Origin of the sequence: Brachybacterium endophyticum (assembly GCF_003130585.1) — a bacterium.
GTDB lineage: Bacteria > Actinomycetota > Actinomycetes > Actinomycetales > Dermabacteraceae > Brachybacterium > Brachybacterium endophyticum.
Map to the genome: position 1 here is coordinate 167776 of NZ_QFKX01000006.1, position 42108 is coordinate 209883.

Consider the following 42108-nt stretch of genomic DNA (forward strand, 5'->3'; position numbering starts at 1 on the left):
AGGAGGCCGCCCGATGATCGAGACCCGAGCCCCCGGCAAGCTCTACATCGCCGGCGAGTACGCCGTGGTCGAGCCCGGCCATCCCGCGATCCTGGTCGCGGTGGACCGCTACCTCACGGTGCGTCTGACCGAGGCGATCGGCAGGGGACGCGTCCACTCCAGCCGCTACGGCCACGGACCGGTCACCTGGGTGCGCGACGCCGACGGCGACACCATCGTGGTGGACCACAGTCCCTTCGACTACGTGACCGCCGCGATCACGCTGCTGGAGCGTCTGCGCTCCGAGCGCGGACTGTCCCCGCGCTACTTCGACCTCCACATCGACTCCGAGCTCGACGACTCCAGCGGCCGGAAGTTCGGCCTCGGCTCCTCGGCGGCCGTCACCGTCGCGGTGATCGACGCCCTGAACCGCTTCTACGAGCTGGGACTCAGCCCGATGGAGCGGTTCCGGCTCGCGCTCCTGGCCACCATCCACGTCGCCCCCCGTGCTTCGGGTGGCGACCTCGCCGCCTCCACCTTCGGCGGCTGGATCGCCTACACCGCCCCCGACCGCGCCCGGCTGCTCGCCCTCAGCGACGCGCTGAGCGTCCAGGAGGTCCTCGAGGCCCCCGAGTGGGACGTGTGCACCGTGCGCCCGCTGCGGGACCTCGGCTCCCTGCGACTGCTGGTGGGTTGGACCGGATCGCCCGCCTCCACCGAACGGCTCGTGGACCGCGTGAGGATGAGCGAGGACGAGCTCGACGCCCACTACGCGCGCTTCCTGGCCGACTCCCGCAGCGCCGTCGAGGAGCTCGTGAGCGTGTGGGACGAGGACCCCGCGGCCATGCTCGGGATCGTCCGGCGCTGCCGTCGCCTGCTGCAGAAGCTCGGTCGCCTGCGCGGGACCACGATCGAGACCGATCAGCTGCGCTTCCTCTGCGATCTCGCCGAGGCCCAGGGCGCCGCCGGCAAGCCCTCGGGTGCGGGCGGCGGGGACTGCGGCATCATGCTGCTGCCGCCGCGCGTGGTCGACGACGAGGTGCTCACCAGCTGGCGGGAGAACGACATCCTGCGCCTGGAGCTGCGTCCGCACCTCTGTGACGAGGCGATGGCGCGATGAACGACAGCGTCGGGGACGATCGCGTCCCGCACGTCGACGAGGACGCCGCCGGGCGTCGCGAGCGCAAGGAGGACCACGTCCGCCTGGCGACCGCCCAGTGGACCGGTGGCGCGCGCACCACCGAGTTCGACGACCTCGAGTTCCTCCACCACGCCCTGGGCGGGGTGACCCTCGAGGAGGTCGACCTCTCCGTCCGGCTGTTCGACCGCGAGGTCGCCGCCCCCTTCTACATCAACGGGATGACCGGCGGCACGGAGTCCACCGGGCGCATCAACCAGCAGCTCGCGATCGCCGCCCGCGAGACCCGCACGGCGATGGGCTGCGGCTCCGTCTCGATCGCCCTCGAGGACGAGTCCGCGGCCGACGCCTTCCGCGTGATCCGCCGCGAGAACCCCGACGGTCTGGTGATGGCGAACATCGGCGTGGGGCGCAGCGCCGAGGACGCCCGCCGCGCCGTCGACCTGCTGCAGGCCGACGCACTCCAGATCCACGTCAACGCCGTCCAGGAGACCGTGATGCCCGAGGGCAGCCCGGACTTCTCGACCTGGCTGAGCGGCATCGAGCAGATCGTCCGCGCCCTCGACGTGCCCGTGCTGGTCAAGGAGGTCGGCTTCGGGCTGAGCGCGCGCACGCTCGCCCAGCTCGCCTCCATCGGGGTCTCCTGGGCCGACGTCTCCGGCCGCGGCGGCACCGACTTCCTCGCCATCGAGAACGACAGGCGCCCCGCCCGCGACTACTCCTACCTCACCGGCTTCGGTCAGTCCGCGCCCGCCGCGCTGCTGGACGCCGCCGCCCACCGCGAGCACGCCGAGCACCTGCGGCTGCTGGCCTCGGGCGGCGTGCGCGATCCGCTGGACGTGGTCAAGGCGCTCGCGCTCGGCGCGCAGGCCGTGGGCGTCGCCGGATCCTTCCTCAAGGCCGTGGTCGAGGGCGGGGCCGACGGACTGATCGAGCTGATCGGCTCCTGGCAGCAGCACACCCGGGAGCTCGCCGCCCTGCTCGGCGCCCGCACGGTCGCCGACCTGCGGTCGAGCGACCTGCTGGTGCGGGGGCGGCTCCGCGAGTTCTGCGAACTGCGCGGCATCGACCCGGGCACGTACTCCCGCAGGTCCCACGCGTCGCTCGACGATCGCCTGGGTCCGCACGACGTCCCCACGCCCATGTCCCATCCCATCGACATCCCTCCCACCGAGAACCAGGAGCCGCGATGAGCACCGAGCCCGAGCCGACCACGCAGATCCCCACCCGCTGGGTGGGGCCGCTGCGGATGAGCGGCAACGCGGTCGAGGGCGAGATCGAGGTGCCGCTGGCGACCTACGAGACCCCGCTGTGGCCGTCCGTCGGCCGCGGGGCGCGGATCTCGAGGATGGTCGAGGGCGGCATCCGCGCCACCGTGCTGGGGGAGCGGATGACCCGCTCGACCCTGTTCGTCGCCCCCGACGGCGCCACCGCCTTCGAGGCCTCCATGGTGATCCAGGAGCGCATCGGCGAGCTGCGCGAGGTCGTCTCCTCCACCTCCCGCTTCGCGCGTCTGGAGGAGGTCCACCCCGAGATCGTCGGGAACCTGCTGTACACGCGCTTCGCGCTGACCACCGGGGACGCCTCGGGCCACAACATGGTCACCCAGGCCTCCGAGAAGCTGATGGAGCGGATCCTGTCCTGGGACCTGGGCCTGGAGTACGGCTCGATCTCGGGCAACTTCTGCTCCGACAAGAAGGCCACCGCGGTCAACGGGGTCCTGGGCCGCGGGCGCAGCGTCGTCGCCGAGATCCTGATCCCCCACGAGATCGTCGAGAAGCAGCTGCGCTCGAGCGCCGAGCGGATCACCGACCTGGTGGTGCGCAAGGACTGGATCGGCTCCACGATCGCCGGGGCGCTGCGCTCGGCCAACGCCCACTACGCCAACATGCTCCTGGCCTTCTACCTCGCCACCGGTCAGGACGCCGCGAACATCGTCGAGGGCTCACAGGGCTTCACCCACGCCGAGGTGCGGAAGGAAGGCCTGTACTTCTCGTGCACCCTCCCGCACCTGATCGTGGGCACCGTGGGCAACGGCAAGCATCTCGCGCACGTCGACTACGCGATGGAGCGCCTGGGCTGCCGCGAGGAGCGCGAGCCGGGCGCGAATTCGCGGCGCCTGGCCGCGCTGATCGCCGCCAGCGTGCTCTGCGGCGAGCTGTCGCTGCTGGCGGCCCAGACCAATCCGGGTGAGCTGATGACGGCCCACCGACGCCTCGAGCGGAGGGGAGCATCACACTCATGACCAGCACCGACACCACGACAGACACCACCGGGGCCACCCGTGGCGGCGGCATCGGGATCGAGGACCTCGAACTCGCCGCCTCCCACCACGTGCTCGACCTCGCCCAGCTCGCCGAGGTCCGCGGCGTCGACCCAGCGAAGTACACGCGCGGCATCGGCCTGGACGAGATGGGCGTGGTCGCGGCCGACGAGGACGTCGTCACCCTCGGTGCCTCCGCCGCCGAGCGGCTGCTCGCACGCAGCGGCAGCGAGGGCGTGCGCACCCTGCTGTTCGCGACCGAGTCCGGCGTGGACCACTCGAAGTCCGCGGCCGTGATCGTCCACGGGCTGCTGGGACTCCCGAGCTCCGTGCGATCGGTCGAGCTGAAGCAGGCCTGCTACGCGGGCGCCGCCGCCGTTCAGGCCGCGATCGGCATCGTCGCCCGGCGTCCCGAGGAGAAGGTCCTCGTGATCACTGCGGACGTCGCCCGCTACGGGCTGGGCTCCTCCGGGGAGCCCACCCAGGGTGCGGGAGCCGTCGCGATGCTGATCGGCGCCGACCCGTCCCTCGTCGAGATCGAGCCCGTCTCCGGCCTCTACTCGGCCGACGTCGACGACTTCTGGCGCCCCAACGACTCCACGACCGCGATGGTCAACGCGCGCCTGTCGATCAGCGCCTACAAGAACGCCCTGCTGGGTGCGTGGGACGACCTGCAGGAGCAGGGCGGCCCGTCCGCGGAGGACATCGAGGCGTTCGTCTACCACCAGCCGTTCACGAAGATGGCGGTCAAGGCCCAGCAGTTCCTCGCCCAGCGCAGCGGCGCGGAGCTCGACCCCGAGGCGCTCGTCCAGGGGGCGGTCTACGACCGCCGGCTCGGCAACACCTACACGGCCTCCCTGTGGGCCGGTCTCGCCTCGTTGCTGGACCACCGACCCGGGCTCGACGGCGCGCGCATCGGCCTGTTCAGCTACGGCTCGGGCAGCGCGGGGGAGATGCTCACCGGCATCGTCCGCCCTGGGTACATGAGCAGCGCTCGAGCGGGATCGGCCGTGGCGGCGCTGGACGGGCGCGTGCCCGTGACCGTCGCCGAGTACGAGCAGCTCCACGAGAACCAGTTCGGCAGCTCCGAGGACGTCGAGACGCCGCGGGTGACCACGGCGCCCTTCCGCTTCGCCGGTGTGCAGGGCGGCGCGCGGGTCTACGAGCGCAACAGCGAGGACTGAGCGACGGGCCGGGCAGGTGCGATGCCGCGTGAGGCGGTGATCGTCGCACCCGCCCGGCCCCGGGGCCGGGATCGGGAGGGGCGTCAGCCCTTCTGGTGCTTGACCAGCGCGTGATCCACACCCGTGCGCTTCGAGCGCGGGACCAGGACGTCCTGCTGGTAGTGGCCGACGCCGATGAACGAGATGAAGACCTCGTGATCGGGGATGTCGATGAGCTTGCGGATCGCGGTCTCCTTCTCGGTGCCCATGGCCGTGTTCAGGGGCACGGACCCCAGGCCCACCTGGGTGAGCCCGAGCAGGAGCGACATCATGAACAGGCCGCCGTCGACGAAGGGCTGGTTGCGCTCGGGAGCGAACAGGAACGCATCGAGATCGGCGGTGACCAGCAGCAGACGCGGGGGCATCTCGTAGCCGGCGAAGCCGCCCTGGATGTCCAGCACCTCCTTGATCACCGTCGGATCCTCGAACTGGTGCACACGCGCGCCCTGCCGGTTGCACACCGACGGGGCCTGCATGGCGATCTGCACGGCACGGGCGATCTCCGAGTCCTGCACGGGCTGGTCGGTGTACTCGCGGACGCTGCGCCGTCCGTACATGACCTCCAGGAAGGGACGGCCCGGGTCCGTCTCCTCGGTGATCTCGCGCTCCTGCTGGGCGGGCAGCACCCCGCCCTCGCCGACGACCGCGGCGTCGATGATCTCCTGCGATGCCGGTGAGAACAGCTGGCGGAAGTGGGAGACGTCCGTGCCCAGGCTGTCGTGCCGGTCGAAGTAGACGTTCATGACCGTGGCCGAGCTCTGCAGGAAGTCGTCATCGGTCGGATGATCCGCGGCGAGCCAGGCGTTCATCTCCTTGGCGAGCCCCGGGACGGCCCGCTGGCCGAACCCGGGACGGAAGTTGCTGCGGCTGAGCCCCTTCTCGATCGCGTGGGCGTGGAAGATCATGCGGGCCCGCGCGCCGGAGACGCCCTCGGGGGAGCGGGCGTGCTGGAAGGAACGCACCTGGCGCTCGTGGTCCTTGAGCGCGAGCGTCCTGGCCTGGGCGGCGAAGCCCTTGGAGGGGGCGCCTCCCTTGGGCTTGGCGGGGGCGGCCGGCAGGGCGCCGGTGGGGATCCGCTCGATCGTGACGCTGCGGATGTCCGCGCCCGCCTTGCGGCCGGCGAAGTGGATCCCGCCCAGCATGAACTGCGTGGCACCGTCCTCGTCGATCGGGAACGTGATCGTGTCGGTGCGGGGCTGCGCCTTGCCCTCGGGGACGGACACGCGACCGACCACGCGGAAGCGCCCGGTCTCGGGGTTGCGCACGTGGAGGTTGACGGTCTTGGCGTCGGTGGTGGGCGTCCAATCGAGGGTCAGCTGGTAGGCCGATCCCTTGTGCAGCGGCTCGGGCAGGTCGGTCCACACCAGGTTGCCCAGCACGTTGCCCCCGCGCGAGACCCGCAGGCGGGTCTGTTTCGCGCGCTTCTGGATCTTCCAGCCGTCGCCGGCGGTGGTGAACTCGGGGGCCGTCAGCGTGAAGCGCTGATGCGGGTACAGCGCCGCGGACCCCTCCGTCTTGGGGTCGAGGGCGTCCCGGAGCCACTCCGTCGAGGAGGCCCTCCCGCTCTCGATGTAGGAGCGGGCGGTGCTGAAGTCGATCTCGCGCGTGACGTTCGGGTCGGCCTCGATGTCGGCCGCCGTATCGGTCTCGCGCACGCGACGGCTCTCGCCGAACCCGAGGGAGCTCATCAGGTTCTTGAAGCGGTCCGCCCCGCGCTTCGCGTTGAAGATGGAGGAGAAGGGCTTCTCGAAGATCGTCGCGAACGCGGACCCGTGGAAGCTGTCGGTGACGACGTAGCCCGCGTCGCGGTAGGTGCGCAGGAAGTTCTCCGGGCGGTCCTCGTCGAGGATGTGGGCGCGCGGCTCGTCGGCCCAGATGGTCCGGCAGTGCTCGATCCCGTCGTCGGGGTTCGGGATCACGCGGATGGACTCGACGCCCAGCTTGTCCGCGATCGCCTGGGCGACGTTCCTCTTCTCCTCCGTGGGGTCGAGGAAGAACACGGCCAGGTAGTCGCCCTCGGGGCTGATCGTCGCCTTGTCCGCCAGCTCGCTGTAGTGCTCCTGGGGCAGCAGGAACACCGGGTCCACGACCAGGTCCGCCTTCGCGCCGAAGATGTCGCGGGCGGTGTCGATCGCATAGCCCTCCCGCACGGAGATGGCCTTGAAGCGCTGCAGGTGCGCAGCGTGCTGCGCGATGAACTCGGGGGTGAACTTCTTCGTGCCGCGGTTGCCGAACGAGGTCGCGTAGGCGACCCGGTCGTTCTTCTCGTCGACGAAGTCCAGGAAGAGGTCGCTGTTGACGCGACCGATCAGGGGGTTCCACAGCTGGTCGCTGCCGACGACGAAGGCCCGCGCCTTCTGGTTCAGCGCCGGCAGCTCACGGAAGTGGGCCTGCTCCGTGTACTCGTACCCGACGCGACGCGCGAACTCCATCGAGACGATGTCGTCGGGCCATTCGACGCGCCAGCCGTTGTAGCCGAGGGGCTCGTGCACCATGAGGACCGAATGACCGAGGCTCTCGATCGCGCGATTGAGGCCGTAGTAGGTCAGAATCGATCCGTAATTCTTTCCGTACCACCAGCCGACAACGGCGACATCGAACGTCTTCTTCGGATCGGTCATCTGTTGAATCCTTACCTCTGATTGCAGGGGTCGTGAGGTGACGCCAGGAGGGTGATGGTCCCCGCGAGAGGCGGGCGCATCACGGGTCGGAATTGCTTGCGGCGAGTCTAGACCAGCGCGGGCGCGGGAACGGGTCGCACTCCGCGCGCCCGGTCCCCGTTCCGGAGGTGGTCGGCGCAGTTCCCTCCGCCGCCGCGGCGGCAGTGTGCAGGTCCGGCCCGACCAGCTCGGCCGGCCGCGCACGACCGCCCGGTGACGCTGCGAGGAGGTTCTCGTGCCCCGCCCCGGATGTGCGGCGACGAGCGAGGAAGCCGTGCGCACACCGCCTAGAACGCGCATGACCTGCGAAGACGTGTATCCAGGTGCTCGGTGGCGAGCCTGCGCCCGTCGGTCGAGTGGGGGCGGGGGCAGCCTGTGCCGGATCCCCGGGGCCGTTCGGGACGGCTCGTGCCGCCGAGGGCTCACGCAGTGTCCCGACCCGGGAGACCGGCCCCTCGGAACCGTCCGGACAGCGCAGGAGCGCGTCCCGGGCGAGCCGTCCCGTGTCGCCGGGGCAGGAATGGAATTTCGGTCCCGTGGTCGAACTCACCGCAGGGAAAAACACCTGTCGTGCAGTCGGTGTACACCCGGTGAACGAAACGGGACGAGCAGATTTCCCGGCCTCTCGCCTTTTCTCAGGAGAATGCGCGTCCATTCATCGGCGGATTCTCCTCGGATCCGCACAGGAACGACGTGGGCGCCCCGTGCACGGGGCTCAGATGGCGACCAGCTGCGGCTCGCCCTCGATCGTCAGGTCCGGCCCGCCCACCCGCACGATCATCTGCGGGATGCTCCGATCGCGCGGGAGCGCGATGTTCAATCTGTAGGTGTGCAGCTTGCCGTCACCGGGGACCGTGAACGTCCTCGTCGAGCACCAGTTGTCGGGGTTCCCGAGCTGTTCCACCGAGAGCATGAGCGAGGTGGTGCTCTGAGCCCTCGCAAGCACCACGAGTTCGTGCGCCGCGCCCATCGCCCAGCCGAAACGGGTGTACAGCAACAACCGCTGCGACATGGCACCGGCACGAGGGGTCGACACCGCCCGGAAATCGCGGCCCGAGCCGCTGCGCGCCCAGGCGGACCCCTGCCACAGGTCACGGACCAGCAGGTTCTCGCGCCGCGCGTGGGAGGCGTCGGCGAAACCGCCACCCGCGGCGGTCATGACCATGATCCGTCCGGCGTCCCGCTCGGCCTCGAGCCAGGCGCAGGTCGCCGTGAAGTCGGCACTCGTCTGATGGACGATGTGCCCGTTGGCGGCGGCCCACGCGCGCAGCGCCGCGTCGTCGGTGAAGGTGAGCGCGCCGCCACCGGGGATCGACGGCGTCAGGGTGCGAGAGCCGTCCGCCCCGTAGCTCACCGCCCACAGGTGGTTCCCCACGCGCACGGTGTCCAGCAGCCCCGGGTGAAGGTAGATCGTGACGCCCCGCCCGGCTCTCTGCGCGAACTGCACGGTGGCGATGGTCTGTGCGCTCCTCTGGCGGTCGATGGAGAAGTGGGACTGCCCGATCTGCGGTGAGCCGGAGAGGGCCGGGTAGAACCCGCCCACCTTGCCCTCCACGATGGCGTGCTCGGCCATGACCAGGCGCCCCGCGTAGGACTGCGTGAAGGCGTCCAGTGTCCGGCCGAGATCCAACCCCTCGTCGCCCTCGATGTCGGAGGCGATGAGGTAGGCGGAGCCGTGCTCCTGCCAGGTCTCCACTGCGACGCGAGGCATGGCGGCCTCCAGGTTCCGCCGGCCGTCCATGATCTCGTGCCGGATGGCCTCGCGCGTGGAGGCATTGGTGTGCGTGGAGCCGTGATTGGCGATCTCGATGCCGTCGTACTGGTTCCACGCCTGCACGTCGTCCCAGGTGATCGAGCCGCCGCCGTTCTGCTCCGTGCCCAGGTTGTCGAAGTTGACGTTGAGGGTGCCGACGAGACCGTGGGCACGGAGCACGGGAAGGCACTTGTCGCGGAAGGCGGCCAGCCAGTGGTCGAACCGGAGCATGACGACGGGCTGCCCGCCGGTGCCGATCCCGCCGCCGCGACGCGCTCGTGCGAACTCCACGCGGGTCGCGTGATCGGAGGCCTGTGCGTCGTCCAGGGCGGTGCGCTCGGGCGGTGTGCCGGCCGGTGGGGCGCCCACGACGGTCCAGGGGACGCCCGTCCAGCCGTGCGCCAGCAGGGTCGTGCGCATGTACAGCTGCGGCGCCGAACCGGGGCCGTGGGCGAGGGTCGTGTACGTCTGCACCGCGACTCCGGCGCTCGCGAACAGCACGACCTCGAGGGTTCCCGGTGTGGCCGTCGGTGCGTTCTCGATGTGATCGGCTCCGACGATGCTCCAGACCCCCGGTTCGTCGAGGTCGTCGAGGTTCGAGGGAGTCAGGGGAGTGCCGCTGACGACGCCCGACGCCACGTCGGCGTGCGCCGTCGGGCGCGGCCGCTCGCGGCGAGCGGTGGTCTCTGCTGGCACCCGCGACGCGGGGATGTCGACGGACACCATGTCGAAACCTTCTATGGATGCATATTACCGGCAGTAACAGCCCATAGACGCATAAGTCGGGCATTCGTTGATGGGGTCGTCCCGACTGGTCGGGACGGGAGAGCGGACGGTGTCGACCGAGGCTCGATGGCAGGGGCTGGATGGCGCCCTGCGGCGCAGAAAAGGACCCCGGTGTCACCGGGGTCCTTCTGTCTCGTCGGATCTCACGACATCCTTGAAGGATGTCCGGACCGCGAGCGGGGTGATCGACGGGATTTGAACCCGCGACCGCCTGGACCACAACCAGGAGCTCTACCTACTGAGCTACGACCACCATGTGCGGCGCGCGGGCCGCAACGAGATGCAAGCATACCGGGCGTCGACCCTGCTCCGCACCCTGCGGCGGGCCCTGGCACTGTGAGACGCCTTGCACTTCCGGATGTTCGCTACCGTGAGATCGGAACGTATCGGGCCCGGATGCCGGGCGGACCACGGGAGGGGTTCAGGAATGGGTGGCTTCGACGTACTCGGACTCGGTGGATGGGAGCCCGTCATCCTGGCGGCCGTCGCGGTCTTCTGGATCCTCGTCGCCCTCGTGGCGTACTGGCTGATCCGCTCCGCCGTCCGTGCGGGAACGATCTCCGCGCACCGCTACCTGGCCCGCCAGGCGCGTCCCACCGGTCCGCCCGCGACCCGCTCGGCCAGGACCGAGCCGACGGCCGCGGAGGAGCGCGAGCCCTCCCACGTCGAGCGGTAGCAGGATTAGGGCGACTCGAGCGGTCGCAGGACGCGCCGGCTCAGCCGCCGACGCAGGGCCGCCGCCCAGGCTTGCCAGCGTAGGGATCCGGGACGAGAGTGGGCGCCATGATCATCGCCTTCTCCGTCCAGCCCACCGGTGAGCCCTCCGACCCCGAGGTCGTGCGCGATCTCGCCGAGGGGTCCGACGCCGCCAGCGTCCACGACGCGGTCGCCGCCGCCGTGCAGGTGGTGCGCGACTCCGGCCTCCCCAACCGCACCAGTTCGATGTTCACAAGTATCGTCGACCTAGGACATGGGTCTTTCATCCGGCCCGCAGGAATCTGAGGAGGGAACCGCCATGTTGCTTGCATTCTCCGTTGCCCCGTCCGGAACTGGCCGCGAAGATGGATCAGTCCACGATGCTGTCGCTGCCGCAGTGAAGGTCGTCCGCGACTCCGGTTTGCCCAATAGGACGTCGAGCATGTTCACCGAGGTTGAAGGTACCTGGGATGAGGTCTTCGGCGTGGTGAAGCGTGCTACAGAGGCCGTTGAGCCATTCGGCTCGCGGGTCTCTCTCGTCATCAAGGCTGACATTCGTCCGGGCTACGAGGGCGAGCTGGACGCCAAGGTCGAACGGCTCGAACAGGCGATCTCGGAGTCGGATGAGTAGTAACTGCTCCCGCAGCCGTCCGAGACGGTGATCCTCAACTGGACGTGCTCTCGATGCGATGGGCCTCCTCGTCCCTCATGACGAGGAGGCCCCCGCGTTTTCCTCGGATACCACGCCGAGCACAGCCCCCACGGAGACGCCAGTGGTTGCTCCGATCTCGCGGATGGACTGGCCCCGTTCCCGACGAGCGAGGATGACAGTGCGCTTGTCATCGTCGATCACCCGCGGCCGCCCACCGACCTTGCCGCGCTTCCGCGCTGCCTCCAGCCCGTTCTTCGTCTTGCGGACGATGTCGCGACGGCGATCCTCGGCCAATGCGAGCGCGAGGTCGAGGATCAGCGACCGCTCGGTGTGCTCGCCGGCCGCAATGCCCTCTAGTACCTTCACGGCGATGCCGCGCTCGAACAGATCGGTCAGGACGATGAGCCCTTCCAGGGGATTGCGACCGAGCCGGTCGACCTCCTGGACCGTGAGCATGTCGCCGTCCCTCATGTACTCGATCGCCTCGCGGAGCCCCGGACGGGCATCGACATCGAGCTTGCCGCTGACCTTCTCCTCGAAGACCTTCACGCAGATGGAGTCGAGGGCGTCGTGCTGCCGAGACGTCTCCCGAGGCGTTCCAGCGCGCGGTCAATGGGGCTCACGAGGGCGACGACCTCCCGGTGCAGATCACCGTGCGCCAGGCCCAGAAGATCGCCGCGATCATGGGAGCAGTCGCCCGCGGCCATTCCGGCTACACCGACGCGCTGCGCGACGTCTCATGGTTCCTCGACGCCGTGGTGGCCGAAGGCCGGCCGCACACGGTCGTGTCGCGCTCGGCGTCCGAGCTGTGGGCCGTCGTCGACGCCTGGCCCTGGCCCCGACCTGGCAAGCCGAAGGACAACGCCGAGTAGACCACCCGGCAGCGCCCGATGTTCCCGCGACGATGAACCCGTGGGAACGAACAAGCGCTACCCCCACCTCCCTGCGCAGAGGGGTGAAGAGCGAGAGCTACGCGAGGCGCGGAAGCGTGGACCGCCGCGCACCCTCGACTCGCTCCAGCTGCGACTACACGCGCAGCCCCTCACGATCGTTCCCGAGCAGGTGACGATATGGGGTCACGCCTGGCTCCAGTTCGGAGATACGAACGTGCGGTGCGTCGTCCAGGTGAAGCGATGGACGGCCGACGCCGTGGGCGTCCAGATGACGATCGACGGCGACAAGCTGCGGTGCAGGATATGGCAGGTCGCATACCAGCGGATCTCGGACCCGACCGACGTCTGGTAGCCCTGCCGCAAACGATCGTCTACGGCGGAGCCGCCTCGTGATCGCTGAAAAAGTCGGCGCGTCGTTCCGCTACCCACGACGCACTATCCATGGGACGATCGGCCGTATGAGTACCCCGATCATCGCCATCGTCTGCGCCCTCGGAGTCATTGTTCCACTGGCGCTCGATGCCTACAAGAACTTCGACGCCAGGTCCAAGGGTTGGACCAAGGTCCTCATCAAGCCCGGCAACTCGAACGGAAAGAAGGAAAACTGAGATGGCAGCAGATCTTCAGGGCAAGAGGGTCGCGATCCTCGCCGCCGACGGAGTCGAACGCGTTGAGCTCGAGCAACCCCGCGAAGCACTGGAACGGGCCGGCGCTCAGACCGAGGTCCTCTCGATCCACGACGGCGAGATCAAGGCCCGTAAGAACGACCTGGACGAAGCGGGCACGTTCACCGTCGACGGGTTGGTCGCCGACGCCTCGGCGGGCGACTACGACGCCCTGCTGCTTCCCGGCGGCACGGTGAACCCCGACCAGCTCCGGGTCGACAAGGACGCCGTTTCCTTCGTCCGCGACTTCGTCGAGAGTGGCAAGCCCGTGGCGGCGATCTGTCACGGGCCCTGGACATTGATCGAGGCTGGCGTGGTCGGAGGTCGCACCTTGACGTCCTTCCCGAGCATCCGCACGGACCTGCGCAACGCCGGTGCGGACGTCGTCGACCAGGACGTCGTGGTCGACGGGAACCTGATCACCAGCCGCTCACCCGACGACCTGCCTGCGTTCTGCGATACGATCGTGGCGAAATTTGCGAGCAATTCGACCCAGGCAGAGGTGACGTCATGAGCGTGACGAAGGGACTGCTTGTCAGGCTGGAGGCCCTGCCCGGCAAGGAAGACAAGGTCCAGGAATTTCTCGGCATCGGGCGAGGGCTCGTCGAGGAGGAACCGGCCACCATCGCGTGGTTCGCGATCCGTCTCGGCCCGTCCTCATTCGGGATCTTCGACGTGTTCCCCGATGGCGCCGGCCGCGACGCGCACCTGTCCGGCGCAGTCGCTGCCGCTCTCGGCGAGCAGACCGGCAAACTGTTCAGCGAACCGACGATCGAGAAGCTCGACGTCCTGGGCTCCAAACTCCCCGCCTGACACCACAGAACGGGAGTACTGGCCCAGAAAGGAGGGGTCGCTGCGCGCGGTGACTTCGGGCTTACACAGCCCGCTGACGTCGTGGTAGCGGCCCCTTCTCTTGCGGTCTATCGCTAATCACCAACAGATCGGGGAACCGCGATGACACGAACTGACGACGGCGTTGCCACGACGCGTTCACCCGAGGTAGCAGTGATCGGGGGCGGGATCGTCGGTCTGTCGACGGCGTACGCGCTGCGGGAGCAGGGCGTGCCGGTGCGCTTGTACGAGGCTGGTCTGCCCGGGACGGGTCAGTCCGCAGGCGAGGCGCGGATCTTCCGGCATGCCCACGACGACCCGCGACTCGTCGCTTTCGCGCGCGAAAGCCGCGGCGTATGGGATGAGTGGGCCGAACACTTCGACGTCGAGCTGGTCTCATCAGACGGTGTCCTGGCGATCGGAGACAGCGCCCTGGCGCGGCTGCGGGTGCTCGACCAGGTCGGCGGCGTGGAAGCGCACGAGATCGACGCGGCCGAGGTCGCCCAGCGGATGCCGCTGCTCGCTGGGTACTCGGGGCCAGCGGTGCTCGACGAGTCGGGCGGCGCGATCCGTACCCGAGCCGCGATCACGGCACTCACGGGTGCCCTCGCAGATGCGGTCACCACCGGTGAGGTCATCTCCATCGATCCCCGCGCCGACGGGACGGTCGAGGTGCGCAGCGTCACCGACCGGGCTGTCTACTCCAAGGTGGTCGTGTGCGCCGGCCGCGAAACCGCCCGCCTGGCACGCAGCGTCGGCCTGTCGCTGCCGGTTCGCCTTGCCGCACACGTCAGGCTGACCTTCGACGTGAAAGCCGCCGCCCCGGCACGAGTCGCGTGCCTGCAGGACAGCAGCGGCGTCTTCGGCGAAGTCGGCGTGTACGCGACGCCGCTACCGGGCAACAGCAACTATTCGGTCGGACTCAGCGACACAGTCGGCGTCCGCGACGACGGAACTTTCATCGACCCGGCGGCGATTCGATCGCTGGACGAACGCGCCCGCGAATACGTGACACGGGCGCTGCCCGGTCTCCACCCAGAGCCGCGCGACTTCCTTCACTGCTGGGTGACCGACCTCCCGTGGAGTGAGGACGGCGTGGCCGTGTGGGAGGCAGGCTCTGTCCTTTTTGTGGCCGGTCACAATTTGTTCAAGCAGGCACCTGCGCTGGGTCGCGCTCTTGCCCGGGCTGCGACCGGCGGCGGTCTCCACGCCGAGCTCACGCCCGAAGCGCGCCTCGGCGAGGCCCAGAGCTAGGGCGTGTCCCCCAATCGCGGGGGGTGACCCGCGATTCTGGCCGGCAAACTGTCGAGTGTGTCGCTGTGCGATGTTCAGATCGCACAGCGACACACTCGTCACATTGGGGTCACGTTGGTGGCTGCCTGCAGTGCGGCGGCAAGGTAGCCCGCGGAAGCACCGACGCTCTTGTCCGCGACGTAGGCGGGCGTACCAGCTGCAACCACGGTCCCGCCGGCGTCGCCCGCGCCGGGTTCAAGATCGATCACGTGATCGGCCACCGCGACAACGCGCATGTCCAGCTCCGCGGCGACGACCGTGTTGCCCGCATCGAGCAGCGGTTCGTCCTGGCCAGGGTTCCTCGCAGCGGCGGTCGAACAACGACCACCCACACCGAAATCGAGGGGGAGTGGGACGAGGTCCTCGACGTCGTCAAGCGCGCCACCCAGGCGGCGGGGCGCTACGGATCGCGTGTCTCCCTCGTGCTGAAGGCGGACATCCGGCCCGGGCACGAGGGCGAGCTCGACGGGAAGATCGAGCGCCTGGACGACGCCCTCGACCGCCGCTGAGACGGACGGCGGCGTCAGCCGATCTCGTCGACGAGCCCGTCGCGCACCGCGGCGGCCAGGGTCGGGGTGACGGGCAGGCGGGGGATCAGGGTCGCCTGGTAGGCGTGGTAGATGTCGGGCTTGCCCTCCCAGGTGCGTGACTGGGGCTGGTTCTCCCGGTCCAGCTCGTGGTGCCAGCTGCCGCGCTCGGGGTCCAGCAGATGCTCACTGATGTACTCCCACCAGGTCTCGTAACGGTCGGCCCACTTCGCATCCCCGGTCACCTGGTGCATGACGGCCGCGGCGGCGGTGGCCTCGGCGGCGACCCAGTGCATGCGCTCGTGGACCACCGGCTCACCGTCCCAGTCCACGGTGTAGGGGAAGCCGGGCTCGCCGTCCGCGCCGAAGGTGGCGTCGGCCTTCTCCATCAGCGCGGTCGCGGCCTCGAGCATCCACTCGGGTGCCTCGCCGTCCTTGGCCAGCAGAGCCGCCCGGCCGTGCAGGACCAGTCGCGACCACTCGAGCCAGTGGCCGACGGTCGCGCCGTAGGGGCGGAAGGGATCGGCGGGCTTGTCCTCGTTGTAGTCCAGGACCGGGTTCCAGCTGGTGTCGAAGTGCTCGGGCAGCAGCCAGTCCTGCTCGCGGGCGAACTCGTCGATGGCCCGCGTCATGATGCCGACCGCGCGGTCGAGCCAGCGGCGGTCGCCGGTGACGTCGGCCGCGGCCAGCAGCGCCTCGGTGGTGTGCATGTTCGCGTTGATCCCGCGGTAGTCCTCGCAGGTGGCGAAGGCGCGGTCGAAGGTGTCCACGCTCATGCCGGCGTCCTCGTCGTAGAACTTCGCATCGAGGACGCCGAGCGCCTCCTCGAGCAGCTCGGGGGCGTGGGGGCGGCCGGCCGCCGTGGCCGAGGCGGCCGCGAGCACGACGAACGCGTGGGCGTAGGCCTCCTTGGCGTCGTCCACGACCGTCTCCCCGGCGACCTTGGAGTACCAGCCGCCGTGCTCGTCGTCGCGGAAGACGCTGCGCAGCGAGTCGACGCCGTGGTCGACGAAGCGGCCGAACTCGGGGCTGCCCAGCATGTGCGCGAGGGCGAAGCAGTGCGTCATCCGGCAGGTCAGCCACAGTTCGGAGGGCTTGTCGGGATCCAGCTCGCCGTTGTCGTCCAACCAGCCGAAGCCGCCGTCCTCGCGCAGGGACTCGGCCCCGAACACGAGCAGCTCGTCGGCCTCGGAGTCGAGCCAGGTGCGGTGCGTGGCGCGCTGCAACCACGGCACGTGCGGCGTGGACGGTGCGGCGGGCTCCCCCTCGGACGGGGTGCCGGTCAGCTCGAAGGTGCGGGCGGCGGCCTGGGCCTGGGCCGTCGTGGGGCCGGGATCGGCCACGAACAGCACCTCGCGGTAGTACTTCAGCTCCTGGATCGATTCGCGGATGTCCGCGAGCGCGCGATGCCCGCCGTGCTTGGCGGGGGTGTTGTAGAACACCCGCGGGAACCAGCGCTTGGCCAGCTCCTTGAGGCTCGAGACGTCGATTGTGCGGTAGGACAGCCAGGCCGCGAACTCCGGCACGTCCTTGTCCAGGAAGACCCGGTCGGTGCCCACGCTGTTGCCCGCCAGCGGAGCCTTGCCCGCCTCCGGGCAGTGCTCGCGCACGTAGGCCAGGCACTGCTCCTGCGCGGCCTCGAGGGTGATGCCCGCATCCAGCTCGTCCAGCAGGCCCGAGTCGGTGTGCATGGTGCGCACGAAGTCGCCCATGTTCTCCAGGGCCTCGGCCGGGGGCTTGACGACGACGTCGACGCCGTCGCCGAGGATGTTGAGGTCACCGTCGGTGACCAGGACGGCGATCTCGACGAGCGCGTCCTTCTGCTTGTCCAGTCCGGTCATCTCGCAGTCGACCCAGATGATGCGGTCGGCGGTTCCACGGTTCGAAGTGCTCACACTCTCAGCGTAGCGGCCGCGGACGCCGTCACGAGCCGCTCACCTCGGTGCCATACTGGCTGATCGGACACGGGGTGCGCATGAGGCGCTGAGATCACACCCGTGGAACCTGATGCAGTTCGCACTGACGAAGGGATGTCCGCCGTGCGGTCACGTCTGTCCGGGAGCAGCACTCCCGCGCGCAGCATCTCGCCGCCCTCGCACCGGGTGGCACCCCCTCCGCATCCACCGGAACCGGGAAACGGGCAGCTGCCGCCCGCGGGCCGCGCCGCCCTGCGCGCCGGCGTGGTGGGCAACTGGATCGACAATGTGCACGTCTTCCTGCCGCTGACGGCCCTCACCCCGGCGCTCGCCGTGGTGGCCGGGCCCGCGGTCGCGGCGAGCGCGGGAGCCGTCGTCGTGATCGCCATGATGCTGGGTCGCCCCGTGGGCGGCATGGTCTTCGGGCGCATCTCCGACCGGCTGGGCCGCACCCGCACCACGCGGGTCGCGATCACCGGCACCGCGGCCTGCGCGCTGCTGATCGCCGCCGTCCCCACCCACGAGCTGCTGGGCGTCGGGACGATCGGGATGATCCTCGCGCTGCGATTCCTGGGCGGGATCTTCGTGGCCGGGGAGTACTCGGCGGCGATCCCGCTGGCGATGGAATGGTCGGCTCCGCGCAGGCGCGGGCTGATGAGTGGGCTGATCCTCTCGATGGCACCGTGGGCGCAGGCGTCCATCGCCTTTGCGACCGCGCTGCTGATGGTCGTGCTCGGCCCCGACGCCTACGCGGCCTGGGGGTGGCGCCTGCTGTTCGTGCTCGGCGCTCTGGCCTCGCTCGGGATGCTGCTCTACTACCGCACGCGTGTGGTCGACGCCCCGATCGCGCGACGCATCCGGACCACGTCGGACCCCGCCGTGGACACCTCGGCCGACGGGGCCACCCCGGTCACCGGCATCCGCGGGGTGCTCACGGGCCGCTGGGCCGGCGCGTTCTGGCAGGTGTTCACGCTGATGACGGGCCTGTGGCTGCTCACCAACACCACGGTTATCATGCTCACCTCCCAGCTCGGGGCCGAGACGGCGCTCTCGGCGACGAGCGTCTCCGTCGCCATGGGTGTCGCCTCCTGCGCGCAGGCGCTCGCGATGGCGCTCGCCGGCCATCTCTCGACCACGATCGGCCGCCGCCGCGTGTTCGTGATCTGGGGGATCGCGGCGACGGTGCTGGGCCCGGTGCTGTGGTGGGCGGCCGTCGGCTCGACGACCCTGGCGCGGGCCGCTGTCCTCGCAGCCCTGCTGCAGGTGGTCACGGTCGCCGCCTACGGCCCCGTCTCCGCCTACCTCTCCGAGCGCTTCCCGACGCACGTGAGATCCACGGGGTACGGCATGGGATACAGCATCTCGCTGATCCTCCCCGCCCTCTATCCCTTCTACCTGCCGGGCCTTGCGACCGTGCTGGGTGCGCACACGGCCGTCCTCGTGCTGCTCTCGCTGGGCGGGGCGCTCGTCGTGGTCGGCGCGCTGGTGGGACCGCGGCTCGCGGCACGGGAGATCGACGACGACCTCGACGAGGTCGCCGAAGGACGAACCAGAATCAGAAGGAGCGCCACATGACCGACCGACGCCACGAGGCGAGGATCCACCGGGCGGGCACGGACCCGCACACCGATCCCGACCTGCGCGAGGCCACCGCGGTGATCGCCGCGGTCCGGCAGCGCGAGCCCCTGGTCCACTGCATCACCGCGACGGTCTCGATGAGCATCGTCGCCGACGGGCTGCTGGCCGCCGGCGCCCGCCCGATGATGACCGAGACCCTCCCCGAGGCCCCGGTGCTCACCGGGATCGCCGACGCCCTGCTGGTGAACTTCGGGACGCTCAGCAGCGACGCCGTCGAGTCCATCCCGGTCTCCGTCCGCGCCGCCGGCGAGGCCGGCCGCCCCTGGGTGCTGGATCCCACCGCGATCGGCCGTCCTCCCGTCCGCACCGCGATGGCCCGCGAGCTCCTCGCCGAGCACCCGCGGGTGGTGCGCGGGAACGCCTCGGAGGTCCTCGCCCTGGCGGGAGGGGAGGGAGCGCGCGGCGCCGACTCCGAGGACGGCCCCGAGAGCGCTCGCGACGCCGCCCGCGAGGTGCTCGACCTGACAGGGGGAGCGGTCGCCGTCTCCGGGCCGACGGACCTGATCCTGGACCGGGACTCCCAGCGAGAGGTGGCCCGCGGCGACGCCCTGCTCACCCGGGTCACCGGAACCGGGTGCCTGCTCGGATCCCTCACCGCCGCCTGCGCTGCCGCCGCCGAGCACGTGCCCGAGGCGCGGACGAACTCCACAGGGTCGGCTCTGGCGGCTGCTCACGCCGCCACCGTCTGGATGAGCCTCGCCGGCGAGCGGGCCGCGCGACGGGAACGCCGACCCGGCTCCTTCCGCTGGGCGCTGCTGGACGCGCTCGACGAGGTCGCCGAGGACGCCCTCGCGATCGCCGCCCCGTCCGGCGACCCGGCCACCGACACCGAGGAGAAGCGATGAGCCCCCACACCACCCCCACGACTCCTGCGACGACCGTGCCCGCCGCGAAGGAACCGGTGGACCTGCGCTGCTACCTTGTCACCTCCGGCGCCGACCGGCACACGGTCGAGACGGCCGCGGCTGCGGCCGGGGCCGGCGCCGGGATCGTCCAGGTCCGCGCGAAGGACCTGGACGCGCGCCCGCTGCTCGCGCTCACCGAGGAGGTCGCCGCGGCCGTCCGGCACGCCGCCCCCGCGTGCCGGGTGGTCCTGGATGACCGGACGGACGTCGCCTACGCCGCGCGACGCCGAGGGGCCCACGTGCACGGCGTCCACCTGGGCCAGGACGATCTGCCGGTCGCCGATGCCCGCGCGCTGCTCGGTCCGGACGCGATCATCGGACTGACCACCGGGACCACGGAGCTCGTCGAGGCCGCGGAGACCGATGCGGACCTGCTGGACTACATCGGCGCCGGCCCGTTCCGCCCCACACCGACCAAGGCGCACATCCGCCCGGCCCTCGGCCTGCAGGGCTACGAGGAGCTGGTCGGGCTCACCCGCCTGCCGATCGTCGCGATCGGCGACGTCACCCCGGAGGACGTCCCTGCGCTCGCCGCGACCGGGGTCGCGGGGGTCGCGCTGGTGCGGGCGATCATGCGCGCGGAGGAGCCGGCAGCCGTCGTCCAGGCGGTGAACGGGGCGTTCCCCGTCGAACGCTGAGCGGTCACCGTGGCAGCCAGCTCCGGAGGGCGCGCTCGAGCGTCTGCTGGTCGCCAGCAGCTCCCACTCCGACCCATGCCACGTGGCCGTCGGGACGCAGGAGCGCGGCAGGGACCTCGAGCGCGGCGCTTCGCTCGGTGACGACGTCCACCTGGTCTCCCCACCGGCCCGTCGACAGCGCCCCCGACGGGTCGAGCAGCAGCCACCGTCCGGCATGCAGGTGCTCGTACAGGCGGCCCGTGGTCAGCGGCAGATCCCGGAGCCTGCGTCCGAGGAGGTCGTGGACGGGGCCGGCGGCCGTACGTGCGTCGTCGGCGGCCACGCCGGTGTCGTAGCGGATCGCGATCGACGCGATCTTCTCGGTGAGCATCCGATCGACCTGAGGGAGCGTCATCAGCTCGGTCATCAGTCGACGCACCGCCTGCGCCCCGGGGTCCGTGGAGATCAACAGGCTCTGGGCGCGCGTGAGCGTGAGGACGTCCGCGGCGACCGGGCGTCGCTCGCTCTCATAGGTCTCCAGCAGGTCGGCTCCGGCCGCGCCGGTGATCACGGCGGCGAGCTTCCAGCCCAGGTTGAAGGCGTCCTGGATCCCCAGGTTCAGCCCCTGCCCTCCGAGGGGCGGATGCACGTGCGCGGCGTCGCCCGCGAGCAGCACGCGGCCGCTGCGGTAGTGCTCGGCCAGACGGGTCGCGTCGGTGAAACGGGTGAGGGCGACGGGGGAGTGAGCGCCGAAGTCGGTGCCGGCGACGGCACGCAGGCGCGAGCGGAACTCCTCGAAGTCGGGGGCCACGGCACGATCCTCCGCGACGTTCACCGCTGGGACGACCGCACGGAAGATGCCGGGGGTCGACGAGGGCCCGATGCCGAATCCCCGCTGCTCGCGCCGTACTCGCTGCGAGATCTCGGCGATCTCCTCGGCGGGCGCGGTCACCTCCATCTCGCCGAGCAGCCATTCGGTGCTCGCCTCCTCGCCCGGGAAGCCGATGTCGAGCGCACGCCTGGTGGCGCTGCGCCCGCCGTCGCAGGCCACGACCCATCGGGAGATCAGATCGGAGCCGCTGTCAAGACGGACCGTGGCCTGCTCCCGACCCGGGTCCTGGAGCAGGGCGACCACCTCGCTGCCGCGGCGCACGTCCGCCCCCAACTTCTGGGCGCGTTCCTCGAGGAGATGGTCGGTGATCGGCTGCGGGATGCCCAGCGTGTAGCCGTGTGCGGTGTCGAGTTCGGCCGTGTGCGGCGACTCGATGCCGGCGAAGCGCCCCACTCCCGAATGCAGCGTGCCGTGGGCGAGGAATCGCTCGAGGATCCCGCGCTGGTCCAGGATCTCGAGGCTGCGGGCGTGCAGTCCGAGCGAGCGCACGAGGGGGCTCGGGGCCGCCTCCTTCTCGAGGACGACGACGTCCACGTCGTGCAGTCGCAGTTCGCTCGCGAGCATCATGCCCGTCGGGCCCCCGCCGATGATGATCACGTCGTGCATGTGTGCCCCCGCTCCTCGACGCCGGGATCTCCAGCGGCGACGCAGCATTCTGGCGCCGCGAGGGGGCCTTGCCGCAAGCCCGGTACGGCCGGATATCCTGGTCATGGCTGGAGCCGGTGCGTCACTCGGACACCCTTGTCCCCCGGACGCAGTGGTCACGCGGACAGTCGGGACTCCTTGCGGTAGGCGCGGGGCGAGGCGCCGACGTGCTTCGTGAACGCCGTGCTGAAAGCACTCTCGGAGAGATACCCGGTCTCGCGGGCCAGCGCGCCGATCGGCACGTCGCTCGAGCGCAGGGCACGCTGGGCGTTGAGCATGCGCCAGTCGTGCAGGTACGCCAGGGGTGTCGTGCCCGCGGCCGCGCGGAAGCGCTCGGCGAAAGTGGTCCGCGGCATCGAGGCGAGGCCGGCGAGCTCGTCCAGCCGCCAGCTCCTGGCCGGCTCGGCGTGCAGGGACTCCAGCGCGGGGCGCAGGGACTCGTCCGAGATCACGCCGAGCCAGCCCGCCGGCAGATCGGTGTCGTCGGCGAAGGATCGCAGGATCTCCAGGACCAGCAGCTGGGCATGCTGGCGAACCGCGAACTCCGCCCCGGGGCGGCGCGCGGCGAGTTCCTCGAAGATGCGCTGGAGGTGGTCGCGGAGGCGGTGGCCCGCAGGTGCGCCGGCTCGGGCGTGGAGAACGGGCGGGAGGATGCGCAGCAGCAGGTCGCGGCCGATCGGATCGAGGTCGATCCGACCGCCGATCACGGCGTCCGCGTCTCCGATCCGGTCGTCGTTCGGCAGCGGCGTGGTGGCTTCGGGCGGCGGGACCAGGCGGGGAGCCTCCTCCCCGCGGCCACCGTCGAGGCGCAGTCGGGTCCTGCCGTTGAGCATCGCGATGTCGCCGGGGTCGAGGTCGATGGCGCCCCGGACGCCGTCGGTCTCCAAGCGCGCGTTCCCGTGGAGGACGGCGATGAACTTCAGATCGACATCGATCGAGCTCTCGGTCCGCCAGCGTCCGCTCTGCACGAAAGCGCCCGAGACGGCGCTGCGCACCGCGATCGCATCGAGGATCTCGGACAGGGGCTCACCGTGTGTCATGTCCGTACGCTAGCGCAGAAGAACCGGACTCGAGATTATTCCGGGTTCGCCATGGGAGGGGCAGGATCGGTCCTGTCACGCGGGTCGGGCATCCTCGCCCTCCCGCATCGTCACCTCACAGGAGAAGGCACGACATGACCACGCATCTGACCGCACTCGTCACCGGCGCCAACAAGGGCATCGGCCGAGAGATCGCCGCCCAGCTCGCCGAGCTCGGGCACACCGTCATCATCGGCTCGCGCAGCCCGGAGCGCGGCGAGGCCGCCGCGCGGGAGCTGCACGAGGCCGGAGGGGATGTCACCGCCGTGACCCTCGACGTCACCGACCCGGCGTCGATCCGCTCGGCCGCGCAGGCCGTCCAGGAGCGATTCGGGCATCTGGACGCCCTGATCAACAACGCAGCGATCAGTCGTGCTCCGGGCCAGGACCTGGTCGGCCAGCTTCCCCGCTCCGCCGTCGTCGATCAGATCCGCACCGTCTTCGAGACCAACGTGTTCGGCGTCATCGCAACCACGAGCGCCTTCCTTCCGCTGCTGCGCGAGTCCGAGACGCCGCGCATCGTGAACGTCTCGAGCGGCGCCGGCTCGCTCGCCGCGATCTCCGACTTCTCCGACCCGAACCCGATCGCCCTGGGGTACGTCTCCTCGAAGACGGCCCTGACCTCCGTGACGATGCAGTACGCCCGGGACCTCCACGAGGAAGGCATCCTCGTCAACGCCGTGTGCCCGGGCTTCATCGGCACGGACCTGAACGATCATCAGGGGACCGGCACGCCGGCTGAGGGCGCCCGGCAGGCCGTCGCCATGAGTGTCATCGGGCGGGACGGGCCGACGGGCACCTTCACCAACGTCGACGGGCCCATCGCCTGGTGAGCTGATCAGGCGGCGGCGGACCCCCAGATCTTCCGGTACAGCGACCGGATGTCCTCCGCGCTCGGATCGCCGGGGTTGTTGGCGGGGGAGCCGGAGGCCAGGGCCTGCTCGGCCATCGTCGGCACCACGGCGAGCCACTCCTGCTCGTCGATGCCGAACGCCTTCGGCGTCGGGACATCGAGCTTCTCGAGGAGCGCGCCGATCCGCTGTTGGAGAGCGTCCGCCGCCTCGTCGGTCGAGGCGGCGGCGTCGGCGACGCCGGTGGCGCGGGCGAGCTCCGCCAGACGCTCGAGGGCGCGGGGCCGGGTCCAGTCGAGAACCGCGCCCAGCAGCATCGCGTTCGCCCGCCCGTGGGGGACGTGGAAGAACGCTCCCATCGGCCGGCTCATCCCGTGGATCAGGGCCACGCTGGAGGCGGAGAAGGCCATGCCCGCGTGGGTCGCGCCGAGCATCATCTCGGCCCGCGCCTCCTTGTCCTCGGGGTGGTCCCAGACGGTGGGCAGGTTCTCGAGTACCTTGCGCACCCCGGAGATCGCGAAGAGGTCCGAGTGGGGGCTCGCACGATGGCTGAGGAAGGCCTCCAGGCCGTGGGTGAGGGCATCGACGCCCGTGTCGCGGGTGATCGACGGGGGCATGCTCAGGCTCAGGTCCACGTCGATGACCGCGGCGATCGCGACGCAGCCGGGGCCGCTGATCAGCATCTTCTCGTTGGTCTCGACGTCGGTGATGATCGTGAAGCGGGTCATCTCCGAACCCGTGCCCGCGGTGGTCGGCACGCACACCAGCGGCACGGAGCTCTCGCCGACGGTGTGGGGAGCCTTGAGGTCACGCAGCGGTGTGCCCGGGTAGGTGCGCAGGATCCCCGCCGCCTTGGCGGTGTCCATGGGACTGCCGCCGCCGATGGCGACGAGGCTGTCGTACCCGCCCTCCTCGAGTGCCTCCGCCAAGGCGGCGACGCCCTCGGTGGTCGGGTCGGGGGAGACCTCGTCGAAGATCCCCACCTCGATCCCGGCCACGCGCAGCGGCTGCAACACGCCGTCGATGACGCCGTTCTCGACCAGCGGTCTGTCGGTGACGACGAGTGGTCCGGTCACGCCCAGCCCCTCGAGGATCGACGGGAGTCTGTCGACGACACCCTCCCCGATCTCGGTGAAACGGGGTGTGACCACGGAGGCTGTCATTCAGGGTCCTCGCTGTTCAACGTCGTCGTCGAGGGGCGTCGGTGAAGCACCCGGCCGCCGTGACCCTCCACGGAGCGTGCGGGTGCTGCCCCGCTTCCAGGGTAATCACGGGTGCCGGACCGGTGCGGCCGAGTGTCAGGCGATCTCCACGACGATCTTGCCGCCGTTGGTGGCTGCCCTCTCCTGCGCCTCGGAGATGCGTGCGAGTGGCAGGGTCTGATCGACGCGGGGGATGTACTGGCCCTGCCGACCGAGCCGGACCGCGGCGTCCAGGAGCGCGGGATCGTTGCGGGCATCGATCCGCTGCGCGCCCAGTCGGGCCGCACCGTCCCCGTCGGTGACGGTGACGACGCGCTGGGGATCGCCGACGATCTCCACGAGATCGGGGAGCGAGGGGGCGTTCGCCAGCTGCAGGGCGGCGTCCACGCCTGCAGGGGCGAGCGCGCGGACCCGCTCGACGAGCCCGTCGCCGTAGGAGGTGGCCGTCGCGCCGAGCGAGCGGATGTAGTCGGCGTTGCTCTGGCTGCCGGTGCCGATGACCGTGGCGCCGAGGTCGCGGGCGATCGCGACGGCGGCCGTGCCGACGGCGCCCGAGGCGCCCTCGATGAGGATCGTGGTCCCGTCGATGTCCCCGAGCGCCTCGAGGGCTGCGGCAGCCGTCGAAGCGGCCAGACCCGCAGCTGCAGCCTGCTCGGTCGACCAGTCGCCGGGGACCGGGCTCCACGAGGTCAGCACGGCGAACTCGGCCGTGGTGTCACTGATGCCACCCAGCCCGAACACCACGTCACCCAGGTCGACGCCCTCGACCCCGTCGCCGATCTCGTCCACGACGCCGACCGCATCGCGCCCGGGGATGATCGGGAAGGGCAGGGGCAGGAACTCGTGGAGGGCCCCGGCCCGCACCAGGGTGTCGATGGGGTTCACGCTGACCGCGCGCACGGCGATGCGCACCGAGCCCGGGATCGCATGCGGCTCGGGGGCCTCCTCGACGCTGATGACCTCGGGGCCTCCGAACGAGTGGAAACGTGCAGCCTTCATGACTTCTCCCTTGTGGACCGTTCGATGCTTGCTGCGGAAACAATTGCACCAAACGCTTGCCATGACAAGGAATGTGTCGTGACAGGCAGAGGCATCGCGTGTCGTTACAGTGAGCAGATGCCGGACAGCGAGCCCCTGACCCCTCAGCAGGACCGATCGTGGACGCTGCTCGTCGGCGTGATGATGTGGCTGCCCGTGGAGCTGGATGCGTACCTGGAGGACGCCGTCGATCTCAGCCACGCCGAGTACCAGACGCTGAGGTGCCTCTCGCTCGGCCAGGACCGAGAGGTCCACATGACGCGGCTCGCCACGACGGCGAGCGTGACCCCGTCCCACCTCTCACGCATCGTCGGCCGCCTGGAGAAGCGGAACCTGCTCGAGCGTTCGAGCGATCCGAAGGATGCCCGCCGGACCTTGGCACGGCTCACGGAGACGGGCGCGGAGATGGTGGCACGCGTCGAACCGGGGTATGCCGCGGAGGTCCGACGGCTCGTGTTCTCCCACCTCACGGCGGCGCAGGCCCATCAGCTCGAGGACCTGGCCGAGGCGCTCCTCACCCCGTTGAGGAGTGATTGCGTGGCGGCCCTTCCTCCGCGTGAGCCGAGCCGGGGTGGTGATGGCGATGTGCGAGCCTGACCCGCTCACGTCGCGGGTGGAGCGACCGCGGTGATGCCTGGTCGGGGTGCACCCGTCGGTGGCGAACGCGCAGGCCGTCGCTCCAGGTGCCCCCAGCAGGACTCGAACCTGCAACCTACGGATTACCGACCACCCAACGCTTTCCGTCCTAGTGAGGCGGACGCTGGCGCGCTGCGACCTGCACAGAAGACCCGGGTAGGTCCATTGAGGTTCAGGAAGAATCACTGCATCTAACGGCGCCTCCCGCCGAAAGTCGTACTTAACTCGTACCTGACGTGAAGAGGTTAGTCCTGGGCGACGCCCTTGTCGCCAAGCTCCCGGCTCAACCGCCTAGCGAGGCAGTCCGCGTCAGTGAACGTGTCTGAGGGGCCATGGATAGGCGTGTTCCGCCAGGCCGAATACGTAACCGCCAGTACCTTCGCGACACGTCCCGTGAGCACTCGCCCACTCACATGAGTGCAGGGGCCGACCCGCAGTCTCTCCCGCTCTGGAGGCCACCATGGCTCGCGAGGCTCAGCCGCAGTACAGGTGTTGCGGGTCATAAGATTGTGGTCGCCGGGATGGAAAAGGAGAACGGACCTTACCGGCACGATGGGTGGTGCTGATGCCATCCATCTCACAGGAAGAGACCCGTTCCACGACCCAGCGTCCGTGCTCGGGGAGACAGCGTGCCGTGGCCCTCGTGGTCGAGAACAAACGTCAGATCGCACGTCGCCGTGTGGTTCCACGTCGCCCGCGCAACGCTTTCGTGATGGGTCGGTCGCTATCGAGGCCGCGGCGAGGCTGAACTCGAGGACCGCTCGAGCGCCCCGGCGCACCGTCCAACCCGACTGTCGGCCTGGGTGCTCGAGTTGATCGACCACTGGCGGCACTCCAGGAAGTGGTCCGACCGCCGGATCGCCCACGAGCTCGGCAACGGGCACGGGAGCTGCTGCTGCGTGCGGACTGTGAGCCGCTGACTGGATCGCCTCGGGCTGAACCGGATCTGAGACATCACCCCTTACGGTGAGAATCTGCGTCGACCAGGGAAAATCACCGCCCCTGATATCCCGGGCGCATAGCCCATCTCGACGCGTAGAAGGTCGGGAAGATCCCAGACAGCGGCGGGAGGTTCCACGGTCGCCGCAGCGAGCAGGCCCTCGCTGGCAAGTGCGCCCACAAGCAGCCGACGATTCTCCTTGTACGGCTCAAGCCGCCGCTGGGCCTCGCTGGCCGTGGTTCCGGGTCGATGGCCCGCCCTCTTCCAAAGTTCATCGGGATACTTCCTCGATGCCGTCGTGATGCTCACCCTCCCGTGGTGTCGCGGCCTCCACCAAACCCGGGCTGTTTTTTCCCGGAGCTCGAGAGTGGGTGGATTACCGGGGAGAACGGCTCGTCTAGGCTCTGCAGCAGGTGAAGCGAACTGGGTAGACCGTGGTCTTCTGGATCATCATGCCGAGGAAAGGAGCACGCGGAGGTCGAGGGTGAGCATCGGCTGGGTATCAACGGCGCTCGAGGCCACAGCGCAGGGAACCGTCCCCGGCAGGTCTTGGATGACGAGACCGAGGGTCGGGCAGGGGGAGCACTCGTGCACCGCCCACTGCCACACCCCCCGCGCCTGGCGGGGCACGAGAAGGAGCCGGTGCGGATCGATGCGGAGGCCGACGCCCGCGGCCTTCAGAACGGCTTCCTTGCGGGTCCACAGGTTCACGCGGGCGCGTAGGTCCACGAGTTCCGTGAGGTGCTCGTCTGGGTGCAGGACCGCGGCGTCGAAGCCGTTCCACAGCGCCTGCGGCAGCTCCTGGATGTCCACGCCGAGCGGAGGCGGTTCCTCCGCGCGGTCCTCGCACGTCGCCACCGCGACGAGGATGTGAGGGCCCGAGGTGGATCCGGAGAGAGAGGCGCCGACTGTCCGGGGGCGCCCATGGGGGACGCCGCACACGTCGCATGTGCGTTCGATCGGCAGCAGCGGCGCCTCCGCAGCAGGAGCGCCCAGCACGTGCGCGAGAAGAAGACGCAGCGCGACGCGACCGGCCAGGGTGCGCTCGGCATGGGCCCCTTGGCGCGCGCCGGCCGCGATGAGGTCCTCGGGCGCGGCGAGCGACGGCATGCCGCCGAGGGAGAGCGCGGCCTTCGCTACGGCGTCGACGGTGGTCCGGAGGGTAGCGATCACCGACGGCCGATGCTCCGATAGCGCATGACCGCCATGGGTGCGAACACGGCGATGAGGGTGATGCAGCACAGCGTCGCGTAGAGGGCGGGATGTTCCGCCGGCCAGCCGCCGGGCGCCACGAAGCCCGCAGGGGCCGAGTTCCCGAAGCCGTCGCGTGCGGCGGTCGCGACCGCCGTGACGGGGTTCCAGCGGGCGATGGCCTGCAGCGCGGAGGGGAGCATGTCGGCCGAGACGAACGCGCCCGAGACGAAGCACACGGGGAACAGCCACAGCAGGCCGACGCTCTGGGCGACCTCCACCGAGCGCGCTGTGAGGGCGATCAGCGCACCCACCCAGGAGACCGCGAAGGCGAACAGCATCAGCAGGGCGCAGGTGAGCAGGATGGAGCCGATCCCACTGGTGGGTCGCCAGCCGATGGCGAGCCCGCAGACGAGGATGACGAGGACCGAGATGGCACTCGTGGCGAGGTCCGAGACGGTCCTGCCCAGGATGACCCCGACGCGCGACATCGGCAGGGCGCGGAATCGGTCGATCAGGCCGGACTGCAGATCCTTCGCGAGGTACACCGCGGTGAACGACGAGTTGAAGGTGAGGGTCTGTGCGAGGATCCCGCCGATCAGGAACTCGCGGTACTGATCGCCGCCGAGCGCGCCACCGAACACGAAGGCGAGGATGAGCACGAAGAGGATCGGCTGAGCGATCCCGGTGACGAGGGCGCCCGGCGTGCGCCGCAGACCGATGAGGTTGCGCCGGGCGATGACCCTGCCGTCGCCGAGGGCTCTCAGGACCCTCATCGTGCCGGCTCCGATTCCGGCGACCGCCGGGAGCCGCTCGGACGGCCGCCCGACTCCTGGTCCCCGGTCAGGGCGAGGAAGACCTCGTCGAGCGTGGGCTGTCGCAGGGACGCCTCCTCGACGTCGATGCCTGCTTCCTCGAGAGCGCGGAGCACGCGGCCGAGGCCGCCGACGCCCTCCTCCGTGCTCAGGGTGAGCCGATGCCCGCGGTCGTCCGCGTCGGCCTCGAGACCGTGCCGGGCGAGAGCCGTGCGGGCGGTGCGCACCTGGTCGACCCTCGTGCACGAGACGTCGATGCGCGAGCCCCCGGCGCGGGACTTGAGCGTCCTGGCCGACCCCTCCGCGACGATGCGGCCCCGGTCGATCACCGAGATCGAGTCGGCGAGCCGGTCCGCCTCCTCCAGGTACTGGGTGGTCAGCAGGACCGTCACCCCGTCCGCCGTGAGGGAGTCCACCGCATCCCACGTGTCACGCCGCCCTCGCGGGTCCAGTCCCGTCGTGGGCTCGTCGAGGATGACCACCGGCGGGCGCGCGATCACCGCGCCGGCGAGGTCGAGGCGTCGGCGCATGCCACCGGAGTACTGGCCGGCCAGCAGCGTGTCGGCGACGTCCTCGAGGCGGAAGTCGGCCAGCAGTCTCCGGGCCCGCTCGACGGCCGTGCGCCGGGGCATGCCGTAGAGCCGTGCCACCATCCGCAGGTTCTCGAAGCCGGTCAGGCGCTCGTCGACCGCGGCGTACTGGCCGGAGACGCCGAGACTGCGCCGCACGTCGTCGGGATGCGAACGCACGGAGCGGCCGGCGACGAGGGCGTCGCCGCCGTCCGGGGAGAGGAGCGTCGTCAGGACCCGCACGATCGTGGTCTTGCCCGCGCCGTTGGGCCCCAGCAGGCCGTGCACCGTGCCCGCGGGGACCTCGAGGTCGACGCCGTCCAGTGCCGTCCGCCCGCCGAACCGCTTGACGAGGCCGTGCAGGGCGATCACGAGGCCTCTCGCGCTCCGTCCTCGGACCGAGCGGGAGTGATGTCGGACCAGGAGGCCGAGACATGGCCGAGGCAGTCGGTGCGCGAGCCGGGTCCGAAGACCGCGACCCAGCCGCGGGGGAGGTCCGCGGACTCGGGCCACAGCGAGTGCTGGCCACGCTCGTTCACGAGAACTCGGAAGGTGCCGTCGGGGTCGTCGAAGGGGTTGGTCATCGTGCGCTTCCTCTGCCGTCGTCAGGTCGGGTTCGAGAGTGATTCGGAGCGCTCGGCGATCCGGTTCGGTGTGATCCGGCGGAGCCGAGGATCGTGTCGAGCCACGCCGCGACCTCGCGCGCCGCCGGATCGGACAGGAGGTCGGAATGCCGCGAGGCGACCCGCTCCACGGTCACGGCCCCACGGACGTACGGCGCCCAGGCCTCCGGTGCGGGGCGCTCCTCCGGCACCCGAGCGGTGGCCTCGATCAGCTCCAGGTCGCCGTCGACGACCGGCAGGGCGGCGTCGTCCAGGAGCGCCGCCACCTGCGGGAAGCGAGCCGCCATGCGCTGGGCCGCTGCGGCGGGAACGTTCCCCAGGGCGTTGCCGGCCGCCCTGAGGGTCGCGAGGACGGTGGAGACGTCCAGTCGGCCCTCCGGTATCGACGCTCCCTGGGCATCGAGGAAGGCGCGCCAGCGCTCCTGCTCGTCCCGGACGCCGTGCAGCGCATCCTGACCCGGGTAGGCGTCGAGGACCGCGAGCAGGGCGACCTCCTCACCGGCGCTCTGCAGGCGGGCGGCGATCCGATGGGCGATGCGACCTCCGAGCGAATACCCCAGCAGGTGGTACGGGCCGTGGCTCTGGACGGATCGGATGGCACGCAGATAATGGTCCAGCAGATCGTCGAGGGTCTCGTCGGCATCCGCCGCGTCGTCCCCGTCGGCCGACAGCGCGAGGCCCGGGACCTGCAGCCCGATCACCGGCCGTGTCGTGCTCAGATGCGGCAGGAGCCCGGAGAAGGCCCACGCGAGACCGCTGGCCGGATGGACGGCGAACAGCGGGTCGCCCCGGCCGTCGGGCCGCAGCGGCAGCACGACGCCGAGCGCGTCGTGCTCGGCCGCGGGCCCCGGGGCGTGCTCGTCGGCATCGAGCGCCGCGGCGAGTCCCGCCACGGTCGGCGTGCGCAGGAGGACATGGATCGGGACCTCGCGCCCCAGCGCCCGACCGATCGCCGCCGTCGCGGGACGGGCGACGAAGGAGTGCCCTCCCCGTGCGAAGAACGAGTCGTCAGCGCGGACGCCCTCGACCTCCAGCACCTCGGCGAAGGCCTCGGCGACGACGGTCTCGGTCCCCGGGCGCGGGGAGCGCCCCGCACCGCCGGAGAACGTCGGGTCGGGAAGGGCGCGCGCGTCCACCTTTCCGTTCGACGTCAGCGGGATGTCCTGGATCGGGGTGATCGCCGAAGGGAGCATGTACTCAGGAAGCCGTGCGGCGAGCACCTGCTCGAGCCGGTCCCGCAGGCCCTCGGCCTCCACGCCGGGCGCCGGCACCACCCACGCGGCGAGCACGGTGCCGCGGGCGCCGTCGACCGTGCGCACGACCGCCTGCGCGACGGTGTCCTGCGCGGTGATGACGGCGGCGATCTCGCCGGGCTCGATCCGATGCCCGCGGATCTTCACCTGGTCGTCGATGCGCCCGAGGGCGATGACGGGCGCTCTGTGCCCCGGTTCCGCGTCCCGCACGGAGACGAGATCGCCGGTGCGGTACATGCGGCTCCCGTCGCCCGCGAACGGGTCGGCGACGAAGCGCCCGACGGTTGCGGCCGGATCGCCGAGATATCCGTCGGCGAGCTGAGGGCCGCTGAGCCAGAGCTCACCGATGCTGCCGACGGGCACCGGACGCAGATCCGCGTCCAGGACCCGGGCGACGGTTCCGCAGGTGGGTGCTCCGAGGACGGGTCGCACGCTGTCGGCGAGGGGAGCGACCAGCGTGTCGACGCCCGCCTCGGTGGGCCCGTAGAGGTTCCACCCCTGGACCGCGCGGCGCTCGCGCACCCAGTCCCACAGACCGGGGTCGACGGGCTCCCCGCCCAGCAGCAGGAGGAAGGGATCCTCCGGGTCCCGGCCATCGAGCAGGTCTGTCAGCCCGGTCTGCCCGCGCAGGGCGTCGACATGGCCCGGGGTGGCCTCCCAGGCATCGATCCGCTCCCGCGCGAACAGGGCGACCAGAGCCTCGGGGTCCCTGCGCACGAGGTCGTCGACCACATGGACCTCGTGCCCCGCGACGCACCAGAGGAGGGGATCGAGGGCGGCGTCGAAGCCGACTCCCGTGGTGTGGGCGAGTCGCAGACGGCGGCGTGAGGGGTCGGGGAGGAGGGTCGAGCGGTGGCTGGTCAGGAGTCGTGTGAGGGCACGGTGGGGAACCCGGACGCCCTTCGGCGTCCCGGTGGTGCCCGAGGTGAAGATGACGTAGGCGCCGTCCTCGGGCTCCGGGAGGTGCTGCGGGGGCTCGCCAGCGGGGAGGGCGTCGATCGGCAGGATGCGCTCCGCATCGAGTCCCGACGCGCGCGCGCTCTCCACGGCCTCCTGCTCACCGGCATGGCCGCTGTGCAGCAGAAGACGCGGTGCCGATGCCCGCATCATGGCCATGACCCGCTCGGCGGGCAGGCCGATGTCGAGTGGGACCGCGACCCCGCCCGCCCTCCAGATGCCGAGCATCCCGGCGACGGAGTCGCTGCCGCGGCGCACGGCGAGAGCGACGCGGTCCCCGGTCCCGACGCCGGCGGCGCGGAGGCCTCCGGCGATCCCGTCGACGCGAGCGGCGAGCTCGGCGGTCGTCAGTGCTCGATCCGGGCCGACGAGCGCCGGTGCGTCCGGGCGCGAGGCGGCGGAGTCCGTGAGAGCCGCGAGCACGCTCTGCGCGGGTGCCGTCGCGGCCCAGGGGGTCAGAGGCGTCGACGGCGGCCCCGCGGGGATCCTGTCGAAGCGCGACCCGGGGTCCTCGGCGATGCCGCCGAGGAAGGCGCGCCAGCGGTCGATGAGTCCGCGAGCGGCGAGATCGCTGAACAGCTCCGCGTCGTACTCGAGGATTCCCTCGATGCCGCCTCCGGCGCCGGGCCGGAGGGTGAAGGACAGGTCGACCTTCGCGGCGCCCGTCGTCTCGGGGTCACCGCGGGTGACGGCGACGCCCGGCAGGTCCAGGACGGCCCCGTCCGTCTCTTCGAGGGAGAGCATGGTCTGGAACAGCGGATGGCGTCCGAACCGGCGTGCAGGGGCCACGGCCTCGACGATGCGCTCGAAGGGGATGCCATCGTCCTCCATCGCGGCCAGAGCGGCCTCGCGGGCGCGCCCCACGACGTCGCCGAACGTCATGGCCCCGTCGACCCGCATCCGGAGCGGAAGAGTGGTGACGAAGAATCCGACGAGGTCGGCGAGGTCGGGGTCGTCCCGCCCGGCGGAGGGCGCCCCGATCACGATGTCGTCGCCCGCCCCGATGCGCTGCAGATAGGAGACGAGCGCGGCGAGCCAGGTGTGGAACCCGGTGCCGCCGGCGGCACGCCCCTGATGCAGGAGAGACTCGGCGACCTCGGCGGGGATCGTGAAGACCAGGGAGTGCGCGGGACGCGTGCCGGCCTCTCCCCGCGGGCCGTCGGCAGGCAGCTCCAGCTCCTCGGGCGCGCCCTCGAGGCGATCCGCCCAGGCGGCGAGACGGGGGTCCTGCGCCGGGTCCTCGGCGTGACGCATGCGCTGGTGACGGGCGTGATCGGCGAACTGCACGGCCAGCGGGCGGGTCGCCGAGCGCATACCGCCGGAGCGGGCGCTGTACGCCGTGGACAGGTCGCGTGTGAGCGGGCTCAGCGAGGCGCCGTCGGTCGCGATGTGGTGGATGGCGAGGGTCAGATGCCAGCGTTCGTCGCCCGTCCGCTCCAGCCCGGCGCGCAGGGGGATCCGCGCGGCGAGGTCGAATCCCGCGGTGATGTCGATCGGGCCCTCCTGGAGGATGCCGACGGGCGGATCGAGCACGCGCTGGACTCCTCGGCCCTCCACCTCGGGGAAGACGGTGCGCAGGATCTCGTGGCGGGCCACGAGATCGTCGATCGCGCCGCCGAGCGCCTCGACGTCGAGGTCCCCCTCGAGGTCGCACTCGAGCAGCACCGTGTACTCGGCCGACGAGGGGTCGAGGCGGTGCAGGAACCACAGGCGCTCCTGGTCGGGGGAGAGCGGGAGCTCCTCGTCGCGAGGGCGCGGATGGTCCTGCACCCACTCCCGCAGCCGCCCCGACACGGCGGTGCCCCCACCCGAGGACGGGGCATCGGACGAGTCCTGGTGCCGCGGGGTCACACTCTCGGTCCCGGTCCCCTGCGCCCTCACGTCGGCCAGCAGCTGAGCCGCGGTGGGGTGGTCGAAGACTGCACGCACGGGGAGCGCCGCGCCGAACTCCTCCCGGATCCTGCCGACGAGGCGGACGGCGAGGAGCGAGTGGCCCCCCAGCTCGAAGAAGTCCTCGTCCGGGCCGGGCTCCGTCACGGCGAGCACCTCCGCCAGCACGTGGCACATCCGCTGCTCGGCCTCGTCGCGAGGACCGCGATGCGGGTCTGCGGAACGCTGGGGATCCGGGAGCGCCGGGACGTCGACCTTGCCGTTCGCGTTCAGCGGCAGCTCCGGGAGGACGAGCACGCTCGTCGGGACCATGTAGGCGGGCAGCTCGTCCCGGGCGCGCCGGCGCACCTCCTCCGGATCGACCTCTCCGCTCACCCAGGCGGCGATCCGCTCCGTGCCCTCACCGCCGGGCGCCACCACCCGGACGACGGCGGCACGCACGCCGGCAGAGCGCTCCAGGGCGCTCTCGACGTCCCCTGTCTCGATGCGGTAGCCGCGCAGTTTGACCTGGTCGTCCATGCGGCGCACGAAGCGCAGCGAGCCGTCGGCGCCACGGCGCACCACGTCCCCCGTGCGGTACATCCGCTCCCCGTCGCCGGTGGGATCGGCGATGAAGCGGGAGGCGGTCTCCGCTGAGCGGCCGCGGTAGCCGTCGGCGAGAGTCGCGCCCGAGAGGTAGAGCTCCCCCTCGACACCGGCGGGGACCGGACGCAGCAGATCGTCGAGCACGCGGATGGCGACCCCGTCGACGGGGCGCCCGAGGACCACGGCCCCAGAGCGGATCGGCGCGACCAGGGCGTCGACCGTGGCCTCGCTCGGCCCGTACAGGTTCCGCCCCTCGAGGACATCGCTGCGGGCGATCAGGTCCCAGAGGGACGGAGGGACGGCCTCGCCGCCGAGCGCCAGCAGCAGGGAGCCGGACCCGGTGAGGGCGGCGTCCTCGAGGCCGGCCTCGACGAGCCGGTTCGCGTACGAGGGGGTCGTCTCGAGCACGTCGATGCGTTCGCGGCCGATCGCGTCGAGGACCGCCTCGGCGTCGGCCTGGACGTGCTCGTCCGCCATGATCAGCGTGCTGCCGGCGACCAGCCAGAGGACCGGGTCCCAGGCGGCGTCGAAGGCGATGCCCGAGACGTGCAGCATCCGGGCTGCTCGGCCCAGACGGTCCCGCAGGGGGCCGATGAGCGTCCTCTCGTGATGACGCAGAAGGGTGCCGAGCGCGGCGTGCGAGACTTGCACGCCCTTGGGATCGCCGGTCGTCCCGGACGTGTGGATGAGGTAGGCCGTGTCCTCGATGCCCGGCTGAGCGGGCGCCGATGCGCCCGACGGCAGATCACCCGGAGAGAGGACGATCGTCGTCGCGCTGGGCTCGGCCGGCCCGTACGACCCGAGGGGGCCGTCGGCCGGGCGGGGCACCTGCTGGCGCAGAGCGCGGAACCGCGAGGGATCGCCGGTCAGCAGGGCCCGTGGGTCCGCTGAGTCCAGGACGCGTGCGAGGCGCGCATCGGGGTGGGAGGCGTCCAGCGGGACGGCGACGGCGCCGGCCCGGAGCACGCCGAGCAGGACGGCGATGGCGTCCCTGTCGCGAGGGAGGGCGAGAGCGACCCGGTCTCCCCGCACGATACCGATCCCGGCCAGTCCCGCTGCGACCTCCTCGACGCGCGCGAGCAGCTCCGCCGCCGTGAGCGCACCATGGGCGTCGACCAGCGCGGGACCCTGCGGCCGAGTCCGTGCGGTGGCGGCGAGACGCTCCAGGATCGTGAGGGGAGCGCTGTGCTCCGGGCCGCGGTCGCGTGCCGCCAGGGCGCGCAGCTCGCCGGGCGACGCGGTGGGCAGATCGCTCAGGCGGGCCGACGGGTCCGTCACCAGCTGTGCGAGCACGCGCTCCAGGGAATCGCGCATCCTCTCGACGGTGGAGGCGTCGAACAGTGCCCGGTCGAAGCCGAGCGCCACCGTGAGCGCACCGTCCTCGCCCTCCGGTGCGGTGACGTCGACCAGGAGATCGGCCTTGACCCCCGAGCTCGTGGAGGGTGCGGGGACATCGACGTCGACGCCCGGCAGGTCGAGCCGGGCCGCCGGTGCGTTCTGGAGCGTCAGCAGCACCTGCACGAGAGGAGGGAGATCGGGGCTCCGCGGAGGCCTGACGGCTTCGACGACGGCGTCGAAGGGTAGGTCCTGGTGCGCGTACGCGTCGGTGTTCGCGGCGCGGACGCGCTCGAGGAGCTCGTCGAGGCGCGGGTCGCCGTGCAGCGAGGTGCGCAGCGCGACGGTGTTCACGAAGAATCCGACGAGGTCCTCCAGCCGGGCGTCTGCGCGCCCGGCGACAGGGGTCCCGAGCACCACATCATCGCCGGTCCCGTGCTGATGCAGCGCCGCGGCCAGGGCCGTGTGCAGCACGATGAACAGGCTGGTGCGGTGCGCGGCGGCGAGCGCGCGCACGGCGGCGTGGTGCCGTGGGGACAGGTCGAGGCGGATCTCGCCGACGCCCTGCTGCGCCGTGTCCCCCGGGTTCGCGGCCCCTCGGGGGCGATCGCGCGGCAGGGAGATCTCCGGGGGCGCGCCCGCGAGGGTGCGCTCCCAGAACGCCGTGAGGACCGCCCGCTGGCTGTGGGGGTCCTCCGCGTCGCCGAGCCGGTCCTGATGCCAGACGGCCGCATCCGCGAAGTCCACGGGGAGCGTCGGCAGATGGGGGGCCCGTCCCTCGTGCCGCGCCGCGTACGCGTCGCCGAGGTCACGGGCGAACGGCGCCAGGGACCAGCCGTCGGTCGCGATGTGATGCATCGTGATCACGAGGGTCGCGCGGTCCGCGGCGGAGCGCAGCAGCACGGCGCGCAGCGGGATCTCCCGGGTGAGATCGAAGGGACGCCGGGTCTCCGTCGCGATGACGGCGTCCACCCGGGCCGGCGGCACCTCGACGCAGAGGAGGGGCGAGGGCACCTGATCGGCGGGGAGGACCCGCTGGACGGGTTCGCCGTGCTCCGCGGGCAGGAGGGTGCGCAGGGGCTCGTGGCGGGAGATCACGTCGTCGAGAGCCGCCCGCAGAGCGCCGACGTCGAGGGCTCCCTCGAGATGCAACACGATCGGGACCGCATAGGCGGCCGAGTCCGGTTCCAGCTGGTGGAGGAACCACAGGCGGCGCTGGTTGGGGGACGCCGGAACCGGATCGGGACGTGCGCCGCGCTCGGGGCGCGGGGAGACGGCCGCGCCGGGGGAGTCCTGCAGGGCGCGGGCGAGGGCGGCGACCGTCGGATGCTCGAAGACGTCCCGCACGGTGACCCCCCGATCGAGGTCGGCGCTGAGCCGAGAGGCGAGCCTCGTGGCCAGCAGAGAGTGGCCGCCGGCGGCGAAGAAGTCCTCGTCGACGCCGATGTCGGTGCGCTCCAGGACGGCGCCGAAGCCGGTGGCCACGGCGCGCTCGGCGGCGGAGCGGGGAGGGCGGGAGGCGCCGCCGCCGGTGAGCGTGGCGGGATCGGGCAGGCCGGAGCGGTCGATCTTCCCGTTGGCCGTGGCCGGGAGCCGGGGCAGCGACAGGACCACCGCGGGCACCATGTAGTCGGGAAGGTGCTCGCGCAGAGCACCGCGGATCGACTCCGCCGCCTCGGCTCCCTTACCGGCGGCGGCGCCGGGGCCGGCCGAGGTTCCGGTCCCGCCGGTCGACACGTAGCCGATGAGCCGCGCGGACGGCCCTTCCCCGCGGACGATCGCCGCGGCGGCCACGACGCCCTCCTGCCGGCGCAGGGCGGCCTCGACCTCGTCCAGCTCGACCCTGTAGCCGCGGATCTTCACCTGGTCGTCGGTGCGTCCGAGGAACCTCAGCGTGCCGTCATGGCGGCGCCTGACCCGGTCGCCCGTGCGGTACATCCTGGAGCCGTCTGCGGCGAACGGGTCGGCGACGAAGCGCTGGGCGTCCAGGTCCGGTCGGCCGATGTATCCCCGGGCGACCCCGTGCCCCGCCAGATACAGCTCGCCCACCCCACGGTCGGGGACCGGGGACAGCGCTGCGTCGAGGACGTAGTGGCGGCTGCCGGCCACGGAGGCGCCGAGATGCGGGCGGCGGCCGGTCGCAATGGGGGCGACCATGCTGTCCACCGTCGACTCGGTGGGCCCGTAGAGATTCACTGCATGCACGTCGTCACGGGCCGCGAGAGCCGCCCAGAGCTCCTCGCCCACGGCCTCGCCGCCCAGGGCGATCTCGCTCGGTCGGTGCTCGCGGTCCAGCATCCCGGCGTCGATCAGTGCCTCGGCGAAGGATGGGGTGGTCTCGAGGGCATCGATGCGCTCCCGGTCCAGGAGGGCGGCGAGGCGCTCGGGGTCCCGGCGGGTCTCGTCGTCGACGATGTGGAGCTCATGGCCGGAGATCAGCCACAGCAGCGGGTCCCAGGAGGCGTCGAAAGAGAGTCCGGCGGTGTGGGCGGCACGCACGGGCCGCCCGAGCCGCTGGGAGGCCGGATCGTGCCACGTCCGTCGATGATGCTCGTGCAGGGCATGCAGGGACAGGTGCTCGACGGCGACACCTTTCGGGCGCCCGGTGCTGCCCGACGTGAAGATGACGTAGGCGAGGTCGTCCGGGCCGATCGGGGGAAGGGGCGTCGAATCCTCCGTCCGCCGGCACCAGGACGCGGTGTCGGTGTCGATCACGGTGGTCGGAACGTCGAACGCGGCACCGTCCTCCCGGTCCCTGGCCAGCTGCTGCGACGTCGTCAGCAGCGCGGCGGGCTCGGCATCGCTGATCATGTCCGCCACCCGGCCGACGGGGTAGGCGGGGTCCAGGGGCATGAAGGCGCCCCCTGCCCGCAGGATGCCGAGGATCAGCACCGGGAGCTCGACCGTGCGGCCGACCCTCACGGCCACCCGATCGCCCGGACGGACGCCCTCGCGGACCAGATGTCGTGCCATCCGCGTCGCGCGGACGTCGAGCTCGCGGAAGCTCAGCTCGCCGTCGGGTGCGGTGACCGCGAGCTGCTCGCCGCGGGCGCGCAGGGTGGCGGCGGCGGAGTCCAGGAGCGTCCCCGGGGACACGGGGGCCCGGGAGCCTCTGCCCCCGTCCAGTAGCCGCTCCCGCTCGGCGGCGCCGACCACCGGCGCGGCGGCGACGGTCGTCGCAGCGGGCGCCTCGAGCGCGGCGTCGATCAGACGGAGGATCCGATCCCCGTGCCTCGACAGAGACTCGACCGTGTGCAGGTCGGCGTCGCCCTCCATCCGCAGCACGGGGTCGGAGGCCTCGCTGCGGGGATCGCCGAGGACGATGGACAGATCCCGCACGGGGCCCGTCGAGAGGATGTGCACCGTTCCCCTCGCGCTCCCGAAGCGGAGTTTGTCGATGACGGGAAGCAGGTTCACCGAGGGGCCGGGATCGTCCGGCGCGTCGTCGATGTTCTCGATGCGGAAGCGCTGGTGGGCGACCGCGTCGCGGACGATCCGCCCCGTTCCGGAGACCACGGTCGCCAGGGTGTCGGAGGGCGATACCGGGATCCGCAGCGGCAGGACGCTGGAGAGCATGGAGGGAGTGTTCCGGGCGATGCGTCCCCGCCTGGCGGTGACGGGCAGTCCGACGGGGACGACCTCGGCCCCGGTCATCCGGGACAGGTAGACGGCGACCGAGGCGATGAGCGTCTTGGGCAGCTCCCGGTCGAGTCGAGCCAGGCGGCGTGCGCGCTCGGAGCCGAGGGGCACGTCGATCCGGACCACGTCGCGGGCGATGCCGTCGGAACGGCCCTCGAGGCCCACCGGGGGCGCCGCGCGGGCGATCGCCCGCTCCCAGTGCTCGGCGTCGGCCGCGTGCTGGTCGGAGGCCTCGTAGTCGCGCAGCTCCTGGTGGAGGTCCCCCAGGGCGGGCAGAGGCGAGGGGAAGCTCGCCCCGACGCGGGCGAGCGCCGGTGCGAGCGCCCGGGGGACGTGCGTCCCTGGGACGAGGCGGGCCAGCCTCGAGTAGGCCCCTGCGATGTAGCGCAGGGCGACCACGGCCGAGTAGCCGTCGATCAGCACGTGGTGGATGCGCAGGAAGAAGGTTGATCGGCGCTCGCCGACGAGGAACAGGGTCGCCCCCAGCAGGTCCCCGCCTTCCACGGGACGGGCGGTGGACATCTCATGGTCCATGACCTCGTGCGAGATCTTCTCCGCCTCGTGGCGCGGCAGGTGCGAGAGATCGCGGATCTCCACGAGGTGCTGTCCGGGTCGAGGCCGGTGGATCTCTCCGAACGGCCCGTCCTCGTCCTCCAGGACCCGCATGCTGAGAGCGTCGAGATCCGCGGCCGCTTTCACCAGGGCGATGTTCAGCAAGAGGGGGTCGATGGGACCCTCCAGGTCGAGGTACTGCCCGATCTGGAAAGAGGGGTTCTCCGGATCCAGCTTCTGCGCGTACCAGATACCGCGCTGGGCCGGCGTGAGCGGCATCCGCCCCGATGGCTCAGGGGCGATGTTCCTGCGCATCCTCACAGGGGCGTGCTCCTCGTAACGCAGTGGGAGTGGGTCGTCGTGCTCGGTGCTGCGATCACTGCTGGAACTGGCCCAGCTGGAGCGTCTCGAGCAGACCGTCGACGTCGACGAGGGGCCCGTTGATCAGAGGCCCCTGGACGAGGGAGCTCGATGCCGCGGTCTCGTCGGGCTCGGTCTCCGCCGCGTTCGCAGCGGGCACGGCGAGGCCCATGCCCACGAGAGCGAGGACCGCAGCGGTGAGGGTGGTACGACGGAAACGGTAGAACATGATCAGTGCCTCCTCGGCGTCGGGATCCGGTCCTCGTCCGCAAATCAGAGACTCGGCGGACGGGGATGGTTCGACGCAGTGGTCGAAACGGATTGGTCTGACGGCACACGAGATCGACGGATACTGGTCACGGCGGGATCCGGAGGCGACCGCTCTCGGCGAAACCTTGGAGGACGGAGATCACAGCCGCAAGCGCGATGACGGCGTCATCGTGAACGCGCGGCTATCTTGATATATGTTCGCACTGCATCGTCGCTTATCAGTTCCACGCGCCGCGAGCATCGGACGAGCCGTCTCAGGATCTCTGGACATCTAGGGCGCGTCTCCTATTTTCGTAACCAGGCCACGACCGCGCAGAGGACCACGCAGGCTCGGTAGGAGATGGCGTGCTT

At 71.1% G+C, this 42108-nt stretch carries 33 protein-coding genes, 1 tRNA gene, 3 pseudogenes and 1 riboswitch (1 of these 38 only partly in view); of the genes and pseudogenes, 21 read left to right on the forward strand and 16 right to left on the reverse strand.

Annotation, left to right across the window (positions count from 1 at the left end; translation table 11 throughout):
* The 5 genes in view from mvaD to DEO23_RS14560 are tightly spaced (each overlapping or abutting the next) and all read left to right on the forward strand, a layout consistent with a single transcriptional unit that may run on beyond the window.
* On the forward strand, positions 1-17 hold the 3' end of the coding sequence (mvaD, locus tag DEO23_RS14540; protein WP_109276743.1) for a diphosphomevalonate decarboxylase. 964 nt of this gene lie to the left of the window's left edge; only the last 17 of its 981 coding nucleotides appear in the window; the start codon falls outside the window, past its left edge; its stop codon occupies positions 15-17.
* Positions 14-1099: a phosphomevalonate kinase gene (locus DEO23_RS14545; RefSeq protein ID WP_109276744.1), complete on the forward strand. Its 1086-nt coding sequence runs from the start codon at positions 14-16 to the stop codon at positions 1097-1099. Before mvaD ends, DEO23_RS14545 begins: the two co-directional genes overlap by 4 nt.
* Positions 1096-2310 carry a type 2 isopentenyl-diphosphate Delta-isomerase gene (gene fni, locus DEO23_RS14550; RefSeq protein WP_109276745.1) on the forward strand — a complete coding sequence of 405 codons (1215 nt, stop codon included), beginning with the start codon at positions 1096-1098 and terminating at the stop codon, positions 2308-2310. Before DEO23_RS14545 ends, fni begins: the two co-directional genes overlap by 4 nt.
* On the forward strand, positions 2307-3362 hold the full coding sequence (locus tag DEO23_RS14555) for a hydroxymethylglutaryl-CoA reductase (protein WP_109276746.1): 1056 nt from the start codon (positions 2307-2309) through the stop codon (positions 3360-3362). Before fni ends, DEO23_RS14555 begins: the two co-directional genes overlap by 4 nt.
* Positions 3359-4564, forward strand: a complete 1206-nt coding sequence (locus tag DEO23_RS14560) for a hydroxymethylglutaryl-CoA synthase (RefSeq protein ID WP_109276747.1) — start codon at positions 3359-3361, stop codon at positions 4562-4564. The genes DEO23_RS14555 and DEO23_RS14560 overlap by 4 nt, the downstream gene beginning before the upstream one ends.
* 83 nt (positions 4565-4647) lie before the next feature.
* On the opposite strand, the gene DEO23_RS14565 is transcribed toward DEO23_RS14560, so the two are convergent.
* From DEO23_RS14565 to DEO23_RS14575, 3 genes are all read right to left on the reverse strand, one after another.
* Positions 4648-7224, reverse strand: a complete 2577-nt coding sequence (locus tag DEO23_RS14565; protein WP_109276748.1) for a polysaccharide pyruvyl transferase family protein — start codon at positions 7222-7224, stop codon at positions 4648-4650.
* Positions 7225-7978: 754 nt separating this feature from the next.
* Positions 7979-9742 carry a polysaccharide deacetylase family protein gene (locus tag DEO23_RS14570; protein ID WP_109276749.1) on the reverse strand — a complete coding sequence of 588 codons (1764 nt, stop codon included), beginning with the start codon at positions 9740-9742 and terminating at the stop codon, positions 7979-7981.
* A gap of 240 nt (positions 9743-9982) precedes the next feature.
* Positions 9983-10055, reverse strand: a tRNA-His gene (locus DEO23_RS14575).
* 174 nt (positions 10056-10229) lie between these two features.
* On the opposite strand from DEO23_RS14575, the gene DEO23_RS14580 reads away from it, so the two are divergent.
* The 3 genes from DEO23_RS14580 (at position 10230) to DEO23_RS14590 (ending at position 11129) form a co-directional block, all read left to right on the forward strand.
* The gene (locus DEO23_RS14580) at positions 10230-10478 is read left to right on the forward strand and encodes a hypothetical protein (protein WP_109276750.1); all 249 of its coding nucleotides are present in this window, start codon (positions 10230-10232) and stop codon (positions 10476-10478) included.
* Between the two features lie 107 nt (positions 10479-10585).
* A complete protein-coding gene (locus DEO23_RS14585) occupies positions 10586-10804 on the forward strand; it encodes a thiamine-binding protein (protein WP_109276751.1) in 219 nt (72 codons plus the stop codon).
* Positions 10805-10817: 13 nt separating this feature from the next.
* Entirely contained in the window at positions 10818-11129 is a 312-nt protein-coding gene (locus tag DEO23_RS14590; RefSeq protein ID WP_029362855.1) for a thiamine-binding protein, read from the forward strand.
* A gap of 75 nt (positions 11130-11204) precedes the next feature.
* Here the strand turns inward: DEO23_RS14590 and DEO23_RS14595 are convergent.
* A pseudogene (locus tag DEO23_RS14595) lies at positions 11205-11723 on the reverse strand (recombinase family protein); the annotation flags it as partial.
* 68 nt (positions 11724-11791) lie between these two features.
* Between DEO23_RS14595 and DEO23_RS14600 the strand changes: the two are divergent.
* The 6 genes from DEO23_RS14600 to DEO23_RS14620 all read left to right on the forward strand — a co-directional run bounded on the left by DEO23_RS14600 (position 11792) and on the right by DEO23_RS14620 (position 14793).
* Positions 11792-12022 carry a hypothetical protein gene (locus DEO23_RS14600; RefSeq protein ID WP_109276753.1) on the forward strand — a complete coding sequence of 77 codons (231 nt, stop codon included), beginning with the start codon at positions 11792-11794 and terminating at the stop codon, positions 12020-12022.
* A gap of 40 nt (positions 12023-12062) precedes the next feature.
* Complete coding sequence (locus tag DEO23_RS14605) at positions 12063-12395, forward strand: hypothetical protein (protein WP_109276754.1); 333 nt, start codon at positions 12063-12065, stop codon at positions 12393-12395.
* A gap of 106 nt (positions 12396-12501) precedes the next feature.
* Positions 12502-12651: a hypothetical protein gene (locus tag DEO23_RS16165; RefSeq protein WP_165831854.1), complete on the forward strand. Its 150-nt coding sequence runs from the start codon at positions 12502-12504 to the stop codon at positions 12649-12651.
* A gap of 1 nt (position 12652) precedes the next feature.
* Complete coding sequence (locus DEO23_RS14610) at positions 12653-13222, forward strand: type 1 glutamine amidotransferase domain-containing protein (protein WP_109276755.1); 570 nt, start codon at positions 12653-12655, stop codon at positions 13220-13222.
* Entirely contained in the window at positions 13219-13521 is a 303-nt protein-coding gene (locus DEO23_RS14615) for a putative quinol monooxygenase (protein WP_109276756.1), read from the forward strand. Before DEO23_RS14610 ends, DEO23_RS14615 begins: the two co-directional genes overlap by 4 nt.
* Positions 13522-13662: 141 nt before the next feature.
* Positions 13663-14793, forward strand: coding sequence for an NAD(P)/FAD-dependent oxidoreductase (locus DEO23_RS14620; RefSeq protein WP_205678987.1), 1131 nt, complete (start codon positions 13663-13665; stop codon positions 14791-14793).
* Between the two features lie 98 nt (positions 14794-14891).
* Here DEO23_RS14620 and DEO23_RS16440 read toward each other — a convergent pair.
* Positions 14892-15116 (reverse strand): annotated as a pseudogene (locus DEO23_RS16440) (ethanolamine utilization protein); the annotation flags it as partial.
* Between DEO23_RS16440 and DEO23_RS14630 the strand changes: the two are divergent.
* A complete protein-coding gene (locus DEO23_RS14630; RefSeq protein ID WP_240613436.1) occupies positions 15102-15341 on the forward strand; it encodes a thiamine-binding protein in 240 nt (79 codons plus the stop codon). The pseudogene DEO23_RS16440 and the gene DEO23_RS14630 sit on opposite strands and share 15 nt — an antisense overlap.
* Positions 15342-15355: 14 nt before the next feature.
* On the opposite strand, the gene orn is transcribed toward DEO23_RS14630, so the two are convergent.
* On the reverse strand, positions 15356-17254 hold the full coding sequence (gene orn / locus DEO23_RS14635; protein ID WP_338067842.1) for an oligoribonuclease: 1899 nt from the start codon (positions 17252-17254) through the stop codon (positions 15356-15358).
* Between the two features lie 60 nt (positions 17255-17314).
* Positions 17315-17407, forward strand: a riboswitch (TPP riboswitch).
* Here orn and DEO23_RS14640 point away from each other — a divergent pair.
* The 3 genes from DEO23_RS14640 (at position 17399) to DEO23_RS14650 (ending at position 20456) form a co-directional block, all read left to right on the forward strand.
* Complete coding sequence (locus DEO23_RS14640) at positions 17399-18850, forward strand: MFS transporter (protein WP_420808030.1); 1452 nt, start codon at positions 17399-17401, stop codon at positions 18848-18850. It overlaps the preceding riboswitch by 9 nt.
* Positions 18847-19758 carry a hydroxyethylthiazole kinase gene (gene thiM, locus DEO23_RS14645; protein ID WP_109276759.1) on the forward strand — a complete coding sequence of 304 codons (912 nt, stop codon included), beginning with the start codon at positions 18847-18849 and terminating at the stop codon, positions 19756-19758. The genes DEO23_RS14640 and thiM overlap by 4 nt, the downstream gene beginning before the upstream one ends.
* The gene (locus DEO23_RS14650; RefSeq protein WP_109276760.1) at positions 19755-20456 is read left to right on the forward strand and encodes a thiamine phosphate synthase; all 702 of its coding nucleotides are present in this window, start codon (positions 19755-19757) and stop codon (positions 20454-20456) included. Before thiM ends, DEO23_RS14650 begins: the two co-directional genes overlap by 4 nt.
* Before the next feature lie 4 nt (positions 20457-20460).
* On the opposite strand, the gene DEO23_RS14655 is transcribed toward DEO23_RS14650, so the two are convergent.
* Both DEO23_RS14655 and DEO23_RS14660 read right to left on the reverse strand, forming a co-directional pair.
* Positions 20461-21933, reverse strand: a complete 1473-nt coding sequence (locus DEO23_RS14655; protein WP_109276761.1) for an FAD-dependent monooxygenase — start codon at positions 21931-21933, stop codon at positions 20461-20463.
* Between the two features lie 155 nt (positions 21934-22088).
* On the reverse strand, positions 22089-23012 hold the full coding sequence (locus DEO23_RS14660) for an AraC family transcriptional regulator (protein ID WP_109276762.1): 924 nt from the start codon (positions 23010-23012) through the stop codon (positions 22089-22091).
* Between the two features lie 134 nt (positions 23013-23146).
* On the opposite strand from DEO23_RS14660, the gene DEO23_RS14665 reads away from it, so the two are divergent.
* Positions 23147-23884 carry an SDR family oxidoreductase gene (locus DEO23_RS14665; protein WP_109276763.1) on the forward strand — a complete coding sequence of 246 codons (738 nt, stop codon included), beginning with the start codon at positions 23147-23149 and terminating at the stop codon, positions 23882-23884.
* Between the two features lie 5 nt (positions 23885-23889).
* Here the strand turns inward: DEO23_RS14665 and DEO23_RS14670 are convergent, their stop codons facing one another.
* Together DEO23_RS14670 and DEO23_RS14675 are read right to left on the reverse strand one after the other, a co-directional pair.
* On the reverse strand, positions 23890-25065 hold the full coding sequence (locus DEO23_RS14670; RefSeq protein ID WP_109276764.1) for an iron-containing alcohol dehydrogenase: 1176 nt from the start codon (positions 25063-25065) through the stop codon (positions 23890-23892).
* A 135-nt stretch (positions 25066-25200) separates the two neighbouring features.
* Entirely contained in the window at positions 25201-26103 is a 903-nt protein-coding gene (locus DEO23_RS14675) for an NADP-dependent oxidoreductase (protein ID WP_109276765.1), read from the reverse strand.
* 117 nt (positions 26104-26220) lie between these two features.
* Between DEO23_RS14675 and DEO23_RS14680 the strand changes: the two genes are divergently transcribed.
* Positions 26221-26739 (forward strand): MarR family winged helix-turn-helix transcriptional regulator, encoded by a 519-nt coding sequence (locus DEO23_RS14680; protein ID WP_109276788.1) that lies wholly within the window; start codon positions 26221-26223, stop codon positions 26737-26739.
* 812 nt (positions 26740-27551) lie between these two features.
* A pseudogene (locus tag DEO23_RS16450) lies at positions 27552-27698 on the forward strand (IS481 family transposase); the annotation flags it as partial.
* 470 nt (positions 27699-28168) lie between these two features.
* Here the strand turns inward: DEO23_RS16450 and DEO23_RS14685 are convergent.
* The 6 genes from DEO23_RS14685 to DEO23_RS14710 all read right to left on the reverse strand — a co-directional run bounded on the left by DEO23_RS14685 (position 28169) and on the right by DEO23_RS14710 (position 41716).
* On the reverse strand, positions 28169-28960 hold the full coding sequence (locus DEO23_RS14685) for a 4'-phosphopantetheinyl transferase family protein (RefSeq protein WP_133249894.1): 792 nt from the start codon (positions 28958-28960) through the stop codon (positions 28169-28171).
* Positions 28888-29685 carry an ABC transporter permease gene (locus tag DEO23_RS14690; RefSeq protein WP_109276767.1) on the reverse strand — a complete coding sequence of 266 codons (798 nt, stop codon included), beginning with the start codon at positions 29683-29685 and terminating at the stop codon, positions 28888-28890. Before DEO23_RS14690 ends, DEO23_RS14685 begins: the two co-directional genes overlap by 73 nt.
* Positions 29682-30665, reverse strand: coding sequence for an ATP-binding cassette domain-containing protein (locus DEO23_RS14695; RefSeq protein WP_109276768.1), 984 nt, complete (start codon positions 30663-30665; stop codon positions 29682-29684). Before DEO23_RS14695 ends, DEO23_RS14690 begins: the two co-directional genes overlap by 4 nt.
* On the reverse strand, positions 30662-30877 hold the full coding sequence (locus tag DEO23_RS14700; RefSeq protein ID WP_109276769.1) for an MbtH family protein: 216 nt from the start codon (positions 30875-30877) through the stop codon (positions 30662-30664). The genes DEO23_RS14695 and DEO23_RS14700 overlap by 4 nt, the downstream gene beginning before the upstream one ends.
* A complete protein-coding gene (locus DEO23_RS14705; protein WP_109276770.1) occupies positions 30874-41442 on the reverse strand; it encodes a non-ribosomal peptide synthetase in 10569 nt (3522 codons plus the stop codon). Before DEO23_RS14705 ends, DEO23_RS14700 begins: the two co-directional genes overlap by 4 nt.
* Before the next feature lie 61 nt (positions 41443-41503).
* On the reverse strand, positions 41504-41716 hold the full coding sequence (locus DEO23_RS14710; RefSeq protein ID WP_109276771.1) for a hypothetical protein: 213 nt from the start codon (positions 41714-41716) through the stop codon (positions 41504-41506).
* Between the last annotated feature and the right edge of the window lie 392 nt (positions 41717-42108).

What these genes read in the sequence shown, in the direction of transcription:
- DEO23_RS14665 (WP_109276763.1), top strand. Translation starts at nt 23,147, where the DNA reads ATGACCACGCATCTGACCGCACTCGTCACCGGCGCCAACAAGGGCATC.
- DEO23_RS14660 (WP_109276762.1), bottom strand. Translation starts at nt 23,012, where the DNA reads ATGACACACGGTGAGCCCCTGTCCGAGATCCTCGATGCGATCGCGGTG.
- DEO23_RS14585 (WP_109276751.1), top strand. Translation starts at nt 10,586, where the DNA reads ATGATCATCGCCTTCTCCGTCCAGCCCACCGGTGAGCCCTCCGACCCC.
- DEO23_RS14565 (WP_109276748.1), bottom strand. Translation starts at nt 7,224, where the DNA reads ATGACCGATCCGAAGAAGACGTTCGATGTCGCCGTTGTCGGCTGGTGG.
- DEO23_RS14545 (WP_109276744.1), top strand. Translation starts at nt 14, where the DNA reads ATGATCGAGACCCGAGCCCCCGGCAAGCTCTACATCGCCGGCGAGTAC.
- fni (WP_109276745.1), top strand. Translation starts at nt 1,096, where the DNA reads ATGAACGACAGCGTCGGGGACGATCGCGTCCCGCACGTCGACGAGGAC.
- DEO23_RS14570 (WP_109276749.1), bottom strand. Translation starts at nt 9,742, where the DNA reads ATGGTGTCCGTCGACATCCCCGCGTCGCGGGTGCCAGCAGAGACCACC.
- DEO23_RS14620 (WP_205678987.1), top strand. Translation starts at nt 13,663, where the DNA reads ATGACACGAACTGACGACGGCGTTGCCACGACGCGTTCACCCGAGGTA.
- DEO23_RS14560 (WP_109276747.1), top strand. Translation starts at nt 3,359, where the DNA reads ATGACCAGCACCGACACCACGACAGACACCACCGGGGCCACCCGTGGC.
- DEO23_RS14655 (WP_109276761.1), bottom strand. Translation starts at nt 21,933, where the DNA reads ATGCACGACGTGATCATCATCGGCGGGGGCCCGACGGGCATGATGCTC.
- DEO23_RS16165 (WP_165831854.1), top strand. Translation starts at nt 12,502, where the DNA reads ATGAGTACCCCGATCATCGCCATCGTCTGCGCCCTCGGAGTCATTGTT.
- DEO23_RS14580 (WP_109276750.1), top strand. Translation starts at nt 10,230, where the DNA reads ATGGGTGGCTTCGACGTACTCGGACTCGGTGGATGGGAGCCCGTCATC.
- DEO23_RS14710 (WP_109276771.1), bottom strand. Translation starts at nt 41,716, where the DNA reads ATGTTCTACCGTTTCCGTCGTACCACCCTCACCGCTGCGGTCCTCGCT.
- DEO23_RS14555 (WP_109276746.1), top strand. Translation starts at nt 2,307, where the DNA reads ATGAGCACCGAGCCCGAGCCGACCACGCAGATCCCCACCCGCTGGGTG.
- DEO23_RS14705 (WP_109276770.1), bottom strand. Translation starts at nt 41,442, where the DNA reads ATGCGCAGGAACATCGCCCCTGAGCCATCGGGGCGGATGCCGCTCACG.
- DEO23_RS14675 (WP_109276765.1), bottom strand. Translation starts at nt 26,103, where the DNA reads ATGAAGGCTGCACGTTTCCACTCGTTCGGAGGCCCCGAGGTCATCAGC.
- DEO23_RS14615 (WP_109276756.1), top strand. Translation starts at nt 13,219, where the DNA reads ATGAGCGTGACGAAGGGACTGCTTGTCAGGCTGGAGGCCCTGCCCGGC.
- DEO23_RS14670 (WP_109276764.1), bottom strand. Translation starts at nt 25,065, where the DNA reads ATGACAGCCTCCGTGGTCACACCCCGTTTCACCGAGATCGGGGAGGGT.
- DEO23_RS14690 (WP_109276767.1), bottom strand. Translation starts at nt 29,685, where the DNA reads ATGAGGGTCCTGAGAGCCCTCGGCGACGGCAGGGTCATCGCCCGGCGC.
- thiM (WP_109276759.1), top strand. Translation starts at nt 18,847, where the DNA reads ATGACCGACCGACGCCACGAGGCGAGGATCCACCGGGCGGGCACGGAC.
- DEO23_RS14610 (WP_109276755.1), top strand. Translation starts at nt 12,653, where the DNA reads ATGGCAGCAGATCTTCAGGGCAAGAGGGTCGCGATCCTCGCCGCCGAC.
- DEO23_RS14590 (WP_029362855.1), top strand. Translation starts at nt 10,818, where the DNA reads ATGTTGCTTGCATTCTCCGTTGCCCCGTCCGGAACTGGCCGCGAAGAT.
- DEO23_RS14680 (WP_109276788.1), top strand. Translation starts at nt 26,221, where the DNA reads ATGCCGGACAGCGAGCCCCTGACCCCTCAGCAGGACCGATCGTGGACG.
- DEO23_RS14700 (WP_109276769.1), bottom strand. Translation starts at nt 30,877, where the DNA reads ATGACCAACCCCTTCGACGACCCCGACGGCACCTTCCGAGTTCTCGTG.
- DEO23_RS14650 (WP_109276760.1), top strand. Translation starts at nt 19,755, where the DNA reads ATGAGCCCCCACACCACCCCCACGACTCCTGCGACGACCGTGCCCGCC.